At 47.0% G+C, this 57,671-nt stretch carries 52 protein-coding genes (1 of these 52 running past the window's edge); 40 read left to right on the top strand and 12 right to left on the bottom strand.

What is annotated here, in order from left to right; translation table 11 throughout:
* The 5 genes from NTW12_04130 to glgP all read left to right on the top strand — a co-directional run.
* Positions 1 to 337, top strand: the 3' portion of a protein-coding gene (locus NTW12_04130) for an outer membrane lipoprotein carrier protein LolA (GenBank protein MCX5845534.1). The gene continues 302 nt to the left of window position 1, outside the view; only the last 337 of its 639 coding nucleotides appear in the window; its start codon lies beyond the left edge, outside the window; its stop codon occupies positions 335 to 337.
* 121 nt (positions 338 to 458) lie between these two features.
* Positions 459 to 2,459 carry a glycogen debranching enzyme N-terminal domain-containing protein gene (locus tag NTW12_04125; protein MCX5845533.1) on the top strand — a complete coding sequence of 667 codons (2,001 nt, stop codon included), beginning with the start codon at positions 459 to 461 and terminating at the stop codon, positions 2,457 to 2,459.
* 182 nt (positions 2,460 to 2,641) lie between these two features.
* Positions 2,642 to 3,937: a glycosyltransferase family 4 protein gene (locus NTW12_04120; GenBank protein ID MCX5845532.1), complete on the top strand. Its 1,296-nt coding sequence runs from the start codon at positions 2,642 to 2,644 to the stop codon at positions 3,935 to 3,937.
* A 12-nt stretch (positions 3,938 to 3,949) separates the two neighbouring features.
* Complete coding sequence (locus tag NTW12_04115; GenBank protein ID MCX5845531.1) at positions 3,950 to 5,137, top strand: glycoside hydrolase family 57 protein; 1,188 nt, start codon at positions 3,950 to 3,952, stop codon at positions 5,135 to 5,137.
* Positions 5,138 to 5,152: 15 nt separating this feature from the next.
* On the top strand, positions 5,153 to 9,415 hold the full coding sequence (glgP, locus tag NTW12_04110; protein ID MCX5845530.1) for an alpha-glucan family phosphorylase: 4,263 nt from the start codon (positions 5,153 to 5,155) through the stop codon (positions 9,413 to 9,415).
* 138 nt (positions 9,416 to 9,553) lie between these two features.
* Here glgP and NTW12_04105 read toward each other — a convergent pair whose 3' ends face one another.
* The 5 genes from NTW12_04105 to NTW12_04085 all read right to left on the bottom strand — a co-directional run bounded on the left by NTW12_04105 (position 9,554) and on the right by NTW12_04085 (position 13,169).
* Positions 9,554 to 9,793: a type II toxin-antitoxin system HicA family toxin gene (locus NTW12_04105; protein ID MCX5845529.1), complete on the bottom strand. Its 240-nt coding sequence runs from the start codon at positions 9,791 to 9,793 to the stop codon at positions 9,554 to 9,556.
* 5 nt (positions 9,794 to 9,798) lie between these two features.
* Positions 9,799 to 10,017 (bottom strand): type II toxin-antitoxin system HicB family antitoxin, encoded by a 219-nt coding sequence (locus tag NTW12_04100; GenBank protein MCX5845528.1) that lies wholly within the window; start codon positions 10,015 to 10,017, stop codon positions 9,799 to 9,801.
* 847 nt (positions 10,018 to 10,864) lie between these two features.
* The gene (locus NTW12_04095) at positions 10,865 to 11,089 is read right to left on the bottom strand and encodes a DUF2905 domain-containing protein (GenBank protein MCX5845527.1); all 225 of its coding nucleotides are present in this window, start codon (positions 11,087 to 11,089) and stop codon (positions 10,865 to 10,867) included.
* A gap of 45 nt (positions 11,090 to 11,134) precedes the next feature.
* On the bottom strand, positions 11,135 to 12,079 hold the full coding sequence (locus tag NTW12_04090) for a radical SAM protein (protein ID MCX5845526.1): 945 nt from the start codon (positions 12,077 to 12,079) through the stop codon (positions 11,135 to 11,137).
* Between the two features lie 13 nt (positions 12,080 to 12,092).
* A complete protein-coding gene (locus NTW12_04085) occupies positions 12,093 to 13,169 on the bottom strand; it encodes a hypothetical protein (GenBank protein MCX5845525.1) in 1,077 nt (358 codons plus the stop codon).
* 258 nt (positions 13,170 to 13,427) lie between these two features.
* Between NTW12_04085 and NTW12_04080 the strand changes: the two genes are divergently transcribed.
* The 7 genes from NTW12_04080 (at position 13,428) to NTW12_04050 (ending at position 20,290) form a co-directional block, all read left to right on the top strand.
* Positions 13,428 to 14,684, top strand: a complete 1,257-nt coding sequence (locus NTW12_04080; GenBank protein MCX5845524.1) for a glutamate-5-semialdehyde dehydrogenase — start codon at positions 13,428 to 13,430, stop codon at positions 14,682 to 14,684.
* Positions 14,681 to 15,331 carry a nicotinate-nucleotide adenylyltransferase gene (nadD, locus tag NTW12_04075; protein MCX5845523.1) on the top strand — a complete coding sequence of 217 codons (651 nt, stop codon included), beginning with the start codon at positions 14,681 to 14,683 and terminating at the stop codon, positions 15,329 to 15,331. Before NTW12_04080 ends, nadD begins: the two co-directional genes overlap by 4 nt.
* 15 nt (positions 15,332 to 15,346) lie before the next feature.
* Positions 15,347 to 16,153, top strand: coding sequence for a TPM domain-containing protein (locus tag NTW12_04070; protein MCX5845522.1), 807 nt, complete (start codon positions 15,347 to 15,349; stop codon positions 16,151 to 16,153).
* Positions 16,154 to 16,167: 14 nt separating this feature from the next.
* Positions 16,168 to 16,899, top strand: coding sequence for a hypothetical protein (locus NTW12_04065; protein ID MCX5845521.1), 732 nt, complete (start codon positions 16,168 to 16,170; stop codon positions 16,897 to 16,899).
* Between the two features lie 33 nt (positions 16,900 to 16,932).
* A complete protein-coding gene (locus NTW12_04060) occupies positions 16,933 to 17,508 on the top strand; it encodes a LemA family protein (GenBank protein MCX5845520.1) in 576 nt (191 codons plus the stop codon).
* A 224-nt stretch (positions 17,509 to 17,732) separates the two neighbouring features.
* Positions 17,733 to 18,641, top strand: a complete 909-nt coding sequence (locus NTW12_04055; protein ID MCX5845519.1) for a nitroreductase family protein — start codon at positions 17,733 to 17,735, stop codon at positions 18,639 to 18,641.
* Positions 18,638 to 20,290 (top strand): AAA family ATPase, encoded by a 1,653-nt coding sequence (locus NTW12_04050; GenBank protein MCX5845518.1) that lies wholly within the window; start codon positions 18,638 to 18,640, stop codon positions 20,288 to 20,290. The genes NTW12_04055 and NTW12_04050 overlap by 4 nt, the downstream gene beginning before the upstream one ends.
* A 105-nt stretch (positions 20,291 to 20,395) precedes the next feature.
* Here NTW12_04050 and NTW12_04045 read toward each other — a convergent pair whose 3' ends face one another.
* Both NTW12_04045 and NTW12_04040 read right to left on the bottom strand, forming a co-directional pair.
* Positions 20,396 to 20,602 carry a hypothetical protein gene (locus tag NTW12_04045; GenBank protein ID MCX5845517.1) on the bottom strand — a complete coding sequence of 69 codons (207 nt, stop codon included), beginning with the start codon at positions 20,600 to 20,602 and terminating at the stop codon, positions 20,396 to 20,398.
* Between the two features lie 161 nt (positions 20,603 to 20,763).
* Positions 20,764 to 21,033, bottom strand: a complete 270-nt coding sequence (locus NTW12_04040) for a hypothetical protein (GenBank protein MCX5845516.1) — start codon at positions 21,031 to 21,033, stop codon at positions 20,764 to 20,766.
* 184 nt (positions 21,034 to 21,217) lie between these two features.
* On the opposite strand from NTW12_04040, the gene NTW12_04035 reads away from it, so the two are divergent.
* Complete coding sequence (locus tag NTW12_04035; GenBank protein MCX5845515.1) at positions 21,218 to 21,640, top strand: thioesterase family protein; 423 nt, start codon at positions 21,218 to 21,220, stop codon at positions 21,638 to 21,640.
* A 198-nt stretch (positions 21,641 to 21,838) separates the two neighbouring features.
* On the opposite strand, the gene NTW12_04030 is transcribed toward NTW12_04035, so the two are convergent.
* Complete coding sequence (locus tag NTW12_04030) at positions 21,839 to 22,855, bottom strand: alpha/beta hydrolase (GenBank protein MCX5845514.1); 1,017 nt, start codon at positions 22,853 to 22,855, stop codon at positions 21,839 to 21,841.
* Positions 22,856 to 23,107: 252 nt separating this feature from the next.
* Here NTW12_04030 and NTW12_04025 point away from each other — a divergent pair, with 252 nt between their 5' ends.
* From NTW12_04025 to NTW12_04000, 6 genes are all read left to right on the top strand, one after another.
* Positions 23,108 to 23,530: a MarR family transcriptional regulator gene (locus tag NTW12_04025; GenBank protein ID MCX5845513.1), complete on the top strand. Its 423-nt coding sequence runs from the start codon at positions 23,108 to 23,110 to the stop codon at positions 23,528 to 23,530.
* A gap of 85 nt (positions 23,531 to 23,615) precedes the next feature.
* Entirely contained in the window at positions 23,616 to 24,401 is a 786-nt protein-coding gene (locus NTW12_04020; protein MCX5845512.1) for an enoyl-CoA hydratase-related protein, read from the top strand.
* Positions 24,402 to 24,927: 526 nt separating this feature from the next.
* Positions 24,928 to 25,707, top strand: a complete 780-nt coding sequence (locus tag NTW12_04015; GenBank protein MCX5845511.1) for a hypothetical protein — start codon at positions 24,928 to 24,930, stop codon at positions 25,705 to 25,707.
* Positions 25,708 to 25,798: 91 nt separating this feature from the next.
* Positions 25,799 to 26,260: a hypothetical protein gene (locus NTW12_04010; GenBank protein MCX5845510.1), complete on the top strand. Its 462-nt coding sequence runs from the start codon at positions 25,799 to 25,801 to the stop codon at positions 26,258 to 26,260.
* 5 nt (positions 26,261 to 26,265) lie between these two features.
* Entirely contained in the window at positions 26,266 to 26,604 is a 339-nt protein-coding gene (locus NTW12_04005) for a hypothetical protein (GenBank protein MCX5845509.1), read from the top strand.
* 787 nt (positions 26,605 to 27,391) lie between these two features.
* Positions 27,392 to 28,990 (top strand): acetyl-CoA acetyltransferase, encoded by a 1,599-nt coding sequence (locus NTW12_04000; GenBank protein MCX5845508.1) that lies wholly within the window; start codon positions 27,392 to 27,394, stop codon positions 28,988 to 28,990.
* Between the two features lie 53 nt (positions 28,991 to 29,043).
* Here NTW12_04000 and NTW12_03995 read toward each other — a convergent pair whose 3' ends face one another.
* Positions 29,044 to 29,403, bottom strand: coding sequence for a hypothetical protein (locus NTW12_03995; protein ID MCX5845507.1), 360 nt, complete (start codon positions 29,401 to 29,403; stop codon positions 29,044 to 29,046).
* A 300-nt stretch (positions 29,404 to 29,703) separates the two neighbouring features.
* Here NTW12_03995 and NTW12_03990 point away from each other — a divergent pair, with 300 nt between their 5' ends.
* The 3 genes from NTW12_03990 to NTW12_03980 all read left to right on the top strand — a co-directional run bounded on the left by NTW12_03990 (position 29,704) and on the right by NTW12_03980 (position 33,285).
* Entirely contained in the window at positions 29,704 to 30,153 is a 450-nt protein-coding gene (locus NTW12_03990) for a septal ring lytic transglycosylase RlpA family protein (protein MCX5845506.1), read from the top strand.
* 230 nt (positions 30,154 to 30,383) lie between these two features.
* Positions 30,384 to 32,000, top strand: a complete 1,617-nt coding sequence (locus NTW12_03985; GenBank protein MCX5845505.1) for a PAS domain S-box protein — start codon at positions 30,384 to 30,386, stop codon at positions 31,998 to 32,000.
* 142 nt (positions 32,001 to 32,142) lie between these two features.
* Positions 32,143 to 33,285 carry a citrate/2-methylcitrate synthase gene (locus tag NTW12_03980; protein ID MCX5845504.1) on the top strand — a complete coding sequence of 381 codons (1,143 nt, stop codon included), beginning with the start codon at positions 32,143 to 32,145 and terminating at the stop codon, positions 33,283 to 33,285.
* A gap of 81 nt (positions 33,286 to 33,366) precedes the next feature.
* Here the strand turns inward: NTW12_03980 and NTW12_03975 are convergent, their stop codons facing one another.
* Entirely contained in the window at positions 33,367 to 35,001 is a 1,635-nt protein-coding gene (locus tag NTW12_03975; protein MCX5845503.1) for an acetolactate synthase large subunit, read from the bottom strand.
* Between the two features lie 189 nt (positions 35,002 to 35,190).
* On the opposite strand from NTW12_03975, the gene NTW12_03970 reads away from it, so the two are divergent.
* The gene (locus NTW12_03970) at positions 35,191 to 35,772 is read left to right on the top strand and encodes a class I SAM-dependent methyltransferase (protein MCX5845502.1); all 582 of its coding nucleotides are present in this window, start codon (positions 35,191 to 35,193) and stop codon (positions 35,770 to 35,772) included.
* 212 nt (positions 35,773 to 35,984) lie between these two features.
* Here the strand turns inward: NTW12_03970 and NTW12_03965 are convergent, their stop codons facing one another.
* The gene (locus tag NTW12_03965; protein ID MCX5845501.1) at positions 35,985 to 36,419 is read right to left on the bottom strand and encodes a cysteine rich repeat-containing protein; all 435 of its coding nucleotides are present in this window, start codon (positions 36,417 to 36,419) and stop codon (positions 35,985 to 35,987) included.
* A gap of 609 nt (positions 36,420 to 37,028) precedes the next feature.
* Here NTW12_03965 and NTW12_03960 point away from each other — a divergent pair.
* The 17 genes from NTW12_03960 to NTW12_03880 all read left to right on the top strand — a co-directional run bounded on the left by NTW12_03960 (position 37,029) and on the right by NTW12_03880 (position 56,669).
* Positions 37,029 to 37,352, top strand: a complete 324-nt coding sequence (locus NTW12_03960; protein ID MCX5845500.1) for a nucleotidyltransferase domain-containing protein — start codon at positions 37,029 to 37,031, stop codon at positions 37,350 to 37,352.
* A gap of 482 nt (positions 37,353 to 37,834) precedes the next feature.
* Entirely contained in the window at positions 37,835 to 38,404 is a 570-nt protein-coding gene (locus tag NTW12_03955) for a hypothetical protein (GenBank protein ID MCX5845499.1), read from the top strand.
* A 337-nt stretch (positions 38,405 to 38,741) separates the two neighbouring features.
* Positions 38,742 to 39,647, top strand: a complete 906-nt coding sequence (locus NTW12_03950; protein ID MCX5845498.1) for a hypothetical protein — start codon at positions 38,742 to 38,744, stop codon at positions 39,645 to 39,647.
* 129 nt (positions 39,648 to 39,776) lie between these two features.
* Entirely contained in the window at positions 39,777 to 40,352 is a 576-nt protein-coding gene (locus NTW12_03945; GenBank protein MCX5845497.1) for a TetR/AcrR family transcriptional regulator, read from the top strand.
* A 160-nt stretch (positions 40,353 to 40,512) separates the two neighbouring features.
* The gene (locus NTW12_03940; GenBank protein ID MCX5845496.1) at positions 40,513 to 41,715 is read left to right on the top strand and encodes an efflux RND transporter periplasmic adaptor subunit; all 1,203 of its coding nucleotides are present in this window, start codon (positions 40,513 to 40,515) and stop codon (positions 41,713 to 41,715) included.
* A gap of 15 nt (positions 41,716 to 41,730) precedes the next feature.
* Positions 41,731 to 44,904, top strand: a complete 3,174-nt coding sequence (locus tag NTW12_03935; GenBank protein ID MCX5845495.1) for an efflux RND transporter permease subunit — start codon at positions 41,731 to 41,733, stop codon at positions 44,902 to 44,904.
* Position 44,905: 1 nt separating this feature from the next.
* A complete protein-coding gene (locus NTW12_03930; protein MCX5845494.1) occupies positions 44,906 to 46,312 on the top strand; it encodes an efflux transporter outer membrane subunit in 1,407 nt (468 codons plus the stop codon).
* 223 nt (positions 46,313 to 46,535) lie between these two features.
* Positions 46,536 to 47,474, top strand: coding sequence for a 2-dehydropantoate 2-reductase (locus tag NTW12_03925; GenBank protein MCX5845493.1), 939 nt, complete (start codon positions 46,536 to 46,538; stop codon positions 47,472 to 47,474).
* Between the two features lie 236 nt (positions 47,475 to 47,710).
* Entirely contained in the window at positions 47,711 to 48,073 is a 363-nt protein-coding gene (locus NTW12_03920) for a hypothetical protein (protein MCX5845492.1), read from the top strand.
* A gap of 162 nt (positions 48,074 to 48,235) precedes the next feature.
* A complete protein-coding gene (locus NTW12_03915; GenBank protein MCX5845491.1) occupies positions 48,236 to 48,919 on the top strand; it encodes a SagB/ThcOx family dehydrogenase in 684 nt (227 codons plus the stop codon).
* 16 nt (positions 48,920 to 48,935) lie between these two features.
* Positions 48,936 to 49,580, top strand: a complete 645-nt coding sequence (locus tag NTW12_03910; protein MCX5845490.1) for a dienelactone hydrolase family protein — start codon at positions 48,936 to 48,938, stop codon at positions 49,578 to 49,580.
* A gap of 48 nt (positions 49,581 to 49,628) precedes the next feature.
* Positions 49,629 to 50,297 carry a hypothetical protein gene (locus NTW12_03905; protein ID MCX5845489.1) on the top strand — a complete coding sequence of 223 codons (669 nt, stop codon included), beginning with the start codon at positions 49,629 to 49,631 and terminating at the stop codon, positions 50,295 to 50,297.
* A complete protein-coding gene (locus NTW12_03900; GenBank protein ID MCX5845488.1) occupies positions 50,266 to 50,829 on the top strand; it encodes a hypothetical protein in 564 nt (187 codons plus the stop codon). Before NTW12_03905 ends, NTW12_03900 begins: the two co-directional genes overlap by 32 nt.
* 376 nt (positions 50,830 to 51,205) lie before the next feature.
* The gene (locus NTW12_03895; GenBank protein MCX5845487.1) at positions 51,206 to 52,483 is read left to right on the top strand and encodes an MFS transporter; all 1,278 of its coding nucleotides are present in this window, start codon (positions 51,206 to 51,208) and stop codon (positions 52,481 to 52,483) included.
* Between the two features lie 58 nt (positions 52,484 to 52,541).
* Entirely contained in the window at positions 52,542 to 53,228 is a 687-nt protein-coding gene (locus NTW12_03890) for an NAD(P)H-dependent oxidoreductase (GenBank protein MCX5845486.1), read from the top strand.
* Positions 53,229 to 53,484: 256 nt separating this feature from the next.
* Entirely contained in the window at positions 53,485 to 56,007 is a 2,523-nt protein-coding gene (mgtA, locus tag NTW12_03885) for a magnesium-translocating P-type ATPase (protein MCX5845485.1), read from the top strand.
* Between the two features lie 32 nt (positions 56,008 to 56,039).
* Entirely contained in the window at positions 56,040 to 56,669 is a 630-nt protein-coding gene (locus tag NTW12_03880; protein MCX5845484.1) for a nitroreductase family protein, read from the top strand.
* A 270-nt stretch (positions 56,670 to 56,939) separates the two neighbouring features.
* Here the strand turns inward: NTW12_03880 and NTW12_03875 are convergent.
* Positions 56,940 to 57,671: EFR1 family ferrodoxin (locus tag NTW12_03875; protein MCX5845483.1), on the bottom strand; the 732-nt coding region annotated here is incomplete at its 5' end.

Here is a 57,671-nt window from a genome sequence, read left to right as displayed (position 1 = left end):
GGATACTATCTATAAGTCAAAGCTGGCGGTGAAGTTTCTTTCAGGGATAGGCAAGCTGGGTGAAGATTTTCATATTAACTTTTCCCGGCCTGACCCTGTGGATGGGAAAGGAAACTATCTTCTCACCCTTACTCCTTTCAATTCAGATACCGGCATCGATAAACTGAATTTAACCGTTGATAAGGATAATTTCCAGATTATACAGTTTAGTTTTACAGACTTGTATGGAAATGTTACCCGTGTCCGACTCACCGATATAAAAATCAACAACAACCTTCCCGATAAGCTCTTCAGTTTCAAGCCCCCACCCAATGTTGAAATTTTTAATATGCCATAATGAGAAGATTCTACAAATGACGTTTGCACGTAAATTGCGTAATTTCAACCTCACACTATCGCAATGAAAGGATCGCAAGTCTTTTCTCTTTACATTTTATTTTTTTAGGGGGTAAACATACATGCTCCGATATACACTCGATGAGGCATCTTGTCTAAATCTTGAAAAAGCATTGAACCTTGAGTGGCTTGAAACCAATGGGTTAGGGGGTTATGCATCCGGTACGATACTGAACTGCAATACAAGGAAATACCACGGGCTCCTGGTTGCAAATCTCAGAATACCGCAGGGGAGACACGTCCTCCTTTCATGGCTTGAGGATTCCATTTCTATGAGGGAAAACGAGTTTTTCCTCTCATGCTGTCAATATCCCGGTGTCTTTCATCCCCGGGAAGGGCATCTTCTCAAAGAATTTCGCCTGGATTATTCTCCCCAATTTACCTACGAAATGAATGGGATTAGCCTTCACAAGACAATTATGATGGTTCATGGCGAGGAGCGCGTCCTGATCAGGTATGATGTCGAGCATTGCCCGTTTCCCGGCGTTTTGCGATTGAAGCCCTTTTTTGCATATCGGGGATATCATGCGCTGGCAAAACAAAACATGTTCCTTCATACGAAAACTTGCAAAATAGTAAATGGATTCGAGATGCAGCCTTATGACGGCATGCCGCCCATATTTATTCAGACAAACGGAAAGTCAATATTTAATCCTTCACCCGTCTGGTACAACAATTTTGAATATCTGGTTGAAAAAGAAAGGGGGTTTGACTGGCGTGAGGATCTTTTCCTTCCCGGTATTTTTGAAATTCCCGTAAAAAAAGGGAGTACCGTCATTATTTCCGCATCGCTGGATATTTACCATGAGAAGCTGGAAAAGATATGGACGGCTGAAAAGACAAGGCGGACCCGTGAAACATTAAAAAATGAAAAGATCGTAAAAAAGTTTGAAAATCAAGAGGATAAGATTCATGTACGAAACCTGATTGCTTCGGGCCAGCAATTTCTGATCAAATCACCATCCGGCCGACCGGCAATCATCGCAGGCTACCACTGGTTCGTTGACTGGGGGCGAGACACACTCATTTCCCTGCCGGGGCTGACATTCTGCAGTGGTCGTAATGAGGAAGGGATTGCCATCCTCTCCTCACTTGGCGCACATGAAAAAAATGGCCTCCTTCCCAATTACTTTGCCGACGATGGGATGGGAAATACCTATAATACAGTGGATACCTCGCTTTGGTATTTCTGGGCCGTTCAACAGATGCTGAAGCATACCGGCGAGATCGAGACCATTAAAAGCAGGCTGTGGCCGATCATGAAGAGGATTGTGCAGGGGTATATGAACGGTACACTATTCAACATCCATATGAGTGAAAACGGTTTACTCCATGCAGGTGATAAAGATACACAGCTAACATGGATGGATGCAACCGCGGAAGGTAGTCCTGTAACCCCGAGATGGGGATATCCCGTAGAGATCAATGCCCTCTGGTATAATGCCGTCTGCTTTGCCCATGAACTTGCACAGCGTTTTGATGATCATGAGTCTTCTTTCCATGCCCTCATTCCAAGGATTAAAAAGTCATTTGTTGATACCTTCTGGATTGAAAGTAAGGCATATCTTGGCGATGTCTTCTGCAACGGATATCTGGATCCTGCCGTAAGGCCAAATCAGATTCTGGCTGTCTCGCTCCCCTATTCACCATTGGAACCCGCTCAATGGACCGGTGTGGTCGAGAAAGTCAGGCAGCACCTGTTGACTCCTGTGGGCTTAAGAACCCTCTCACCGGAGGATAAAAACTATAAAGGACAGTACGAAGGCGATGGCGTCTCAAGAGACTCGGCTTATCATCAAGGTACCGTATGGCCCTGGTTAATAGCACATTTCGGTGAAGCATATATCAGGGCTGCGACAGACAAGACCGCAGCGAAGATATTTCTCCTCAATTATATACGGCCATTTGTTCGTAAGCATATGTTGGAGGCCGGTGTGGGTTGTATATCTGAAATCTTTGACGGCGATCCCCCCCATCGCCCCAATGGGTGTATTTCGCAAGCATGGAGCGCAGCAGGATTGATCAGATTGTATACTCTTCTTAATGAAATTCCTGATTCATAGACGGTGGCTGAGCATAGGGAGTAGTGCATGGTGTGCGGATAAGGATTTTTTTCTGGTTTACTTTATTCTTTTGTTATGTCATGATGCCCACCGTATATTGATGGTTTCGTACAAGGGTCACCTCTGTAAAAACATTCCGCTACATTGTTATAGCCGTCTGGTGGTAAGGAGGCCATTTGCCCGTGAAAATCCTCATGTTTGGATGGGAATTTCCACCTCATGTTAGTGGCGGCCTCGGGACTGCCTGTTTCGGTATTACAAAGGCTCTGGTCGGCCTCGGCCACACAATTTTTTTCGTCATTCCGAAAATATTAGGCGAGGCGGGGCAATCACATGTGGAATTGATTTCAGCCTCCGGAGTTCCTGTCGAACAGCAATCTGCCGGAGGGATAAAGGTCTTTAAGGGTCTGGATATCAGATTGATCAATTCAACGCTAAGACCTTATCTAAATAAAGGCCAGTATGAAGATATCCTGCGGGGAAAGGTCTTGAATCTGCCTGCATACGAAAAAGGCCAGGGCGACACGGAGGAATCTCATGTCCTCACAATCTCTGAACACTACGGTCCAAACATGGTTGCTGAAGTTATACGGTATGCACGGGTAGCCGCTGTCATTGCCGAAAGTCAGACATTTGATATAATTCATGCCCATGACTGGATGACGGTCTTTGCCGGTCTTCATGCAAAAAAAGTCAGCGGGAAGCCCCTTATTCTTCACATTCATTCCCTTGAATTTGATCGAAGCGGCGAGCATGCCAATCAGGCAATCTTTTATATAGAACGATTCGGCATGGTATCGGCCGATCACATTATTGCAGTAAGTCATTATACAAAAAATATGATTGTCAACCATTACGGTATTCATCCTGATAAAATATCTGTCGTTCATAATGCCGTTTCCCGTGCAGAAGCTCCAAGGATTTACCATGTGGAGCCACATCCCGACAAAAAGATTATCCTTTTTCTCGGCAGGATTACCTTCCAGAAGGGCCCCGATTATTTCGTTGAAGCAGCGGCTAAAGTATTAAAAAAACTACCTGAAGTAACGTTCGTCATGGCGGGTGCAGGAGACATGATTTCCCGTATGATCGAGCGCGTCGCCGAACTGGGAATAGGGAAAAATTTTCACTTCACCGGATTTCTGCAGGGAACCGAAGTGGAGCAGATATTTACAATGAGTGATCTTTATGTCATGCCGAGTGTATCTGAGCCTTTCGGTATCTCGCCTCTTGAGGCAATGGTGTATGATGTACCGGTTATTATTTCCCGGCAGTCAGGGGTGTCGGAGATACTTCATCATGCATTGAAAGTGGATTTCTGGGATGTAAATGAAATTGCCAATAAGATTATAGCAATTTTAAAATACCCTAGACTGGTGGCAGAAATGATCGAACGGTCGCGTGAAGAATTACACACTGTTCGCTGGGAAAATGCTGCTGAGAAGATCGTCACTGTCTACGATCACGTATTGCATTGAAAAGGTGGGAAAATGCCAAGCATCTGTCTAAATTTCCATGTTCATCAACCCCGCTGGTTGAAGCACTACACCTTTTTTGATATTGATCATGACCATGTTTATGAGGATGTGGAAAAAAATCTTCAGATCCTGAACAAAGTATCCGATAACTATTATCTTCCGGCCAACAGTATCATGCTTGATTTATTAAATCAGTATCAGGGAGATTTCCGGATTGCCTTTTCGATCAGCGGTATTTGCCTTGATCAGTTTGAAAAACATCGTGTTGATGTGCTTGACAGCTTTAAACGTCTTGCTGATACAGGATGTGTGGAGTTCATTAATGAAACATACCATCACTCACTTGCTTTTCTGTTTTCTGCACGGGAATTTAAAGAGCAGGTCATGTTGCATAAAAAGAAGATAAAGACTTTGTTCGGTCAGACTCCCAAGACGTTTCGCAATACCGGACTCATCTATAACAATGATCTCGCAAGGACTATAGAAAAAATGGGCTTCGATGTCATTCTGGCCGAGGGAACAGATAAAATTTTAGGATGGCGGTCTCCTCATTATGTCTATCAACCCGCGGGGTGTAAAAAACTGAAACTGCTCTTGAGAAACTACCGTCTATCCAATGATATTGCTTTTCACTTTTCAGACTCAAAATGGTCTGAACATCCCCTCATGGCTGATAAATATACACACTGGATTCACAATATAACCGATACCGGAGCCAGAGATAGTATTAACCTTTATATGGATTATGAGACATTTGGCAATCACCCGTGGGAAAAAGCGGGGTTTTTTGAATTCATCCGGATGCTCGCCCGTGAAATCGTAAAGCATCCCGATTATCGGTTTCAGACCCCTTCGGAAATTGCCGGAGATTACGATCCCATTGACCAACTGGATGTAACGGACTTTATCTCGTCGGCAGATGGTGAACAAGATTTAAGTACATGGGTGGGAAATAATCTGCAGAAAGATGCCATAAATACATTGTACAGTATGGAATCGAACGTGCAGCGTCATAAAAAAGGGATGTTTCTCCATACCTGGCGCATGCTCCAGGCATCCGATCACTTTTTTTATATGTGCACCAAGTGGCCTGCCGATGAAGATGGACAGAAACATTCCAATCCTTATGGGTCGCCTTATGATGCATACATCAACTATATGAATATTATCGATGACTTTTCCGGTCATTTCGGCAATTAAAAGAGGAGTTAATTCATGAAAAAACATACTAAAGGCTATCTGTTTGAGGTCAGCTGGGAGGTCTGCAATAAGGTAGGAGGCATATATACCGTCGTTGCCAGCAAGAGCAGGGAGGCCATTCAGAACTATGGAGAACGTTACTTCCTCCTGGGACCTGATCTCAAAACCAATCCTGATTTTGAAGAAACTGATGAAGCCTGCTGGGTAAAGATCAGGGAAAGTACGGCCATTAAAGATATCCCATGTCGTTTTGGCAGGTGGAAGATCCCCGGTGAACCAAAGGTTATCCTCGTTAGTTTCGGGAAAAAATACGATAAAGAACAGTTACTCTTCAGGCTCTGGGAGGATTATGGCGTCGATTCGATAGCGGGCGGCTGGGACTATGTGGAACCGGTGATGTTCAGTTATGCCTGCGGCGAGGTCATAGAAATAACGTATAATCTGATGGTAAGACCACATGGCATACCCGCCGTTGCACAGTTCCATGAATGGATGTGCGGTGCAGGCCTCCTCTATGTGAAAAAAAAGGTTCCGGAAATAGGCACTGTCTTCACCACACATGCCACGATCCTGGGAAGAAGCCTTGCCGACTCAGGTGTGGATATTTATAAGTCCATGGAAAATATCTCACCACAGGTAGAAGCAGGCGCCCATAATATCAAGGCCAAGTATTCAATGGAACTGGCCTCAGCGAGGGAAGCAGACTGTTTTACGACAGTCAGTGAAATAACAGCTTCTGAAGCGAAAAATTTTCTTGGAAGGTACCCGGATATTATCACACCCAATGGGCTCGACATGGACCATATTCCTGATCTCACAACAGATAGAATGTCTGCATTAAAGTCGAGAGAAATACTCATCAATGCAGCATCACGATTTCTGAGAAAAGATTTTCCTTCAAATACAAAGATTGTGGTCATATCAGGGCGTTATGAATTCCATAATAAAGGCATCGATATTTCTCTGAATGCATTCAGCAGGCTCGACAAAGATATGACAAAAGATGAAGCGGTCCTGGTCTATCTTTTCGTAATTGGTGGTCACATGGATTTGATTCCCGCCCTTCAGATCGATCAAACACAAACAAGACTCGAACCGAGCAACCCTCCCATTACAACCCACAGGCTCCATAACGAGTCATATGATCCAATCTTGCAGGCATGTAAAAGTTTGGGACTTATGAACTCAACACAAAACAGGGTTAATGTCATTTTTAACCCGGCATATCTCAATGGTCATGATGGTCTTATTAATATGACCTATTATGAAGCCCTTTCAGGGTGTGATCTGGGGGTTTTCCCGTCGTACTATGAACCCTGGGGATATACACCCCTTGAAAGTGTCGCCCACGCCGTGCCCACAATAACGACTGATCAGGCAGGTTTTGGAACTTGGGTACAGCTAACGATAGGTGAGAATAGCGGAGTTATTATCTTAAACCGTAAGGGGCAGAAAATCAATTTAATTGAAGATAATTTATATACTATCTTCAAAGGCTTTCTATCCTGGGGTGATGAAGAAATTAAGGAGAGACGAAAGAGCGCCCGTCATGTGGCGCTCCAGGCAAACTGGAAAGATTTCTTCAAGTTATACCTTAAAGCATATGATGAAGCTATCGCCGTTGCATATGACCGTGCTGATAAACTCATCTTAATAGACTACAGGGTGGAAAAAAAATATGTCTTTGCCGGTACTGTATCGACTCAGCCTCATTTTCGCGCGTTTACTGCCGTCGTAAATCTTCCCCTCAAAATTGAGCGGCTGAGGGAACTTGCCTACAATTTATGGTGGACATGGCACCCCAAAGCCCGCAGTTTGTATATTTCCCTCGATCCTAAACTTTGGCCGGAAATGGGAAATAATCCCGTTAGAATGTTGGAGACGGTATCGCCTGAAAAGTTATTGGAGGCCTCGGAAAATCCCACCTACATGACTCATTACACGCAGATCATCCAGCAGTTCGATGAATATTTGAGCGATAGAACTCCCCATGAAAGGGTGCATGCCTCTCCGGCAATCAAGTGGTCGTCACCGGTTGCCTATTTCTCCGCCGAATATGGCCTTCATGAAAGCCTCCCCATTTATTCGGGTGGGTTGGGTACACTCTCTGGTGATCACTTAAAAACCGCCAGCGACCTCAATATTCCGCTCGTGGGTATAGGTCTTCTTTACAAGAACGGCTATTTCAGACAGGTTATTGATAAAAATGGCATCCAGACTGAGGAATATCCGGAAAACGTCTTTTCCATAATGCCTGTTCAGATTGTCCGGGACGACATGGGAAATGAAGTTCAAATATCCCTTGAACTGCCGGGAAGAACACTCTACGCAAATATCTGGGAAGTAAAGGTGGGACGGGTTTCGTTATACCTGCTGAATGCCGATGTTCCGGGAAATACCGTTCAGGACCGAAAGATTACAGAACGACTGTATCCCGCTGACCAGAGAATCCGGATCGAACAGGAAATCCTCTTAGGCATGGGTGGTGTCAGGTTGATAAAAAAGCTGGGTATCAGGCCCCGTGTCTACCACATCAATGAGGGACATTCCGCATTTCTTATTTTTGAGAGAATCGCTGACCAGATGACCGAGGAAGGTCTTTCCCTCGATGAGGCTACTGAGTTGGTTCGCGGTAGTACCGTTTTTACAACCCATACTCCCGTTGAAGCAGGTATTGAAAGGTTCCCCAAGGACATGATGGAACATTACTTTTCCGGCTTCGTAAAAAGAACAGGCATGTCCTGGTCACAGTTCTGGGAACTGGGACGAAAGGAAGGCGGCGAAGAAAAGACCTTTTTCATGACCAAACTTGCCTTCAAAATAGCACATATGAGTAATGCAGTAAGTCACGTTCACGAAGAGGTATCGAAGCGAATGTGGTATGATTTATGGAAGGGCTTTAACATCTCGGACATCCCAATCGGTCATGTCACGAATGGCGCCCATACCATGTCTTACATCGCGCAGAGAATGAAAGACCTCTTTGACACATATCTGGGACCTGCATGGGAAAGTAACATCACAGACCCCGAAACGTGGGAAAAGGTTCAGGATATCCCCGACTCATTGCTGTGGGACACCCGATATGAACTCAAGCAAAGATTGATCAATTTTTTGAGGGAATACCTCTCCAGGCACTGGGTGAAATATGGTTATACAAAGACATGGCGGGAAGAATTTTTTTCAAAAATCAATCCCGCAGCCCTGGTGATTGGATTCGCAAGACGCTTCGCGCCTTACAAGCGCGCCGATATGCTCCTGTCTGACCTGGACCGCCTGGACAAAATTTTAAATCATCCAACACGCCCCGTTCACATAATCATCGCTGGAAAGTCTCATCCAAACGACGGAATGGGGAAAAATCTTATTAAGAAGGTTATCGACATCTGCAGGGATGAAAGATTCAGGGGCAAGATTTTTTTCATCGAGGACTATGACATTAATATTGGCCGGCGTCTTTTTCAGGGTGTCGATGTGTGGTTGAATACGCCTCGAAGACCCCATGAAGCGAGCGGCACGAGCGGTGAAAAGGTTATCGCGAACGGGGTGCTTAATCTCAGCATATCCGATGGGTGGTGGTGTGAAGGTTATGATGGAACTAATGGCTGGAACATAGGACCTGTTGTGAGAGGGTATTCCGAAGAAAGAGACAATGCCGATGAAGAAGACAGCCAGTCGCTTTATTCAATACTCGAGAATTCAGTGATACCGACATTCTATAGCAGGGAGATATCGGGACTGCCGGAAAAATGGATCACTATGATGAAAAGATCCATGCAAACCCTTATGCCCAAATTCAACACGGCAAGGATGCTCCTCGAATACTACCATACAATGTATCTGCCCACGGCCAACAGGGAACATGAACTTTACACGGATGGACACAAGCTGGCTCGCGAGCTTGCAGACTGGAAGCTCAAAATTCCCATGCGTTTTTCCTCACTCAGATTGTTGGATGCCAGCATTGAAGGAATCCATGGGGATACCGTTTTTGTTGATCAACCGCTTATCGTAAGCACGAGAATTGATGCAGGAAAGGTGGATCCTGATGAAATCTTAGTTGAACTGGTAATCGGAAGAAAGGATGGATACGAATTTACTGATTCTCCGGATTGTGTGCCTTTAAAATTAGCGAACAAGACACTGGATGGAGTTCTTACCTATTCCGCGGAATACATAGTCAAGCAGAACGGCCCCCACATATACGGTATCAGGGTACTTCCGTACCATAAAAATCTTGCAGCCAAGCAGGAAACCGGCCTTGTCCTCTGGGCGTAAACGTAAACGGGGACAAATTTATTTACTAAAATAAATCTGTCCCCGTTTTGTTGACGTTCCCACTGTGAAAACCTTGACACAAAAATCAGCCGACGCTGGAAGTGGTCGGCTGTATTGATTTGTTATCTGAAAAATACATCATGTCTCATTATAAGCTCTTAGGAATTCATCTCTTGATATGCCCGCCTGTGTACAAATTGTTCTCAGGGTGGAAGATTTAATAATAGGGTGGTTAGGCATTGTTAGTGGGATTTTTATTCCATCAGGAGTTTCACGAACCATTGCAACATGTTCCTTCTCCCGGACAATACGAAATCCTAAAATCTCTAATGCTTTAATAACCCTGCGCTTGGGAGCATCGATGGGGAATTTAGCCATTAAGCTTATACACCCGCCTCAGCAATAAACGCTTCAATTATAGGCGGATCGATGTCAATAACATCATCGCCAAATGTTTCAACATGAAATTTGATCGCAGATTTTACATTCATAAGGGCTTCTTCATAAGTGTCACCCTGGCCTACTATGACACCCTTGATTCCCAGTGGGTACGCAACGTAGCCATCAGTGTGTTTTTCGACAATAATTTTGTAGTTTTTCACAAAGATTCCCCCCCTTAATGTTTATTTCAAGATTATAATAGCACAGTTTATATGTATTCTTCTAACTCAAATTTTTCAGATAACGTAAAGATCACCGGCTCGAGGAACGAGCGTTCGGTGGATTTATAGGTTCGGTGACCTAATTTTTTTTCTGCAAGAAATCGTAATCTTAGGAGTATATTTTTGTGGCCAAAATGGGCAGTATTAGGCTAAATATAGGCCGTTTTTTAATCCTATTCTTTATGATACCTACTACTTATCTTGGTCCGACCCCATTGACCACCATTGACCATTGCACAGCTACGTTGACGTTCCAGAGTTCGCATGATTCCATTAGATTAGATTAGGATGGCAATCTAAGAGTCAAACGTAGACTTGACCCCTGACCCCCTCTATTCTTTATGATACCTACTACTTATCTTGGTCCGACCCCATTGACCAATATTTATAAAAAAGAATATTTTCCAGAACAATGCCTTTCCAATTGGTTGCTGCCAAGCGAAGCCAAACAAGCCAACCGCTCCAATTGCACTAACGACGTACGCGGCAACGAGTAGAGCCGTACCTATTAGCGAGGGGTTTTCTATTGCTTCTCTGATATCCGCACCGACACCAAGAACGGTACCGAAAAGGAGAAGCCCAAAATACACTTTCCAAGCTTTTTGAAATCGGAGCATTTTTTTGGCGTCCCAACATCAATTAGACCGCCTCTCAGCGGTGTTATTGTGCCGATGAGTATCGGCTTAATTTTTATAATTTCTTTTAAATAAGATATGTTCGCTTGTCAAGAGCTCAATAATATTGAGTAGTAAAATACCGATAGAGGTTTGGATTTGAGATTATGGGACTATTTACGGCCAATGAATATCAGGATGATCGTGATGATGATGCTGATGAGGATACTTGTAGCCAGGGGAAAATAGAAGGTAATGTTCTTGCCTTTATAATAGAAATCACCGGGAAGCCGTCCGATCCACGGTATTTTTCCGCCCAGCAGGAAAAGGCCTCCTATGCCCGCGATGACGAGACCGATAATAAGGAGAATCTTGCCGAAGCCGGTAAAATCAGCCATAGGGTTTTTCCTTTAGATCGAGTTTATAAATGAATTATATCACATTTATGACCAGTTGAACGGCTCTTTCTGCTCAAAATCCGGGGCCAAAGCCCGGTCATCCACATCCTGAGTGAAGATGTTTTCAAAACCCATGTCAAGGGCGTGATTGATCACACGCTCATATTCCACACGGGTGATCCTCCTGCCCAGGTGGGGGTGATTTTTCACAGAGGGAATGGGTGTATACTGGGACATGATGCTCAAAGTTACAGAAATGGATATATGTGTTTTAATCAGTCTGAGAACTTCGAGGCTGTTCGATATGAATCCGGGAAGGATGAGATGGCGAATGAGAATCCCTCTTTTCGCGATGCCGTCGTCCTCCCAAAGCGAATCTCCTGCCTGCCGCACCATTTCCTTGATGGATTCAACGGCATACCATGGATAATCCTTCGCCCCCGAAAGGACAAGAGCGTCATTTTCACTGCCATACTTAAAATCGGGCAGATAGATATCCACCATCCCTTCCAGGAGTTTTAAAACTTCCGGATTCTCATAACCGCCGCAATTGTAAACGAGGGGAAGATGCAAACCTCTCCGGCGGGCGATCAGAAGCGCCTCCATGATCCGGGCTATATGGGGTGTGGGTGTAACCGGTTCAATATTGTGACAGCCCTTCTCCTGCAACGCCAGCATGACACCCGAAAGTCCTTCACTATCCATCCGTTCCCCTGATACTTCATGGCTTATCTGATAGTTCTGGCAGTAGATACATTTTAGATTGCATGAAGAAAGGAATAGTGTTCCCGCGCCCCGGGTCCCTGAAATGGGAGGCTCCTCTCCATAATGCGCAAGGGCACGGTTCATTACGACGTCATCCGAGAGACGGCAGAACCCCAACTCGCCTACCCTCCTGTTTACCCCGCATTTTCTGGGGCAGAGTGTGCAGTTTTCCAGGATTTCTTTTAGTTGATGAATATTCCGGGGCGAGATTGCTTCAGTGACCACTTCCGGCCATACCTCACTGAACTGTTATCTTTTCCACAACACCCTTGATTTTCTTGCTTTCAACGAGTTCCAGGAATTCTTCTCCCAGAGGTTGCGCGAGTTCAACGGCCCGCCGCCAGTTTTTTATGCGGGTAGCCGGGTCATCGATGAAAATCGCAAAATCGTCCCGCTCCGGCACCTTCCCCCCGGGAAGCTTGGCAATGAAGGTATCAGCAGGATAAATCATCACGACATTATCCAGGATGTCCGCCTGCGGCCGACGATAGGAAAGCCTCTTGTCCAGCCAGCCCGGTATGATCCGTTCCTGATGGTTAAAGAACAGTATGATATCCTCGTTTGTCGGGGCATAGTTATGGGTCAGATGATAATCAATGAGGCCGCCATCCCGGTATACCCCGCTTGGCGCCCCGTAGATGTCTTTGATACCTGCAACAACCAGGGGAATAGCTCCGGAAGCCATGACGGCGTACTTAAAATTGATCTCGTTCAATCGGATATATCGTCCCCGGTAACCGGGCCGCAGGCAAAAGTGCGGCGGCTTTGGTCCGTTATAAAACACAACCCGCTCAGCAAAATCATGAATGTATGAACGGTTTATGGCATTGAAGAGAAAACAGATCCCGATGCCGATACGCTGTACCCACTTTAGCTCAGAAGCCACGAGATTTCTTGCACGGGCTGTAATGATTACAAGACGGTATTTTTTATTGGCAAGCGCAAAAGAGAGGGCATCATCCTCAATATAGGCATTTGCAAGATTTACCAATGATTCCAGAACTGTAGCGGGGGTGTCGTTTCTTTTGTAGGTTATACCGATGTAGGATTCCATAAGAGTGCGGTAACTCTTCTCAGGTTCAGGCTGTAGCCAGGCGGCAAAACGCATCGCTCCTGCCGATGAACCAACGAGATGGATTGCCTTGGAACGCCCCAAGAGGCCATTTTTTAACAGGGTTAGATCGAAACCGCTGGCAATCAGCCATCGGGGACCTGTCGCCGGACCGAAATACGTTGTTACGCGGTCAAAGTGAAAGCCCCCATCCTGAATGATTTCATAGGCCCGTTTGCCCGCTTTGATACAGATATTGCTCATTTTTTTAAACCGTTGACAATTTCGATCCCGGTGACCTCAGGTAAAATTTATAAACTTATACGAAGACTTACCGGGAATTACCACAAATGATCTTGACACTGTCCCGGACGTTCGATAAAGTAGAGCATCTGAAAGGAAAGTACCCGCTGTTTTTATTAGATGGCGGTTAATACATAAACACAGCGACTTTTGTCAATGCCTATTGTTGACAAAGCCCTTAAAAATCTGCGTCGATAGTTAATAAATAAGGGATTTTGTATGGATATCAAAAAACAGGTGGTAGAAATAGCAAAAAATGCAAAAAGCGCTGCCTCTGTGCTTGCCCGATTATCGTCAGATGCAAAAAACAGAGTCCTCCATGATATGGCGGAAGAACTCATCAGGCAAACCGGCCTATTGATGCGTGAAAACGAAAAGGATATTGAGAAGGCAAAGCAGATGGGTCTCTCCGAGGCCATGATTGACAGGCTCACATTGAAGGAAAGTACAATTGAGGGTATTGCCAAGGGCTTAGGAGAAGTCGCCGCCCTCCCGGACCCGGTGGGGAATGTGACCTCCATGTGGCGAAGACCAAACGGCCTTCTCGTCGGGCGAATGCGGATTCCTCTGGGGGTTATCGGCATCATCTATGAATCCCGTCCAAACGTGACGGTGGATGCTGCCGCCCTTTGTCTGAAATCCGGCAATGCTGTCATTTTAAGAGGCGGTTCCGAGGCAATACACTCAAATATCGCTATCGCGCAAATCCTCCGGAGTGTCTTAAAAAAAGGTGCGATCCCCGAGGGGGCCATTCAGGTAATTCCGATGACCGAAAGGAAAGCGGTACATGAGATGTTGCAGCTTGAGGAATATATAGACCTGATCATCCCGAGGGGGGGCGAGGACCTGATCAGGGCTGTTGTGAACGAGTCGAAGATTCCGGTCATAAAACATTACAAAGGTGTCTGCCATATATTTGTCGATGCCAGTGCTGATTTTGACATGGCAGTATCAATTTGTATGAATGCAAAGACCCAGCGTCCCGGGGTCTGTAATGCCATGGAGACCCTCCTCGTCCATCAGGATATTGCGGAGCGATTCCTGCCGCTCGTTTCGCGTCATTTCAAAGACGCGGGCGTTGTCCTGAAGGGCTGCGACAGGACAAGACAAATCCTTCCGGATAGTGAAAAAGCAAAAGAGGATGACTGGTACCGGGAATACCTCGATCTCATATTATCCGTACGCATTGTGGATACCATTGATGATGCTATCGCCCATATCGAAAAGTACGGCTCCCTCCACACGGAATCAATAATTACCAGCAATTATCGGAATGCGCAGCGGTTTTTAAGTGAAGTCAATTCTTCCACTGTTCTGGTCAATGCGTCAACCCGCTTCAGCGACGGCTTTGAGCTGGGCCTCGGTGCAGAGATTGGAATCAGTACAACAAAACTCCATGCCTTTGGCCCTATGGGACTGGAAGAGCTGACAACGACAAAATTTATCATCTATGGGGATGGACAGGTGAGAACATGAAATGGGGATTATTGGGAGGCACATTTGATCCGATACACACCGGGCACCTGAGATGTGCCGAGGAAGTGCTTGAAATTTTTGATCTGAACAGGATCATCGTTGTTCCTGCTTCGAAACCGCCGCACAAAATAGATGCCGCTATCACATCGTTTCATCACCGGGAACAGATGATTATGCAGGCAATCGAGGGGAACCATGTATTTTCCTTCTCCGATGTGGAGAAGCGGCGGGAGGATACATCTTACTCGGTGGAAACGGTTGAATACATCCTGAAGAAATATATGGAGAATCTGAAATTGTATTTCATCCTGGGACAGGATGCCTTTCACGCCATCCAAACATGGAAGGATTGGCAACGGCTGCTCCTGCTCTGCAATTTCGTGGTCATGACAAGACCAGGATATGAGGACAGAGGTCTGGAAGGAATTCTCCCCGCTGATTTTGCTTCCCGCTTTACGTATGATGATACTTTAAAAGGCTTCCGAGGTCCAACCGGGCACATCATTTTTTTCAGGGGGGTCACTTTCCTGGATATCTCATCCAGCGATATCAGGCAAAGGGTAAGAGAAGGTAAATCCATCAAATACTTGGTTCCAGAGACAGTCCGCCATTATATTGTAAAGAATTCTCTGTACAAGAACTCCTGAAACAGTAGGTACAATTTGAAGGATAGTGCGAAAAAGACCGTGTTTCAATGGGCAGGAACGCTTTGGCTGATACTGGGCATTATCGTGTGCCTTTTTATTGCAGCAACGTCGGAGGCCGAAGAGAAGTTTCCCAAACCGGTCGGTGCTGTCAATGATTTTGCCGGGGTAATCCCATCGGACGATAAAAACCGGATGGAAGGTCTGGCCAGGGAGGTTATCGAAAAAACCGGAACAGCGATAGTTGTTGCTACGATGACAAGCATCGGAGATAACGATCTGAATGATTATGTCAACCGCTTGTACCAGGCATGGGGCATCGGCAAAAAAGGGGAAGACAAGGGAGTCCTGATATTTCTTACCGTGAAGGAGAGGAAGTTCAGGATTGAAACGGGATACGGCGTTGAGGGCATCCTTCCTGATGGACTTGTGGGTGAAATTCGTGACAGATACGCAATCCCGTATCTCAAACAGGGCGACTACGGAAAGGGTCTTTCCAATGCCATGACCGCTGTGGCTTACGTTGTGGCGAAAGACGCCAATGTTTCCCTGACAGGCGGCGGACATATCGATCAACCGAAAAAGCAAGAGGTCAGGCGTGGCAGCGGGATATTGCCCCTGATCATTCTCATCCTGATCCTGATTCCACTTCTGGGTACGAGGCAGGGCAGGGAAATGATCCCATGGCTGCTCCTCATACTGCTGAGCGGGAGTGGCGGCAGAGGTGGAGGTAGCGGTGGAGGTTTTGGAAGCTTTGGCGGTGGCGGCTTCGGCGGCTTTGGCGGCGGTTCAAGCGGGGGCGGCGGAGCAAGCGGGGATTTTTGACGGAAGGTGAGAAAATGGCTAAAATACCGAAAGACCCAGCAGAAATATTTCCAGAGATAACCGACGACTTCAAGAAGGTCTTTGAGAGCGATCTCATTTCACTTATCCTTTACGGAAGCGGCGCCGGCGACCATTACATTCCGGGCAAGTCGGATCTCAATTTTCTTGTGATCCTCTCGGAAGGAGGAATTGACAATCTGGATAAAGCCATCGGTACTGTTACCCGATGGAGGAAACGGCAGGCGGCAATTCCGCTTTTCATGACGAAAGCAGAGATTGTATCTTCCCTCGATTCTTATCCCATTGAATTCCTCACGATGAAAAAACATTATAAACTCGTTTACGGCGAGGACGTCCTGGGAGGATTATCCTTCGAGCCATCCCATCTCAGATTGCAGTTCGAGAGGGAGCTGAGAGGAAAAATCCTGCATTTAAGGAGGGGATTACTGGAATCGGAAGGGCAGGTAAAAAGGCTGCGGGAACTCATCAAAGCCTCTTTCACCGCATTTATTTCCATATTTAAAGCCCTCTTATATTTAAAAGGAATCGACATTCCCCAAAGCCGACGGGATATTATCCGCACTGTCGCCGGTGCATATTCCATTGATCCGGACGTTTTTCTGAAATGCGCGGATATCAAGGAAGACGTTGATAGTATACCATCGTCCGAGGTGAAGAATTTATTTATGGGCTATCTTAAGGAAATCGAAAAACTATCCAAACTTGTTGACAGCATGACACTTTAAAAAAAAACTACGAATTATATCAGGAGGCACAGCATGACCAGCGGAAAAAGAAATCTCATCATTGCAGGTGTAATTGTACTTATCGTTGTTTTTGCTCTCTACTCTTTCGTAAAAGGTAATTATAACACCTTTGTTTCGTTGGATGAGGCGGTAAAAGGTTCCTGGGCACAGGTGGAAAACCAGTTGCAGAGGAGGTACGACCTGATCCCGAACCTTGTGGAGACTGTAAAAGGATACGCCAAACAGGAAAAGGATGTCCTTGTGGAAGTTACCAACGCCAGGGCAAAGGTGGGTGGTGCGGCGAGTGTGCCGGAGAAGATCGGCGCCAATAATGAATTGTCCAGCGCCTTAAGCAGGCTTTTAGTCGTGGTGGAAAAGTACCCCGATCTTAAGTCCAATCAGAATTTCCTCCGCCTTCAGGATGAGCTTGCGGGAACGGAAAACCGGATTGCCGTCGAAAGAAAACGTTATAATGACGCGGTGAAGGTGTTCAATATCGCGATCAGAAGTTTCCCGGCAAATTTGCTGGCAGGCATGTTCAACTTCCAGAGTGCAACGTTTTTCGAGGCGCCCGCGTCGGCAAAGGCCGCTCCGCAAGTCAAGTTTTAATTCGGTTATAAAGGGGGAAGAGAAACGATACAATAGATATCTTCCTTGCCGGGAAGTTCTACAAGGTTCAAATTGTCTCGATGATCGATACAAAATCCCCTCATCCCCCATTTCGAAAAGGTGGATGGGGGGATTTTTACTTGTTGTGATCAGAATATTTAGATAAAGTTTCTCGAGAAGGGAGTATACAAAGGCCGCCGGAAAAGTTTGATAAGGAGGATGGGATGGACAGAGCCGTTACGACAGTTATTGACACTGAAAAGTGTATCGGGTGTGGTTTGTGTGTAAAAGTCTGCCCGTCAAGAACCATTTCCATGCAGGGTGAAAAGGCGGTTGTGTCCGGCGACAGGTCACTGTCATGCGGGCACTGCGCCGCTATTTGTCCCGTTGATGCAATCAGAGTAAACGCCATTGATAAAGCATCATCCTGTTTCACCACTTTCATGGGGGATGATTCATGGCTGCCGTATGGTGAATTTGACACAGTGCAACTTGTCAGACTTATGGGATCAAGGCGTTCATGCCGCAATTACACAGACAGACCCGTCGATCGTGTTTTACTTGACGATCTGGTTAAAATCGGCCTCACTGCTCCTTCCGGGACAAACAGCCAGTTATGGACCTTCACCGTGTTGCCCACACAAAAAGCCCTCCTCAATCTTGGGGAGCATATCGCTGCCTTCTTCAAAAGGTTGAATCGTATGTCTGAAAAGAAGTACCTGCGATGGTCTTTAAGACTGATCGGCAAACCGGGGCTGGATGAATACTTCAGAGATCATCACGATTCCGTCGAGGAGGCGCTCGCTGAGTGGGAAAACTGCGGTACCGACAGACTGTTTCATGGGGCAACGGCGGCGATAGTGGTAGGATCGAAGCCCGGAGCATCCTGTCCTAAGGAAGACGCCCTCCTTGCCACGCAGAACATCATCCTGGCAGCTCACAGTATGGGACTGGGTACGTGCCTCATCGGGTTTGTCGTGGAAGCCCTGAAGAGGGACATCACCATAAAGAGATTTTCAGGCATCCCCGATAATGAGAGAGTGTATTCCGTTATCGCCCTTGGGCATCCCGATGAGAAATATCAGCGAATCGCGGGAAGAAAAAAATACGTCCAGCGTTATTATGAAGCATGAACGCTCGTTCTGCATGGGCATCCCGAGACGCTCCCGGAACGGCTTTTCTGACGGTTAAGGAAATGGATAGTGAAATGACTGAGTACACACAATTTTATGGCTTTTCAGAGAATCCCTTTGACATATCTCCGGACCCAAAATTCTTTTTCTCAGCAGAAAGCCACAGCGAAGCCTTAGCCGGATTGTTGTATGGGATCAACCAGAGGAAAGGATTTGTCCTCATCCTGGGAGAAGAAGGTATCGGCAAGACCACACTTATTCACCATCTGATAACCACATTAGACAGGAACGTAAAGACTGTCTTCTTTCCCCAGAGTCAAATAACCTTCGAACAAATGTTGAAGGAAATCATCCTCACGCTGGAACTTCCGCTAAAGGTCGAAGTCAAGGGATCCATGCTGCATGAACTCTATTACTACCTGATTCGATCTCTGGAACAAGATGAGAATGTTGTGATCATTATTGATGAGGCCCACAACATAAGCCTGGAGGCGATTGAAGAATTGCGTTTGCTCTCAAATCTGGAGACCAGTAAATCAAAGTTGCTTCAGATTGTGATTGTCGGTCAGCCGGAGCTCAAAGCAAAACTCCGTTCTGAAGTTATACGGCAGATTAATCAGCGCATTGTCGTCAGTTCCCAGATCAGCCCTTTGACTGAAGAAGAATCCCTGCAATACATCGATCACCGGTTGAAAATTGTGGGAAGCGGCAGCAATGAAATCTTCACAGGCGAGGCTTTATCCATGATCTGCCGGCACGCAAAAGGAATCCCCCGGGTAATCAATATCCTGTGCAGTAATGCCTTGTCTGTTGGTTATGGTCTTTCCGAGAAAAAAATATCCGCTTCCATTGTGAGGAAGATTCGGAGAGAAAAAGACATCTTAACACGAGAAAAGGCTAAAAAACTGTCTTCCGGGATTAAAAAAAATCTGCCTCGTAAAATTTCCTATGCTTTCCTGACGCTGGCTGTCTTTATGGCGGTTATATTCTTTAATAAGGATTACGTGCAACATGTTGTCAGTTCGATGAAATTAAAAAATGTAACGGGCGTTTCGGCATTTAGGGATAAAGATGAATCTGCGAAGCCCACAGGTAAACGGTATGTAGTTCCTGAACCGGTTCCAGGCACCCCGAATCCGGAGATCATAAATGCCCAACCCGAAACTTCACAAGCCCCCGCCTCATCGGTAACTCCTATGAGTCGCCCCTATACCGAGATTCGTATTAAAAAAATAGTTGAAGCGAAAGTAGGGACGAATCTATCTCTATTGGCCCTTAAATATTATAATGAGGCGAATATAACCCTCATGGACCACATTTTGGAACAGAACCCGGAAATTACCGACCCCAATCTGATCTTGGTCGATCAGAAAATCAAGATTCCGGAAATTACCGAATCGTTGCTGCTTCTCCCGTCTTCAAATGGTGTATGGAAAGTTCACCTGGGGACTTTTTCGAATCCCAAAGATGCCGCCCGATATATAGATGATATTGACTTGCTCGGAAAAAAGATGGAGGTTGTCCCCCGGAAAGTATCGCAAACCGAAACGTGGTACAGAGTGTTGGCAGGGCCGTTTGTGAGCAAAAATGAAGGATTGAAGGCCATAGAGGACCTGAAACGGAAGGGACTTTTACCCTCCTTCCGATGACCGTAAAACGGAAATTATTAATCGTAATCGCTTGTTAACCCCAACGCGATCTTCGGGGATCGCGCTCACTGCGGAGGCAACATTACCCTACTATTCCATAGTCTCTTATTGAATCTGGGACTGATCCTTTTCCTTCTTTACCAGACGAAGCATCGATTGGGGGACAAGGTAGTCCCTCATTTTTGATACAATATAGACCAGTATCCAGAGATCATCCGGTGTCCTGTTTCCCCGCCTTCCCACAATTTTACCCACAAAGCCATTAAACGGATGTTTGGGATGATCGATGACGACCATATCTCCTAATTCCATCTTCTTTTTCTCCTTTTTCCCGGTTTCGCATTTACAATGAGCGGGTTACTTTAAACCGTCAGCATGAAACTCTTGTTGTTAATACTGAATGAAATAACCCAGGAACCACTCTAAAAGACTTATCTCTCTAATTAAACACTCGTACTTTTTTCGATTTATTTTTAATCTTTTTGAACCCTCTCAAATAATTCTCTTAGCGCAGGGATAATATAGACATCAGTGAGATCAAAATTTTTTAGGGCTGTCAACAAGGTTTGAATTTTATCTTTTACGGATGCCCTGGAATTGACAATAATGACGCATTCTCCTTTTAATCGGCAGAGGCCGCCTGTACTCGTTAACTCTTCTTCAACAATTTTTTCATACCGTATTTGTATCCCCAGCTTGTAAGCTAATCCCTCAAGTTGACTCAAGGCGGTGTGATCATCCATATAAATTCCCGGTATTTTATTGGGTACGGATAGTATATTATCTAATACTGTCTACAACGTCAAGTTTTGCTCATGCACATCTGCATATGATGAAATGTCGAAAAGCATTTTTATGTTTGACTTATTTTAAAAATTTCGCTTTATTGCCTCAGATGCAATTTAACTATCATAATGGAGGTATATCATGAAAGATTCCTTACAGCCCGGACTGACTGTTGAGTTTACGTTCAAGGTTCCAGAAAACAAGACCGTACCCTACCTTTACCCGGAATTTGGCGAGGGCCAGGTCATGCCGAAGGTTTTTGCTACGGGATTCCTCGTAGGACTGTATGAATTTTCCTGTATCAAAGCGCTCAACCCCCATCTGGACTGGCCCAATGAGCAGACGGTAGGCATCGGCATAAATATGACTCATACTGCGGCAACTCCGGAGGGAATGACAATTACCGTCAAGGGGAAACTGGAAAAGGCAGAGGGACGAAAATTGACATTTTCATTGGAAGCATATGATGATGCAGAAAAGATATCCGAGGCGACTCATGAGAGATTTGTCATAAATGCGGAAAAATTTAAAGCTGCCGTCGATAAAAAAACTGGTAATATATAAAAGAGCAGAAACAAAAATACTATGACGCATTCAGGGGGTTCGGCAAAAACGGCTGACCTCTCATTTTGCATTTCCCTAAGTCCGGAATTAAATCCGCAACGAGGGCAATCCCCAAAGTTTGCTTTGGGGGCAGAGAATGAACGCGATTAATAATGTTCGTAAGGATCGATGTTTCCCAAGATTATTCCGAGGGGAGCTTCAATCGAACGTAAATTGACATGTAAATGCACTAAATGAACTGCGCCAAGCGGCCCAATCGTGCCCTCCATCGGCCCAGAAGACATGCGTAGAATCCATAGCCGAAGCGAGCAGTTGGTGTGCAGCATGGAAACGGTCATCCCGGCCGGCAAGAAGAAAAAGACGGGGGGAGTTTCCCGAAATATCCTGAACACATCTTTTCAGATACATCCAGACATCCCGCTGGTAATTATCACTCATCGTGTCTTTTGGCGACCACTGGAGTAATCCACCTGATCCGGCAATTTCCTTGATAATTGGTTCATCACCCAGAAATGGCCCTAGCAGTATAATGCCCTTGATCAGCCCCGGATGCGCTTGGGAATAGAGCAGAGAGCCTAACCCACCCATGGAGTTACCAAGCAGCCAAACCATGTTGTACCGACCAGCCTGAATCCTCGGCATGACATCCTCATCAATCCGCGTAAGCAACGTGCGATCAATATAAAACCGCAGATCGGCGTCCACTGTCACCGCATCTACAGGAGTTTGATGAGCGCGCACTATGTCGAGAATCCCTTCACGCTTAAAATCGTCCATTGAGCCGCCATAACCTGGGAGGAATATAACAAGCGTCTTTTGTCGCTTCGTGCTGTCAAGCATGTACTCTTTGATTGGGAGAGTCGTGTGATGATAGCAGCCCAGAAGGAACAACACGCTTGCGAGCACCACTGTTATTGGTACAGTAATCGAGACGCAAATACTTTTACCTGCTGTTGATTTCAAACCGATAATCCCTTGGTTTGGCAAACCCATGAGCGGTTTCTCTTCCCGGGAGATGTTGCTGTATTTATCTAAAATAATGATACGATTCCCAGAGAAAGCATTATCTGTTTCCGTATGTGAATCGATCCGGGATTTATCACTGTTACATGGAGTTATATAATCCTGAATCCCGTGTGAGTGGTTACAACTCTTTGTAATATTTGTCAAAGCGATAAACATTTTGTGGTTGAAAAGTGGAGCCCGATCCGGCATAAGAATCTCGTTAAAACGAGAGACCACGCAAGGAGAGGCGCCCGCAGATGGATATATCCCGACAGATTCGGAGAGCGCAACGATAAGGATGAAAAATATGACAATGATTTTGTACGATAAAGCCGGTAAAGGAAAATAATAAAATTTGGGATTTCTTCCTGTTATGTTGATTTTTAGATTTCACTCTTTCATTCAACATTTCAACCCAAAATAAATTTTGACAATAGTTTGATATAAAACTATCATGCACCTATGAAAAAGGATCACATTATCTTTTTGATCGGCCGGATCCAATACAAGGCCAATAGATTCCTAACCCATGAATTGAAGGCCCATCACATCAAAGGACTGGCCCCCTCTCACGGCGAGATTTTGGGATCTCTTATGGTGCGAGGGCCGTTACCTATGTCAGAAATCGCGAGGATTATCGACAAGGACAAATCCACGATTACGGCTCTGGTGAAAAAATTGATCAAAATGGGGTATGTAGAAAAAAAGAGCCATCTAGCCGATAATCGGATCAGCCTCATTGCCTTGACCAGGAAAGGAACGGCATTGAAAACCGACTTTCAGCTTATCGCTCAAAAATTAAGGGTCCAGTCATACATGGGTATCTCGGATGACGAAAGGGAGACGTTAGTCCATCTGCTGAACAAGCTCGACAAGAACCTCTAATTTTTTTGCTAATACAGTTGGATGTCAAACTATTAGCCTAAAGCTGTAAATATTATATATCAACGGAGAGAGGAGGAATGGAAATATGCAGTATGACAACATTATTTTTACAAAAGCGGATCAGGTTGCTGTCATTAAGTTCAATCGACCCAAAGCGTTTAATGCAGTTAATTTTGATTTATTTAACGATCTCATCAAGGCTTTGGAAATCTGCGGAGATGATAAGGATGTAAAAGTTATCGTGATTACGGGTGAGGGCAAAGCGTTCTGCGCAGGGGGTGATGTGGCGATGTTTGAAAGCTCCCCCGACACCAGCGAGACATTGCGGCAATTAACGAAGCTATTAAACTTTACAATCACTGGTATCCGCCGGATATCTAAGCCTGTCCTTGCCATGATCAATGGGACGGTTGCTGGGGTTGGTGTGAGTATTGCTGCAGCGTGTGATTTGAGAATTTGTGCTTCATCTGCAAAGTTTAAGCAAGCTTATACGTCTATTGGCCTGGTTCCAGACGGGGCATGGACCCTTTTGGTTCCGCTGCTGATTGGATTTAATAAAGCCTCAGAGCTGGTCTACATGGACCCTGTATTCGATGCAAAAGAGGCTCTCGAAATGGGACTGGTCAATAAAGTGGTTGATGACAGTGAACTTGAAAAAGAAACCAAGGATATTGCACTGAAGCTTGCTCAAGGCCCAACATTATCTTATTCTATCGTGAAGGAGAACTTCAATAATGCCCTGCTTGCCTTGTTGGAGCGGCAGCTCGAATTGGAGCGAAGAGGAATGATTTGGATAGGCAAAACATCTGATGCGAAAGAAGGAATCGCTTCTTTTATCGGAAAAAGAAAACCCAGCTTTAAGGGGCAGTAAATCTTTAAAGAAACGTTCTGTGTTTCCTCATCGCCAGCTAAACTCAGGTCGCAAGCCTAATATGATGGGAGTTCAACAACTGTAAACCCGCACCACATATGCTCATACTCTAAGAGCTGTCTCATCTGCCGGTGGGGCGGCTCTTACTTTCGAACCGTAATCTTTACTTTTCATCACCAACAGCTGTCAACATTAGTGACACAAACAAACATTTGTATCTTCCTGTAACGTTTCATTTCTGTTTTTATCCATCCATACAAAATTTAACATGGATATCGTCAATCTTCAATAGAAGTGAAAGTCAGTATATTATATTTAGCAAAATCTTTCTTCTCTTTCGATTAGGTAATCATCCAAAAAAAGATATGCATTAAGAGATTTAGAAGACGATATTAAGGTTTCCACCGATGGAAAACGTCCGGCATTAGAATTATAAAAATATAAATGGGCTAATTTTTTCTTCAGACCAGTACAAAGAGATGCGTCAGTAAATATTTGGTAATCCCAATATCAGCGAGGTCAACCGATGAATGTTACTGTTTGTCCCCCGCGGTTATTAAGAATCGTATTTGCAGCTTTTGCTGTTTGGCTTGTCTTTATCACCGTCCCGAAAATTGCCTCAGCCGGTCCGCCTTTTAAAACCGATGACCCGGAACCGGTAGAATACAAGCATTGGGAGATATATCTCGCGTCACAATATAGCCATGATCGAGACCAGAACTCTGCCACACTACCCCACATCGAGATTAACTACGGCCTCGTGCCGAATGTCCAGGTCCATTTAATCGCTCCCTTCCAATATGTAAAGCCGGAAGGAGAGGCGTCGCAATACGGATACGGTGATACGGAGTTCGGCATCAAGTATCGCTTCATCCAGGAAACGAAGTATTTTCCTCAAGTGGGAACATTTCCACTGCTGGAAATTCCCACCGGCGAGTCTTCGAGAGGTTTAGGAAATGGCAAAGCCCAATTTTTTCTGCCCCTCTGGTTCCAGAAGAGCTGGGGGCCATGGACGACCTATGGAGGAGGAGGCTACTGGTTCACATCCGGCGAAGGGAACAGGGACTGGTGGTATTTCGGTTGGCTGTTACAGCGGGAGATCAACAAAAGACTGACTATCGGAGCGGAACTGTACTATAAAACTGCAAGTAAAGCCGATATCGACGAGAGCAAGGGCTACACCATCGGAGCTATCATAAACCTGACGGATAACCACCATATTCTGCTCTCTGCGGGCCAGGATATCTACGGTCCGAACTACTACAACTTTTACATTGCATATCAATTTACCTTCGGTCCAAAGTAAATTATTTCAGAAACAGGTAACGTAGATTTATGAAGTTAAATATTTACTTAAAAAGTATTCAGTATGAAGTTTTACAGAAGGGAAGGAGATTATGTTTATCCAGGGCGTTATGATGAGTCATGTAGCATTGGGTGTTCTGGGCATCATGTGTGTCGTTGCATTGTTCGTGGATGTCTTGAATATTAATGAGGGGAATATTGAGAGGATAAAAAAATTAAGCTTAGCAGTCGCCGTACTGATTGTTCTTGCCTATCTTATCGGAGGATACTGGTATGTGGTTTACTACGGCCATGACAGGGATATCATAAAAGCGGGGCAATGGCCGTGGGCCCACAATTATTTCATGGAAGTCAAGGAGCATATCTTTTTTGTGATATTGCTACTTGGTATATACCTGCCGATCGCCGTCTATAGAAACGTTCCTCTCGCGGAGAAGCAGAAACGCAATCTGGTTCTCGGGATTGCCGCGCTGATAGTTTTATTAGGGTTTTTCATGGAAGGCGCCGGTGGGATCATCAGCAAAGGCGTAACCATGGGACTTATGGGGAGGTAATAGCTATGGAGAATACACCGTTGGAAAAATATACCGCCGGTTTTGGTCTGTCACTGGTCGTAACGAGCCTGCTGAATGCCATTATCCTGATCATTAAGGAGAAGAATGACTCCGTCATGAGTGCTATGAAGGCGGCACTTGGGCATCATTGGACAACGCATGGTGCTATTGTCATTATTGTGTTTTTTGTTCTTGGTTTTATTTTTTCTGGCATGCAGATTGAAACAAAGATAGATTCCCGGAAGATGCTAAAGTACATTATCTGGGCCGTGATCATCAGTGGAGTTATCATTGCAGGGTTTTTCCTGCCCAATTTAAAGCTTGCGGGAGCAATGAAATATTGAGCGCTGAACCCATGGTCCTCTACCCTGTATCATCGAATCCGATGGACGCTCAAAGGAACAACGGCAAAAATGGTCAAGGGGTTATTCGAGAAAATTTATTTGAATGATCCCTTCGTCTGTTCAGAGGAATGACACAGAAGCATACGGATTATAAGCACCATCGAAAATCAGGACCAATCAAATACATCCTTAAGCACCCGGGACTCCGGATCGCCAGGTCAAGTCCAACTGCATCTTTTACCGTATTTCTATTCGTAATTGTGAAGAATTTACAACCATAAGAAGTGTGGACTCGTAGGTGTCAGAAGTTTGCAGCACAACACTAATTTGATCTGATGACGTTCGTGAATTACGAGCTGAAAGGTGCTACATAAATGAATTGATCAGACTTAGCGAGTACAATAAACAACAGAGGACCCGTTTGGGAAATCAAGAGCGTTGATACGTAGGTAAAGGTCATGAGGAAAGAACGCCCTTCCGGTAAAAGGCAAGAGAGACAAGAAACAGAAATTAACTGTTTTTCCTGTTCTCATTTTTATATTACGTATGACATAGCCTTTCCTTATGGTTGTCGGGCGGCAGGTTTCAAGTCGCGGTTAATGCCTTCAAAGGAGATGTACACTATTTCTGGGATAGAGTGTCAACTTTTTACGGAGAAAGAGAAATTACGGTGATGTTATAGTTAAAGAGGGTGGATAATTGATTAAAAAATGTCAGGGTTGACACTGAATCGGTAAATATTCCCGAACATTTGACAAAGTTGCTTCGTTGGCTTATAGTCCCCAGCATGAAATCGAGACCTGTACCAATTCTTGTCGGCGCTGCGCAGTTCACCCAGTCAAAAGATGCCTTTCCTTCCCTTGATCCGCTTGGCCTCATGATCAGAGCCAGTCGAGATGCCTTTGCCGACGCCGGTTCAGACGCCTTGCCCGCAATCATAGATACCGTTTGTGTGGTCAACAGCTTTTCCCGCGATGACGAAAATACACCGCACATGCTCACAAAGGCCTTGGGCGTTAAACCCCGAGATGCCATCTATTCACTGATCGGCGGCAACACACCGCAGAAACTTGTAAACCAGTTTTCCCGTGATATTGCAGCCGGCAGAAAAAGGGCTGTTCTGATCTCCGGTGCGGAAGCTATTTATTCCCTATACCGTCACTCCAGAGGAAAAGCGGCTCTGGATTGGCCGGACAATGAGACCCTCCGTCAACTGAGGGAAAAGGATCTCAAAGCAAATTTTGACACCCTGCTTCACCTTGGCTGTGATCATGAAAAGAGCATCCTCGATACGCAAGGCGGCAAGTATGATGAACCAAACAACAGGGTTGAAGAGGCGTATGATCTTTTTATGCCCCAATTTATGTATCCCTTCTTTGAAACCGCCCTGCGCAGCCTTTCCGGCCGAACACCTGAGGAACACCGTCTCACCATGGGCCGCTGTTATGAACGCCTTTCACGCATCGCCTCACAGAATCCCCATGCCTGGAGCCGGCGAGTACTCTCTGCAGAAGATATCACTCTCGCGACGCCCCGCAATCGCGCTGTAGTCTACCCATACACGTTTCGCATGGTGGCCAACATCAACGTGGACCAATCGGCAGCGCTGATTATGACGAGCGATCAGGATGCTCAGAAGCTCGGCATCGACCGTTCCCGATGGGTCTATCCGATGGGCGGGGCGGAATTGAACAATATATGGCATGTCACACAGCGTCCGCAACTTCATGATTCGCCGGCCATCACGGAAGCATCCCGTCTCGCCCTGAAGCAGGCAGGGCTTTCCTTACATGACATCGATGTCTTCGACCTGTATAGCTGTTTTCCCTCTGCTGTGGAGATTTCACGCCGGGCTATCGGCATTCCGGAAGACGATCCGAGGGACGTATCCGTCACCGGGGGGCTTGCCTATTTCGGCGGTCCCGGCAATAACTATACTATGCATGCCATTGTTTCCGTAGTGAACCGTATTCGCCATGATAGCCGCCTGAAGGCAATGGTAACGGCCAACGGCTGGTACAACTCGAAGCACGCCATCGGCATCTATAGTGCGGAACCTCCCGACTACCCATGGGAGGATCACGATGTTTCTGTCGTCCAGAAGGCAATTGATGCGGAGGCCCTTCCCGATCCCATTGAACGGGTTTCAGGCCTTCTGACGATAGAGGCGTTCATGATTCGCTACGATCAGGACGGGCGGCCGGAAAGGGCTACGGTAATCGGTCGTTTGCAGGACGGTCAACGGGCGCTGGCGGATGTCAGGGCAGATATCGGTGATCTCAGGAAGCTAGAAGGTATCGAAATTGTGGGGAAGACGGGAGAAGTGCGCTATGATGCCGCCTTAGGCCGTAATATGATTAACCTCTATCCGCTTGCGGAGCCTTAAATAGGTTATAGTTTCCGAGGGTGGTAACAACGTGGAGGCAATAACCCGTCAGATTAGCGGATTTTCAGCTCCGAAACCAAATCCAGTATATCATTCGCGGTGTAGAAGAACAATTCATGAGCTGCAACGTACTGTTGCTTGTCCGATGTTTCTTTGAGCACAGGAACAATTTCGATGGTAGTTACATCCAGCCACCGGCCATCCATATTTATGCGCACAACGGCGCCCTGCGCATTACGTTCATGAGGGATGGTGTAAGAGGTCAGCACTCGAGAAACGAAATCGTTCTTTTGTTTGGTTACATAAGCCGCCCTCTGTTGCAGAGCTCGGATTTTACCATATTCCTGAGCGTGAACTGCGGGTAAACAAACAAAAAACAGAATAAATACAAGCACATAAATACGCATTTTCATGACATACCCCTTTCCTTTATAGAGTAGCAGTACAGACTTTCAGTTGATTTTACCGCTACTTTTTCCCATATGCCAGCTAAAGTTTTTGCTTTTGAGATTTTCCTTGCCAAAAACTGCTGATTCAAAGCTCTCCGATGGGAAAAAGCTTGCGTACACACGTGCCCTGTAAGTGCAAAGCTGAAAAAAAGGGGGGAGACCTTAGGTCTCCCCGAGTTAAGGAGTTGTGTCGCAATTTGCCAGGTTCTGCTTGACATTAATCAACCTTTTCGATTAAAATACTCACCCGCAAAGGAGGTACGTATGTTTTTTGCGAATCCGAAGGGGAGCTTGGTGTTCTTAGTTATTGCGTGTCAGCTTGCCCTTCTTGTCGCCACGCTGCCGCTTCAGGCGAAAGAGACTAAAAAACCGCAGACAAGTGCAACAAAGCAAGAGGGTTCTTCCTCAGTAGAGGAGCTGGAGGGCGTGGAGGGAAAAGCCTGCCACTACGCCAAACGTTACAATGGCAGAAGGACCAGTTCGGGCGCGATCCATAACCCACAGAAGCTGACGGCGGCCCATCCAACCCTTCCCTATGGTACTCGGGTAAAGGTTGTGAACCTCGCCAATAACCGATCGGTCGTGGTGACCGTCAATGATCGCTGCCGCAAGCGCAGCTTTGAGTTAATCGATCTCTCGCGTGCGGCGGCTCGTGAACTCGGTTTTCTCGGCAAGGGGGTGGCGCGTGTGCGGATCATTCCCATTGAAGAATAGGCCCCCCGAAAAGTGGTACTCCTTTTTGTAAATTCCATCCTGTAATCAGTGATCAGCATAAGTCAGGACAAGCTTCTGATATCAAGTGATAAACAGCCTCTGATTGACACTATTCCATTTGACATCTCAATGGTTATCCGGTAACTTTTACATAATTTAATAAGTCTCGTAGCAAATACTACCATCTTTTTTTCCAGCCATTACCATTAGTTGCTGCAGGGGGGCGCCAGATGAAAGATAGATCCAGGACAAATGTGGAACTGATCGAAGAGATATCCGTCTTAAAACAGAGAATCCAGGAACTGGAACAATCGGAATCAGTGCGCAAACAGACCGAGGAAGCGTTGCGGGAGAGCGAGGAGCGTTTTCGTGCTTTGAGTGAGAACGCGCCGGACATTATCTACACCATGAATCTTTTGGGGGCCATTACATACGTGAATCCATCCTGGAAGCGAATCTTGGGCCATGACGAAGAAGAAATATTGGGACGGTACTTCATTGAATTTACTAAGGAAGAAGACAAGAGAACCTACAGAAAACTATTCAAAAGCATTCGGGACGAAGGGAAATCCGTCAATAATCACATTGGGGTTATGCTAACAAAAGAGGGAAGGGAGCGGATTTTCAATATGAACAGCGCCTTCAACCTGGACTCGCAAGGTCGTATCATAAGCGTCGTGGGTTCCATGAAGGACGTCACTGAAATGAGAGATATGGAGAAGAAGCTCAATCAAGCCCAGAAGATGGAATCAATCGGGACGTTGGCTGGGGGCATCGCCCACGACTTCAACAATCTGCTCATGGGTATCCAGGGGCATGCTTCCTTGATGCTTCTGGATATCGATCCATCCCATCCCCACTATGAGCGGTTGAAGCGTATTGAAGAGCAGGTGGCAAGCGGGGCAGATTTAACGAAGCAACTGTTGGGATTTGCCCGTGGGGGGAGATATGAGGTGAGGACCACCGCCATGAACGATATCATCAAAAAGACCTCCTCCATGTTCGGCAGAACCAAAAAGGAAATCACCATCCATTTAAAATACGGGAAAGATCTCTGGGCCGTTGAGGTTGACCGGGGGCAGATGGAGCAGGTGTTTATGAATCTCTATGTGAACGCCTGGCAGGCAATGCCCGGGGGTGGCGAGATCTATCTGGAAACAGAGAATATTCTTTTGGATGATGAACGGGTGCTTCCCTACACCATCAAGCCGGGGAAATATGTGAAGACATCCATTACCGATACCGGCATGGGGATGGACGAGAAGACAAGGGAGCGGATATTTGATCCTTTTTTCTCGACGAAGGCTATGGGGCGGGGGACGGGACTGGGACTGGCAACGGTTTATGGCATCATCAAGGGTCACGAGGGTATGATCAATATTTACAGTGAGACTGGGCATGGAACGACGTTTACTATCTATCTGCCGGCTTCGGAAAAGGAAGTAGTCATGAAGAAGGCGGTTGACGAAACAGTCCTAAGGGGTACAGAGACGATCCTGCTGGTGGATGATGAAAAAATGATCCTGGATGTGAGCAAGGAAATGCTGGAATTTCTGGGGTACCGGATCTATATTGCCGGAAGCGGTCAGGAGGCGATCGCCGTTTACCGGGAGAAGAGAAACGACATTAACCTGGTGATTCTGGACATGATCATGCCGGGTATATCGGGCGGGGAGACCTTTGATCGGCTCCGGGAGATCAATCCGGAGATCCGGGTTTTACTATCCAGCGGTTACAGCATCAACGGTCATGCTCAGCAGATCCTGGACCGGGGCTGCAACGGTTTCCTCCAGAAGCCCTTTCACCTGGAAAAACTCTCCCGGAAGGTCAGGGAGATGCTGGACTGAAGGAAAAACGCTTACAAATAAATCTACGTACCAAATATTTCAATGAAGAACGAGTTTTATTTAAAATACGTAAATTCTGACGGTTTCGTCTCAACTTATCATTCCCGCGAAGAAAGATAAATGCTAAAAAGAAGGAGCTCATATGGAAAACAAACCATATTCCAAAGGTCTTGAAGGGGTAGTGGTTGATGAAAGCCGTATTTGTAAAATCGATGGCACGAAAGGAAAACTTTACTATCGGGGCTACTCCATAGAGGATCTTGCTGCCTACTCAAACTACGAGGAAGTGTGCTACCTGCTTCTCTATGAGAAGCTTCCGACTGCCGCTGAGCTGAAGGATTTCTCTCAGCGTATGCGGGAAAGCCGCCCCCTGGTCCCGCCGGTACTGGATATGATACGGTCTTTCCCTGCCTCTGCCCATCCCATGGAATTATTGCAATCATCTGTTTCCTACTTGAGCGGATATGTAAAACACCGCATCGAGCATTCCGCCACCTGCAACTGCCGCGATACACTGTCTCAGGTATCACAGCTTGCCGGCGTTGTTGCCGCGTATGGCCGCTATCGGGAAAACAAGAAATATGTCGCACCGCGCATGGACCTCTCGCACGGGGCCAATTTCTTGTATATGCTCCATGGAGCCGAGCCGGAACCCCTCGAAGGTGAAATCATGGATAAGTGTTTGCTGATCCATGCCGAACATGATTTTAATGCATCCACGTTTGCCGCGCGGGTTGTTGCTTCAACCCTTTCAACCTGCTACTGCAGTATATCGAGCGCCATCGGCGCCCTTTATGGCTCGCTTCATGGTGGGGCAAACCAGCGCGTGATCGAAATGGCCGAGGAAATCGGAGACAAGAATAATGTGGCCGCATGGATGGAAAAAGCCCTTGCCCAGAAGAGGAAGGTAATGGGCATGGGCCACCGTGAGTATAAAGCGAAAGACCCGCGGGCAAACATCATACAAAAATATCTTGTCCAGCTTTCTGAAAAGAAGCAGGACTTTCGGTACTATGAAATTTTGCAGGAAGTTGAAAAAGTATTCCGCGGTAAAATGGAAACTGCCGGTAAGCCCATTTATCCGAATGTGGATTTTTACTCCGGCGCCGTCTATCGCCTGCTGGGTATTCCCGCCATTCTCTTTACCCCGATTTTTGCCGTGGGGAGAGTTGCCGGATGGCTTGCCCATATTCTCGAACAAAGGAGCGACAATCGCATCTATCGTCCGGAAAGCCTGTGGACCGGGCCCGAACCCCGCGACTATATTCCCATTGAAAAACGATAAAGAGCGGTTGAAGTACCTGGAACATACATCGCCTGTTTCTGCTAAGGAGCTGTCACGTAATAACTGTTGCGTGACAGCTCCTTAGCTCTCGCACACAACATTCGCGAGCTCTTTTGAGAACGTCTCGTAGTTGACTGAATAATCAATCGGGCATTCGATAAGGACGGGTTTCTTCAGCGAAAAAGCATTAAGCAAGAGTCTCGACAGGTCGTCTCCCTCCTTCACCTTTATGCCCACGGCCCCATAGCTTTCGGCATACTTCACGAAATCCGGATTCGAATAATCGAGAGCGAATCCCGGAAATCCCTTGCTCTGCTGTTCCCACTTGACGAACCCGAAGGCATTATCGTTCAAGACCAGGACAACGAGGGGAACGTTATACCGCAGGGCGGTCTCAAGCTCCCGGGAGTTCATCATAAATCCCCCGTCTCCCACCACTGCCAGCACGTTTCGATCGGGACAGAGCATTTTTGCCGTAATGCCCGCGGGAAGCCCTGCGCCCATCGTCGCCAGTGCATTGTCCATCAGGATCGTGTTCGGTTTGTATGTTCGATAGAGCCGGGAGAACCACAGCTTATAAATTCCGTTGTCAAGCGTCAGGATGTCCTCATGCGACAGCGCTTCCCGTACACGCCCCACGACCTCCTGCGGCGTCAATGGATACTGCCTTTTGAAATCAAGCGACAGCTTCCGGTTCAGGAATTCACGCACAGCCTTGAACGTCTCGTCGTTTTCCCTTGCGGTGATCATCTCCCCGAGTTGCTTCAGTGAGGAGGAGATATCGCCGATTATGTCGATATCGGGATTGTAGTATTTGTCTATCTCTGCTTCGGCGAAGTCGATATTGATGATCTTCTTGCTGAGATCCCTGTTCCAGACGTACGGCGGATATTCGACGATATTGTACCCGATCGTGATGATGAGATCGGCGCGGTCGATCCCGCAATTCACGTAATCGCGCCGGTGGATACCCGCGGTGAAGAGGCTGTATCCCGATTCATCACTCAGAACGCCCTTCCCCATCTGTGTGTGTATCGCATAGATGCCCGTCTTCTCAACGAACTGCTTCAATTGCCGGTTGACCAGGTTTCTGTTTGCTCCGGACGAGAGGATGATCAGGGGGCGCTGCGCTTTGTTAATAAGCTCAGCCGCCCGGGCGATTGCCTCGAAATCCGGCGCCGACCTTCGCATGTATCCCCGTTTCTGCACCTGCGAATCTGTTTTGCTTGCTGCTACATCCTCCGGCAGCTCAATGTGCACTGCTCCGGGTCGTTCCGCCTGTGCCAGTTTGAAGGCATTCCGCACAATGGTGGGGATGGTATCCGGATCGATGATGGAGACCGAGTCCTTGGTTATGGGCCTCATCAGGTTCACCACGTCAATGAGTTGGAAACGGGCCTGCCAGTTCGCCCTGAGCGGCTTCTGACCGGAGATCGAAACAAGCGGCGCACCGATAAGCTGTGCGTGGGCAACGCCGGTCACAAGGTTCGTTGCCCCGGGCCCCAGCGTCGAGAAGCAAACGCCGGCTTTTCCGGTGAGCCTTCCATAGGTTGCAGCCATGAACGCAGCGGTCTGCTCGTGACGTGTAATGATCACCTTGATCGACGCTGTGCGGAGAGATTCGAGGAAGTCAAGATTTTCCTCTCCCGGCAGACCGAATACGTATTCCACTCCCTCCTCTTCGAGCTGTTTCACAAATAGATCAGACGCTTTCATAGAACATCATGCTCCTTCATTTTTTATAAATAGCGACCTTTAAAAACACCATCCCTCTGTCATTCCCGACCTGATTTCGCTCTTCCCAACAAACTTCCCAACCAGCTTACTCCCCACATAATTACTTTACAATGTGATTATCGTTAGATACAGCTACCATAGCATAGCCTTAATAACAGATACATGAATATGAATAAATTATTCGACCTCCTTTTTTATAGGAAGCGTGTGTGTCCATGGTGGATATGTTTCACCTTTGACAATGTTCTTCGCACGCTGTTCCATGATCCGAATCAAATACTTCGTCCGTATATAAATGAAGGAAACGTGGTCTTGGACATTGGACCGGGGATGGGCTATTTTACAATACCCATGGCAAAGATGGTTGGTGAAAACGGTCGCGTAATTGCGGCGGACATTCAGGAAAAAATGCTCTCCCATCTTAACAAACGGGCGATACGTTCATGTGTGCAGCAGCGCATTGATTTGCAGTTGTGTTCTTCAGATTCGTTAGGCATCAATCGTAGTGTAGACTTTATTCTGGCGTTTTGGATGCTGCACGAAGTACCGTATAAACAGCGATTTTTGGCTGAACTGCTCTCTTTGCTGAAAGATAAGGGAGGTTTTCTCCTGGTTGAACCGAAAATTCATACTACAAAAGCAGACTTTGAAGAAACAGTGCATTTGGCTTTGCAGGCAGGATTTACACTGTACGAGAATCCTAAGATTTCCTTGAGTCGATGCGCCTTGTTTAAAAAAGCCAAAAAATAAATCAATCAATGCAAAGATTGCCATACAGCTTTTCAATTCAACAAGAATGCTATTAATAAAGCCTTCGCGGAGCCTAAAGAGAAATGGCTTGCCACCACTTTGTTATTCCCGTCCCCCGACAAATACATTCGGGGGCAGGCTCTGATCGGTAATCCGGCATCTACCCGTCTCCTCTCACATTGGGGATGGGGAGGGTTTTTAGCGGATAAGACTTATTCTTTTTTCTTTTTCTCTTCCTTCAGAGCTTTTATACTTTCACTGCACGAGGTGGATAATTCATTCTTATGCTCATTCAGGCATTTTTCAATCCCGCCCGGTACGGGGTCGATATCCTTGCAGAATTTGATAACATCTGCCTTACAGGCCTGACGAAACTTTATCTTTTCCCTTATTTCTTCTTTCCTTTCTACTCTTGGTCCTTCCAACTTCGCTTCGTATTCTTTGCACGCGTTGGATAGCTCGCTTTCATGCTCCTCAAGACAATTCATGATGGCTCTCGGGCCGGGTTTGACGTTTTTGCAGAACTTCTCGATATCTTCGGAGCATGGGTTTTTAACCGCTGCGGATGCATTAGTATAGAGCATCAAGCCCAGGCAGAGAAGGCCAACTACCATGGTTACAAAATAAAACCTGTCAATCTTTTTCATCTTTTCCTCCTTTGTATTTCTTGAATTCCTGGAATGAATATTCTGTGATATCTGGTGGCGCGTTTTTATTTTCAATAATCATAGCACATTGCAGAATAAAGGCACAGAAGAAAAAAGTTCACATAATCTCATCTCTGTTCATTCCAACCATCCCTCTATGTCATTTCGAGCCCTTCGGTTTGCTCAGGGTAAACTCCGCGAGAAATCTTCGTTTCTTAATTACCCCTTGACAATTCTACAAGAAAGTGTATTTTTCTCAATCAGTTCAATGATGTATAGCGTCTCTTAAGAAAATTTAACTTTTCACCCCTCCACTGACAAGAAGAGGCAACGCCGTTTTGAAACATAATCCCGCATCTTGCTGTGAGTGCGGGATTTTTTTATTCACTCATTGAAGATTAGACGAGATGGCAAAAAGCAAGACCTAATCCTGCAATGCTTGTTTATATTGGTAGAAGGTTTCGGTAAAAAGGCTTGACTGTTGGATATTACGGAAATATACTTTGCATTAATCTAAGATAGATATCCCGAAGAATTACGAAACTTAGAGAGGGATTTTACAGCAGAAATAGTGAAGGAGATGCTTGCCAAAACCAAAGAGGCCCTTGAATGGATAAGAACTCAGTATTAGAAATAATTCATCGTTTCAAAAAGGCCATTGAATCCAGGGATGTCACGATAAAACAGATAATCCTTTTCGGATCATTTAAAGACGGAACATTTAGAGAGGATAGCGATATTGATCTTGTCGTCATATCCGATGACTTCGATGGAATGGGTTACTGGCAGAGGATCGATTTACTTTCCGAGGCGATTTATGAGATATTTGAACCCATCGAGGCTGTGGCTATAACTTCCGATGAATGGAACAGAAGAGAATTTCCTGTTGCCGATTACGCCTGCAATGGCGAGGTAGTTTACGCAGCGGCGTAAAATTTCATAAAAATAAATGGTTTGATTGTTATTCGATAGTATGACACCAAAATTTACAATACCTCTTTTGTCATTCCCGACCCCCGACAAATACATTCGGAGGCAAGCTCTGATTGGGAATCCAGTCATTTAACGAAAACGCCTTTGCGAGTAGCGTTTCATTGTTCTAGTCCCTGACCCCTATACCCTTTACCCTATATTTTCCTTGACAATCCTGCAAGAAAGCGTATCTTTCTCAATCAGTTCAAGGAGGTAGCACGAGAGCCAGAGTAATATAGTTTTTCATCCCGTCTTTAAAAACAAGGAGAGAACACCGTTTTGAAACAGAACCCCGCATCTCAAGAGATGCAGGGTTTTTTTAGCAAGCATAAAAGGATAAAATGGGAAGCTAGTACAACGGTCCCTATGTCCCCATTTTTTTGCTGGGCAACAGGCCATAAAGATTTGACCCCTCTGCTATACATTTATGGAGGCTAATGTCCTTGAAAATTGATAAGAATTATATAAAATGGATCATAATTACTATCATTCTTGGGGCCGTAGGTTCGGGACTTTGGGAGTACATTCTCAAACCAATCGCTCTCAGTGGAACCAACTTTGTTCTCGAAATTGCGACTCTCGGTATAACCAAGTATAAAAATGGGCTATATGAAGACATTGCACAGGGGCTCCATGAACAATATAGTTTGGCTCTCTTAACATTCTTATTGTCTTTCCTGCCGGGCCTTCTTCTGGGTCTTCTGTCAAATACTTTCTTTTTTCCACGGCCGAAATCTGAAGAGGAAAAAGTAAGGCATACACGCAGAATGTTCCTCTTCTCATCAATTTTTTGTTTATTTTTATTTACTCTCACTCTTGTCTACACAACACGAGTAAGTTACACAAATCGGGCCGTTACACATTTCAACCAATTGTTAACAATCGCCGGTCCTTTTCTAAGCCATGAAGATAGGGTGAAACAAAAATCACTATTTGCTCAGATTCGCAACCGTGAAGACTACGTTAATGTCCTGAATAATCTGCGTAAGGTCTGCGAGCAAAAAATAAATTAAAGGTTCCTGAGTTTTCTGTCTGGTGATGTTTCTGTGCCTTTCTATATGACCGGTAATACCAGGAATAGCATACTTAATTCCCTTTAAAGAGAATTAAGGTTACATATAGAAACGAGAATAAAGCAGAAAATGTGGAGCCATACTTCTACTTTAGATTGCCACATCGTTAAGGCTCCTCGCAATGACACGATTAGAATATCGCCGTCCCGGACGATGGAATCTTTTCCTTCCAGCCGGAAGCAGCCATTCTCCCGCACTCTCTTGCCCGATTCGCATTCCGACGCGCTCCTTTTTTAACAGGGAGTTCCCGGAAAGAAAAAGATAAGGAAAAAATCCTTTGGCAGCATCCATAGACCTGATTTTCAATAAAAGACCGTCTACCATTTCTACTGTTCTTTTAGCGCTCTTCGGATGGAGCAGAAGATTTGATGCTGAAAAGCCTTTTCCTAAAATTACGGCACAATGGAAAGGGGTTACTGTTGAGAAGAAACACCTGTATAAATTTAACAGGCTCTGTGGAATACATGATAGTGCGCAACTTCCCCTGATTTATCCTTTCACCCTTATTTACCCTCTTCTTCAGCGAATACTTGCCCATAAAGAGGCCCCTTTAACAATATTCCGTACACTGAATAGTCGAATACAGGTGCTCCAACATCGAAGGATCGGTATTGATGAAATCCTTGATATACGCTGTGAGCTTGTCCGGCATCGAATCCGGGAAAAGGGGATTGAAATCGATATTGCATCCGTCATTGAAGCTGCCGGAGAACCCGTCTGGGAAAATATCCAGACATACTATTATCGCGGTAAATTCGGCGTGGCGGATGCAGCATATGAACCGCCGGAGTTCGAACCGATTCCGGAGGCGGATGTGGTCGCCGCCTGGGGTTTGCCTGCGGGTATAGGCCTCTGTTTTGCCGCTGTTTCCGGCGACGGCAATGGAATTCACTATTCGAAAATGTATGCGCGCATGTTTGGATTTGAGCGTGATTTCGCCCAGCCGTTACTGGTTCTGGCAGGCAGTGTAGAACGTCTGCTGAATACCGATTATGACAATGCCGTTTCCCTGGATGTCGTTTTAAAAGGCCAGTTCTATTATGAACGTACTATCATTTTAAAGAAAACCTTCATCAAAGATGCAACCCGTTTTGATATCTATTGCGAAGGGAATCCCCGGTCATGCATAGATGGAAAACTGAGAATGTTCGAACATGCTGCGGGGCAGGTACATCTTCGATAGGATGAGAGTCTTGAGGAGGTACCGAGGGGGTGACTTTGTGGCACACAAAATTCTTGACAGCGTCGATATTCTGATTTAGAACACTTTAACGGAATGAACATTCACTCATTTACGTGCAGGGGTTGAATTATGAAAAGTTCAGACAAGCGTGCCGACGTGATGCAAGCGGCCCTGGAACTCATGGCGGAAAAGGGTTTTCATGGCGCCCCGATGGCTGAGATCGCCGAAAAAGCGGGCGTGGGCGCCGGAACGATCTACCGCTATTTCGAGAGCAAGGACGTGCTCATCAACGAGTTGCACTGGGAACTGGAAAAAAAAATCATGGCGGTTATCCAGGAAGGCTTCCCTTTCGGGAGGCCCATCCGGGAAAGATTTCTCTATCTGCACAGTGGACTTCTCCGGTATCTTATAGCGCACCCGCTTCATTTCCGTTACATGGAGCAGTACTTCAACTCCCCGTACGGCATCTCCTTGCACAGGGACAGGCTTTTGGGAAGGTCCGGCAACCAAGATATCCTCATGAATATCTTTGAAGAAGGGATCGCCCAGCAGATTCTGAAAGATTTACCCGTGGTCGTGCTTTTCTCCCTGGCCTTCGGTCCCCTGATTTCCCTGGTACGGGACCATGCCCAGGAGTTCGTCATCCTGGATGATATCCTGATCCGAAAGACCACAGAGGCCTGCTGGGACGCCATCAAAAGATGACGCCCATATTTTATGAGGGGAAGCGGGGTTTTTAAAAATAAGGAATGATCATTCATTTTTGTTTTGAAGTTATTTTACATTACGTTACCCGCGATTAAAGCATCATCATCAGGACGTGATCGATGATGGGTCGCAAAATTTCAAATGACAGAGGTGTCGTATGCGGATCAATGACAGGGCCAAACGAATCGCGGCGGCGGTTCTCGTTGGAGGCTTGATACTGGCTGGTTGCGGACAGCAGAAAGGAGCGGGCAGATTGCCCGGCTCTGCTGAAGTTGCCGTCGTAACGGTTCAAGCGGAGAAGATAGCGATCACCACGGAATTATCCGGCCGCACATCCGCCTACCGTGTCGCGGAAATCCGCCCCCAGGTAAGTGGTCTCATCCAGAAACGCCTGTTTGTGGAAGGTTCCGATGTCAAAGCCGGCCAAATTCTCTACCAGATCGATCCCGCCCCCTTTCAGGCAGTTCTTGACAATGCGAAGGCCGCCCTTGGGAGATCCGAGGCGAATCTGCCGGCGATCCGGTCGAGGGCCGAGCGCGTGAGGGAATTGCTGGTCGATAAAGCGGTCAGTCAGCAGGATTCCGACGACGCCACTGCCGCCCAGAGGCAGTCCGAGGCCGATATTCAGTATTGGAAAGCGACGGTGGAAACCGCCCGTATCAATATGGGATATACCCACATCACCGCCCCCATCACTGGCCGCATCGGCAAATCCAGTGTAACAGAAGGGGCCTTGGTGACGGCCCATCAGCCCGTGGCTCTTGCAACCATTCAACAACTCGATCCCATCTACGTGGATTTGCCCCAATCCACTGCGGAACTGACGAGATTACAGAGCCGCCTGGCGGACGGACGTCTCAAAAACGGCGGGAAGAACCACAACAAAGTGCGGCTCATTTTGGAAGATGGCACCCCATATCCCCTGGAAGGAACCTTTCAATTCCGTGATGTTTCGGTGGACCCGACAACCGGTTCCGTCATGCTGCGGGTAGTTGCTCCCAATCCAAAAGGACTTCTCCTTCCGGGCATGTTCGTCCGGACGGTGGTTCAGGATGGTGTCAATACACAGGCCATACTGATCCCCCAGCAGGCTGTGAGCCGCGATCCCAAGGGAAATCCTCTGGCGCTTATCGTGGACGCCGAGGAAAAAGTCAAGTTGCGCATGCTCACCCTCGATCGTGCTATTGGTGACAAATGGCTTGTCTCTTCAGGCCTTGCTCCCGGCGATCGGGTGATTGTCGAGGGTGTACAAAAAGCGAGGCCGGGCGCTGCCGTGAAGGTTGTACCTTTCGGATCAGGCAGCGAAAAAAAAGGTGGTGAACGTGAAAATACGGCCCCGCCGGCTACAAAATCGAATTGACGGGGGCGCGTGATGCTGTCTAAATTTTTTCTCGATCGTCCGGTTTTCGCCTGGGTTCTCGCCATCATCACGATGGTGGCAGGGGGCCTGGCTATCTACAACCTGCCCATATCTCAGTATCCCCCCATTGCCCCTCCATCCATTTACATTCAGGCTTCTTATCCCGGCGCCTCGGCGGAGACAGCGGAAAACAGCGTAACGCAGATTATCGAACAGAAAATGACGGGCCTCGACAAGATGATCTACCTGTCCGCCACCAGTGATTCCTCCGGAACAGCCCGCCTCGATCTGACATTTGCCCCGGGAACGGATCCCGACCTTGCCTGGGCCAAGGTGCAGAACAAACTCCAGCTCGCCATGGCAAGTCTGCCCGAAGTGGTGCAGAGCCAGGGCGTCACTGTCGGCAAGGCCACACGGAACTATCTGATGATCGTGGGGTTGATCTCTGAAGATGGCAGCATGGACGGCAACGATTTGAGAGACTATTCAAAATCCACCCTGGAGAAAGTATTGGCGCGGGTGCCCGGTGTGGGCGAGGTAGAGATTTTCGGAACCCAGTATGCCATGCGCATCTGGCTCAATCCCGACAAGCTGACGGATTACAATCTAACGATACAGGATGTCGTCGCAGCCCTCCGGACCTACAACGTGGAGGTTTCCGCCGGTCAGTTCGGCGGTGCGCCTGCGGTGAAAGGGCAGCGATTGAATGCGTCCATCACCGTCCAGAGCATGCTCAAAACGCCTGATGAGTTTGCCGCTATCCCCATTCGCATTAACCCGGACGGCTCCATCGTGCGAGTCAAGGATGTGGGACGAACGGAACTGGGGAGCGAGTTCTACGATATTGATGCTTTTTACAATGGCAAACCCTCTGCCGGTTTGGCCATCCGGCAGGCATCAGGCGCCAACGCCCTGGAGACGGCGGATGCGGTCAGAGCCAAAATGGAAGAGATGAGCCGATTCTTCCCTCCGGGGATGAAGACCGTTTATCCCTATGACACGACACCCTTCGTGAAGGTGGCCATCGAGGAAGTGGTCAAGACCCTGTTCGAGGCCATTTTTCTTGTCTTTTTGGTCATGTATCTCTTTTTGGGAAACATCCGGGCCACACTGATCCCGACCATCGCCGTGCCCGTTGTGCTTCTTGGGACTTTTGCGTGTCTGGGTTTCTTCGGGTTTTCCATCAACATGCTGACCATGTTCGCCATGGTGCTGTCCATCGGTCTTCTGGTGGATGACGCCATCGTGGTGGTGGAAAATGTGGAGCGGATCATGAGCGAGGAGGGCCTTTCCCCCAAGGAAGCCACTGCCAAGTCGATGGAACAGATTACCAGCGCCCTGATCGGAATCGGACTGGTGCTCTCAGCTGTATTCGGTCCCATGGCGTTTTTTGGCGGCTCTACCGGCGTTATTTATCGCCAGTTCTCCGTTACCATCATCGCCTCCATGCTGCTGTCTGTTGCCGTAGCCCTGATTCTGACGCCGGTTCTTTGCGCTTCACTCCTCAAGCCGGTGGCGGCGGGGCACGAACCGGCGGAAAAAGCGATCTTCTTTTTGCGCCCTTTTCTCTTATGGTTCGATCGAGGCTTTTTCCGTTCCAGAGACCTGTTTTTGAAATTGGCGGGCCGCACCCTTGCACGGAAAAAACGATATCTCATTGTGTTCGTTTTGATAGTCGCAGTAATGGGGTTTTTGTTTGTTCGTATGCCCACCGCCTATCTCCCCGATGAGGACCAGGGAATTCTCCTTGCCCAGGTCATCATGCCCACGGGCTCCACCCTGGAGCAGACAAGGAAGGTCGTGGATGATATCCGTCATTATTTTGAGGAGAACGAAAAAGAAACCGTGGAAGCCTGTTTTACCATTTCCGGCGTTGGCTATGCCGGGAGGGGACAGAACAACGGCATGGTGTTTGTCAAGCTGAAAGACTGGAAGCTCCGCAGCCGGTCGGACATGCGGGTAAAGGCCATTGCCGCACGGGCCATGAAGTCCTTCTCGCAAATCCGGGCGGCCCTGGTGTTCGCATTTCCACCGCCTCCCGTCGTTGAACTGGGCAACGCTAGAGGATTCGACTTTCAATTGTTGGATAGGGGAAGCTTGGGGCACAGAGCGCTTATGGATGCCCGCAACCAGCTCCTCGGCATGGCGGCGCAGGATCCGAGATTAGCAAGCGTCCGTCCAAACGGTATGGAAGACGTTCCCCAATACCATATCGATGTGGACTGGGAAAAAGCAGGCGCCCTGGGGGTTCCCATCACTTCCATCCACAATACCATCTCTGCCGCCTTCGGTGGCGCGTACGTCAACGATTTTATTCAGGGGGGCCGGGTGAAACGGGTGTTCGTCCAGGCCGACGCTCCCTACCGTATGTTGCCGAAGGACTTGGAAAAACTATATGTCCGGAATACGGCGGGAAAGATGGTACCCTTTTCTTCCTTTGCATCCGGCAGTTGGGAATCCGGCTCTCCCAGACTGGAGCGCTTTAACGGGTTTCCCTCGATTAATATATGGGGCGAGCCGGCGCCCGGGAAAAGCTCCGGGGAAGCTATGCGGGCCATGGAGGACATCGTTGCCAAATTGCCCCATGGGGTCGGGCATGAATGGAGCTCTATTTCCTATCAGGAACGGATGGCAGGTTCTCAAGCGCCTCTTCTTTATGCCTTTTCCATTCTTGTCATCTTTCTGTGTCTGGCGGCCCTCTACGAGAGCTGGCCCATTCCTATTTCGATCCTGCTGGCCCTTCCCCTTGGGGTTATCGGCGGCGTCATTGCCTCGACCATGCGGGGGCTTCACAACGACGTCTATTTCCAGATAGGTCTTTTGACCACCCTGGGTCTGACCACGAAAAACGCCATTCTGATTGTCCAGTTCGCCAAAGCAGGGCTGGAAGAGGGAAAGGGATTGATCGAGGCAACGCTGGAAGGGACGAGGTTACGATTCCGTCCGATCATCATGACATCGCTCGCTTTCGGCTTCGGCGTCCTGCCCCTGGCTCTAACCACGGGCGCCGGGGCGGGGGCCCAGAATGCCATCGGCACCGGCGTCCTGGGAGGGATGGTGACCGCCACCGTCCTGGTGATTATTTTTTCACCGCTCTTTTATGTGCTCATCGTCGAAAAGGTCTCCACCAAATACAAAAAACGTAAAGCTGCTGAAACAGCCGATGTAAATCCACCAGGAGATCAATGATATGCATAGATACCTGCTTTTTCTATTGGTTGGCATTGCTCTCGTGCTGGGTGGCTGCACCCTGGCCCCCGAATATACAAGACCCGCATCTCCCGTCCCTGAAGACTGGCCGAGGGGTGCGGCTTACCAGGAAACCAAAACAGCGTCCGGTGTTTCGACAGCATCGGAGCTGAAGTGGCAGGAATGCTTCACGGATGAAAAGCTTCAAAAGATCATCACGACGGCTCTGAAAAACAACCGCGATCTGCGGCTTGCAGCCTTGAATGTTGAAAGGGCCCGAGCCCTTTACGGTATTCAGCGCGCCGAGCTTCTGCCTACCGTCAATGCCGTCGGCAGCGGGAGCAAACAACGGGTGCCGGCTGACCTTTCAACCACCGGACGCGCGATGACGGTGGAACAATACGGTGTCAATCTCGGTATCAGTTCCTGGGAGATCGACTTCTTCGGCCGCATCCGCAGCCTGAAAGATCGGGCGCTTGAAGAATACCTCGCCACGGATCAGGCACGCCGCAGCGCACAGATCCTGCTGGTGTCCGCCGTGGCCAACACGTATCTTTCCCTTGCGGCGGATAGAGAAAACCTCAAACTGGTGGCCTCTACCCTTGAGACCCAGCAGGCTGCCTATAATTTGATCCGGCGGCGCTGTGACGTCGGACTCACATCCGAATTGGATCTCCATAGAGCGCAGAGCCAAGTGGATATCGCGCGTGGGGATGTTGCACGTTACACGCAACTGGCGGCTCAAGATGAAAACGCCTTGACCCTTCTGATCGGCTCTTCGGCGCCGAGCGAACTCTTGCCGACAGCGCTGGACAGTGTCAGCCCTCCCAGAGAGATTTCCCCCGGTAAGCCCTCTGAGGCGCTCTTGCTCCGGCCTGACATTCTGGCGGCGGAACATCGGCTTAAGGCTTCCAACGCCAATATCGGCGCCGCCCGTGCGGCTTTCTTTCCTCGCATCTCCCTGACGACTGCCGTCGGAACTGCAAGCGCCGAACTATCAGGGCTCTTCAAAGACGGATCGGGTACGTGGGGTTTTGCGCCACAGATCGTTCTGCCGATTTTTGACGCCCGTATGTGGTCGGCCTATGACGCCACAAAAGTGGAGAGGGAAATCACCCTGGCCCAATACGAAAAGGCAATCCAGACCGCCTTTCGGGAAGTGGCAGATGCCCTTGCCGTTCGGGGCACAGTGGACCAGCAGATAGCGGCGCAACAATCACTGGTCAATGCCGTTGCAGAAACCTACCGTCTCTCCAATGCACGTTATACGAAGGGAATAGACAGCTACCTGCCCGTTCTTGATGCGCAACGCTCGCTTTATGGCGCGCAGCAGGGGCTGATAGCCCTCCGCCTCGCCCGGTTTACCAATCGGGTCACTCTCTATAAAGTGCTGGGCGGGGGTGAGTGAAGGACGTACTTTCAATCAGTAATAATGAAAAATATGCAGAACTCTCACTTTAAATGTAATAATAGTAACAGAGACAGGTCACAGTTCTATATTACCCCATACCGAATACATTCTATTATCGAAACTTTGACTTTAGATATGGTATATGAAATATGTTAAGAATTAAAATTCAAAATGCTGTCGTCATTGTGATGGCCAGGGAGTCATAGTTATAAGAAAGGAAATGAAACGATCCATCGAAAGCATATCCATTGTAGGGGCAGGAGCATTGGGAGGCGCCTATGCCGGCATCCTTTATGATATGGACAGGCGGTGTGTCTCATTTGTAGCCAGCGGCAATCGTTTTGAACGGCTCCGCCAAGAGGGTCTTTATGTTAATGGTAAACACTACATAATTCCCGTTCTCCGACCGGAAGATTGGTCAACGCCTTCTGATCTCATAATTGTTGCTGTAAAATACCATCATCTGGATGACGCCATACGGGACATGAAAAACAGAGTTGGAGCGGAAACCACCGTTCTCTCTGTTATGAACGGTATAGAGAGCGAGGAGCGCATTGGAGCCGCCTACGGAGTGGAAAAGGTTTTGTATGCTGTATCTGTAGGTATTGATGCATTGCGGGAAGGAAACCGTGTGAATTATGCGAGCCAAGGGAAAATATTTTTTGGAGAGGCACAAAACACATTTCTTACGGACCGCGTTAAACGTGTTCAAGCTCTTTTCGACAGGGCGGGAATCCTCTATGAAACACCTCCTGATATGATTCATATCCTCTGGTGGAAGTTTATGATCAATGTCGGGATCAACCAAGCATCAGCTGTACTTCGAGCCCCCTTCTCGGTATTTCAAACCTCGCAGGAGGCCAGAAATCTTATGGAGTCAGCCATGCGAGAGGTCATAATGCTTTCAGAGAAGGCCGGAGTTAATCTATCTGGAGAGGATATCGAAATGTTCAATAAAATTCTCTTGGATATAAACCCACAGGGGAAGACTTCAATGCTTCAGGACATGGAAGCCGGCAGGAAAACCGAAGTGGAGATGTTTGCCGGTAAGGTGATTGAGCTGGGCAGACAGCTTGATGTCCCCACACCCATAAATCAGAAACTATTCGATTTGATCAAGAATCTTGAAGCCGAAAATGATTTAGCCAACATAACCTGATCCTCGAAAATTCGCCCAACCGATATTTTAGAGCGCCTTCAGAGAATAGCTTCCTGAAATGCTCAATTCCATAATTTGTCAAAATATAGCAGGTTTAAACGATAATCGATCATCAGATAGGCATAATTATATTTTTGAAGAAGAAAGAATGTAAAAATAATTTTTAGGTTCGGGGGCATTGTATTCTTCATTATGGGAAGCGGAAACAAAAAAATAACTGTAAGGGTGGATGAACTATGAAGGGATGTCTTAAGCTGGGAGGAGATCCTGTTTTAGATCGCGGGAGCATAGAAATTTTTAGAAATATTTCAGAAGATGCTGTAATCAAAATATTAGAAAAATACAAGTTAAAGAAATTCAAGGTTGATTGGCCTCTTATGTCTTGGCCAAAACCTAGATGTAGTGCGTGCAATAATATATTATATTCTGCAGAAACATTTGAGCAACAAATGTGCTGGACCCACATTCATTCTAGTCTGGTTGTGGATGTAAATGAAGAATTGAAAAAACAAACAATTTATTTGCTCTGCCGAGAATGTGCTGATGAAATCAACTATGACAGAATCAATTATAAAATAATCGACGATTTCATTGCTTGAAATAATGGCTGGTTATTTAATAATTTACCATGGCCTAAACTTGATCTGACGGGCAGTGTCAAAAACAACATAGCTTCCTGTAGTCCATAACTGGACATTTTGGCAGAATCTGCTTGACTTCGAACCGTAATCTTTACTTTTCATCACCAACAGTCGAAATCCTTGACAGTATCGGTAAAAACTATTGTCTTGTTTACAATCAGTGCTATGCTTTTCCAAACACATCTGGGACTTCGGTTGGCTCAAGCACAGGAACAAACCTCGGGAGCAACAGTCATCAATTTATTACAGCCCGGCATTGATGGTCCTGTATCGATTGAAAAGGCTTTGTTAGAAAGGAGATCGGTAAGATCTTATAAGGATGAGCCTTTAACCATAGCTGATATTTCACAGATTCTCTGGGCAGCACAGGGCATTACAGAACCGAAACGAGGTCTGAGAACGGCTCCTTCAGCGCGGGCCATGTATCTCTTGAATGCATATCTCATAGTGGGAAATGTGACCGGTCTTTCAGCGGGTATGTATAAATACCAGCCCCAGGGGCATAAGATTGTTAAAGTTGCCAATGGAGACAAAAAGGCGGATCTGTACAAGGCCGTTGGACAGGTTCCTATAAAAAATGCACCAGCCACTCTTGTATTTTCAGGTATGTCGGATCGATCACCCAATCCGAGATGGATGTACCTGGAGGGAGGGCATGCTGCGCAAAATGTCTTTTTGCAGGCCCAATCCCTGAAACTGGGGACGGTTACTATAGGAGGATTCAAGGATGAAGATGTAAGGAAGGCATTGAATCTGTCAGAGAAAGAACAGCCTATCTACATCATGCCACTAGGAAGGAAGTGATGGGAAGGCGGAATTTATGGTTAAAGATTGGCTGGCAAATGCTTATGGAGGGGTGTCCCGTCGGGAGTTTCTGGCGCAGGTGGGTGTAACGGGAATAGGACTCGCGGGTTTTCACATCGCTGCGACCCCGGTGGCAGGCAAGGTCATCACCACTTCATTGGACGGTATCGCTGTCACTGAAGGCACGGTGCCCTCCGGGGATTTTCTTATTCCTATCTATGAGGCACGCCCCGTAACTGCAGGGAAATATCCAGTTGTTCTGGTCATCCCGGAAGTTTTTGGAATGCACGAGCATATCAAGGATGTCACACGACGCTTTGCGGCGTACAGTCGCGAGGTGAAGGCTGCCGTTGCCTGGTATGGCCAGATTCGACCTGTCATAACAAAGGGTGTACGAATGGTTGGACCGTTAAACGTTGCCGCTCGGATTAAGGCACCCATCCTGGGTCTTTACGGCGGAGAGGATCTGGGAATTCCGGTGGCCGATGTAAGGGCGATGGAGGCTGCTCTGAAGGCCGCAGGCAAGACGGCTGAATTCATTATATACCCAGGTGCGCCGCACGCTTTTTTTGCAGATTATCGCCCCAGTTATCGGGCCGATGCAGCCAAAGATGCCTGGAGTCGCTGCATCGCATGGTTTAAGGGAAACCTTGAGGAATAGTTCCGGCCATGACAAATTAAAAGACCCTGTGCCGCTATGAGGGATAGAATGGTCCAAAAAACAAAGATTAGACGCAGAATCATTTCTTCAATATCTAATCATGGTCTTCTGGCCATCCTCGTCTCGGTTTTATTCGTCGCACTCATATCGATTATCATCGCATATCATTTCACGTCACCCAACAATTTAACGATGACCACCGGATTTGAAAGTGGGTCTTATGCAAATTATGGTGAGCGCTACCGGCAGATCCTGGCGCGTGAGAAGATTCATCTTAAGTTGCTTCCCTCCTCAGGTTCTGTAGAAAATCTCAAGCGCCTTAACGAGGAATCTTTCCATGTCGATGCCGGTTTTGTCCAAGATGGAACGAGTTCGCCCTCAGGGGCGAAAAATCTCGTTTCCCTCGGGGCCATAGGCTACACTACCCTTTGGGTTTTTTATCGAAGCGAAGAGACGTTTATCGATCTATCCGAACTCAAGGGTAAGAGGGTTGCGATTGGACCAGAGGGAAGCGGGGTGCGCAAATTTGCCATCGATTTGCTTAAAGTAAGTCATAGTGCAGCTCTACCAACCGTGCTACTCGACCTTTCCAGTACTGCTGCCAATAAAGCTTTATTGGAAGGGACGGTAGATGCGGTAATGATAATCGGTACAGAGGATAATGCCCTCCCAAGAGGTTCATCTTTTGGCAGTGACAACAAGTCTCATTGTACGTAAAGACCTGCACCCTGCTTTAGTATATTTGCTTCTGGACGCTGCCGTTGAGATTCATAGCAACGCAGGTTGGGTGAATAAGAAGGGGGAATTCCCCTCGCCAAAGGAGCTTAGCTTCCCTTCCTCCTATTATGCGGAGAGATTTTATAAATCGGGAAGGCCTTTTTTACTTGACTATCTTCCATTTGGGATAGCTGCGTTTGTTGACCGCTCGATCTTAATCATGGTCCCGGTAGCCATCATTTTAATCCCTTTAATCCGAAGCATACCCTGGCTGTATTCTTGGAGGCATCGCCGGAAATTCCATAAATGGTATAGAGAACTTAAGAATCTGGAATTAGAAATGATAGAAAGTCCTGGGCCAGTAGATATATCGGGTTATCATGAAAAGATTGACCAGATTGAGGCGTCGATCAATAGAATCTCTGTTCCTTTGGTCTTCTTTGGCGAGGTCTATAAGCTTCAAGAGCATGTTGATTTGGTTCGAGGGAAACTTATCCGGTTAAGCAATCAGTCTAAGGAAGGCAATTCGTAGAATTAATTGTGTGCGGTAACGGGGGACGTCTATGCAAGGTCTTCCCTGCTCTCGAATAGCTTGCTGCCATGTGTTCGGACATATTAAAGAGACGAGAGCAGATGGTTCGGGACTAAAGATTATACAACACTATGAGAGCCCACATCCCTTCCTGTTATCTACAAATCTTTCACCTCAACAAAGATACAGGAGTTCTCTCCGTAATCATGGATGTTATTTCCTTAATAATTATGATATGAATGATCGGCCACGGGGGGTTTGCGACCAATGAATACACGGTTGAAATTCTGTGGCACAACCGGAAACCAGAGGTGCAACGGGGAAAATAAACTTCGATGTAGCGTATCGGGAGCAACCGGTCTACTCGACTCAAAGTATGAGTGAAAATCAGGTCAGTTTTAAATTTATCCTCAGGGCATTGCATTATAGAAACTACCGGCTTTTTTTTGGTGGTCAAAGCATCTCATTGATCGGAACATGGATGCAACAGATCGCAATGAGTTGGCTGGTTTATCGACTCACCAATTCGGCATTGTTGCTGGGCGTCGTCGGTTTCTCCAGTCAAATCCCCATTTTCCTCTTTGCATCTATCGCCGGTGTCTATGCGGACAGATGGAATCGCCATCGTATACTCGTTGTGACACAGACACTTGCCATGATCCAGGCTTTGATCCTTGCGTTTCTTGCCCTGATTGGAGCGATACATGTCTGGCACATAATTGTTTTAAGCATCTTCCTTGGTGTGATTAATGCTTTTGATATGCCCACCCGTCAATCCTTTATAGTGGAATTAATAGAAAAAAAAGAAGACCTTGGAAATGCGATTGCCTTGAATTCTTTGATGTTCAATGGAGCAAGGCTTGTGGGACCAGCGGCTGCCGGTATATTGATCGGGCTTGTGGGTGAGGGTGTCTGTTTTCTCATTAATGGGATAAGCTTTCTTGGTATTGTCTTTGCCCTCATTGCAATAAAGGTTCCGGCAAGAAAGAAGGTAGTGAGAGCATCCCGGCGGATATGGCAAGATTTGAGGGAAGGTTATTCCTATGCATTCGGGTTTGCACCTATCCGCTACATCCTTCTTCAGATTGGTTTGATGAGCTTCATGGGTATGTCCTACACAGTTCTCATGCCCATTTTTGCGAAAGATATTCTCCACGGTGGACCTCACACGCTGGGATTTCTCATGGCGGCGTCCGGCATCGGTGCCCTTACAGGGGCGATCTATTTGGCATCGCGACAAACGATTCTGGGACTGGGACGATTCATTGCCTATGCTTCTGCTATTTTCGGCATCGGGTTAATTGCCTTTTCTCTGTCACAGGTGCTCATCGTTTCGCTTTCTATGATGTTTATTACCGGATTCGGGATGATCGTTCAGATGGTATCAAGCAACACCATTCTGCAAAGCATTGTAGAAGAGGATAAGCGCGGTCGTGTGATGAGCATTTACGCAACAGCATTTATTGGCATGGCGCCGCTTGGCAACCTCTTTGCGGGTACACTGGCATCCTGGATTGGCGCTCCCAATACGCTCATTGTAAGTGGGATAGCGTGCATCATCGGTTCGTTGATTTTTGCTGTGAATCTTCCTCAAATAAGAAAAGAGGTGCGTCCCATTTATATTAAAATGGGAATCATTCCCGGGATCGAATGATCCCGAACTATCCATTTCTGTTGATTTCTGTAAATTAACACTCCAGGAGGAAAGCAAGATGAAGATATTGGGCATAAATGCAAGTCCCAGAAGTTCTAACAGCCAGACCCTGAAATTGGTCAGGGCTGTTCTAAATGGGGCAAGGTCTAAGGGCGCCAAGACGGAACTGGTGGACATCTGCAAGTTGAATATAGAATTCTGCAATGCCTGTGGGATCTGCTATAAGAAAGGGAAGTGCGTGAAGAAGGACGACTTTCAAGCCTTTTGCAAGAAGATGATGGACGCTGATGGTTTGGTCATGGGTTCCCCCAATTACTTCCGGTCGGTCACCGCCCAGATGAAAACCATGATAGACCGCATGGCCGATGCCATTCATTGCCAGTTGTTGACTGGCAAGTACACTGTTAACGTAGCTACCTCGGGAGGCACCGGTCAGTACAAGCAGGTCACTGACTACTTAAATGAGATCATGCTCAACTTCGGATCCTTCATTACCGGGAGCATAGGGGTATCCGTAAGACAGGGTCCCAATGCCTTTGAGAATGCCGAAAGGAAGGCTTTCCAGCTTGGGGAAGACCTGACAGAAGATATCAGTGCCAAGAGGAACTATACAAAGCAGAGAAGGATCATGAAGGAGAACAGGATGTACTTTCAACACTTGGTAAAAATGCACAAAGACGATTGGACTCACGAGTACAAATATTGGAATAGGATTGACGGGAGGCAAGGAGCAGAGAGACTTTAATCATCTTGATCAATAATTGACCTGACAGCCATTGTCAAAGGAACTACAGAATTCTACTTACTATACGTAACAAAATGATGATTGACAGTTAAGAGTCTGACGGTCATTATATATCTGTTTTCCCTGTTGATTTAGGAGAAGGAGGCAGAGATGACCATCAGGAGTTATGATATACAAGGAAGTTCTTATCAAATGGTTCTGGATTTTTTAACCGGCTCATTGTGAAGATCACTATTACATTTTAAGGGATATTTTGATGATCAGACAGCCATCCTATTTCTGGAACATTCCCCAGGCTGATTTACTGGCGCAGCTCGAAACACGGCAGGAAGGATTGAGCAGCGAGGAAGCAAGGCGGCGCCTGATTAGTTATGGCGCCAATCTGCTAAAGCCCCCGAAACGGTCCGATACGTTTGCGCTCTTGCTTGCCCAATTCAAGAATCCCATAATTTTAACGCTTATTTTTGCCGCCGGGTTATCTTTCTTCCTGCAAGATCATGTGGATGCCGCTATTATTCTTTTTATCGTTCTGGTCAGCGGCCTTTTGGGATTCTGGCAGGAACGGGGCGCCGCTGACGCTGTCGAAAAGCTCCTGGCCATAGTCAGGATCAAGACCACAGTTCTTCGTGACGGGAGCCGGAAAGATATTTCCCTGGAAGATACCGTCCCGGGAGACGTCGTTGTCTTAGATGCCGGAGATGCGATCCCCGCAGACAGCCTGATTTTAGAAGCAAAAGATCTCTTTGTGGACGAGGCAACCTTGACCGGTGAAACCTACCCCGTCGAGAAGGACGCCGGTCTATTATCGGCGGAAGCTCCCCTCAGCAGTCGTACAAACTGCCTCTTTATGGGAACGCACGTTATCAGCGGTACAGCCAGAGCCGTTGTTATTTTCACGGGGAAGGAAGCGGAGTTCGGCAAAATATCGGAAAGGCTGAAACTGAGACCTCAGGAAACGGAATTTGAACACGGCATCCGGCAATTCGGGTATCTATTGCTGGAAGTGACACTGGCCCTGGTTTTCCTGATTTTTGCTGTCAATGTCTATTTCCACCGGCCCGTCCTGGAAGCGTTCCTTTTTTCTCTGGCTCTGGCGGTGGGGCTGACGCCTCAACTGCTGCCCGCTATTATCAGTATCAATCTGGCTCATGGCGCCAAGAGTATGGCACAGCAAAAGGTCATTGTGAAGCGGCTCGCCGCCATTGAGAATTTCGGGAGCATGGATGTCCTCTGCTCGGACAAGACGGGAACCCTGACCGAGGGAACAGTACATCTCCATTCGGCATTAGATATCGCAGGTAATTCCAGTGAGCGGGTCTTTTTTCACGCCTATATGAACGCCTTCTATGAAAAGGGCTTCTCCAATCCTATTGATGAAGCGATTCGCACTTACAAACAGCCGGATGTATCCGGGTATGAAAAGGCAGACGAGGTACCTTATGACTTCATCCGCAAGCGGTTGAGTATTCTGGTTGTGAAGGAAGGCAGGTATTTGATGGTCACCAAGGGGCCTCTTCCCAATGTGCTTGACATCTGTTCGACGGCAGAGGCTCCCTCGGGCGATAAGGTGGACATAGCTTCGGTAAAACGGGAGATCCATCAGAAATTTGAGACGCTCAGCAATCAGGGTTTTCGCCTCTTGGGAATTGCTTATCGGGATATGGGAGCAGAGGCGTCCATTGATAAAAAACATGAGGCGAATATGACGTTCCTCGGTTTTCTGGTTCTCTTCGATCCGCCGAAAGCAGGGATTGCTGAAACGATTGACCGCCTCAGACAACTTGGTGTTTCTCTGAAAATTATTTCGGGGGACAATCGCCTTGTCGTCGCCAAGGTGAGTCAGGATGTGGGAATGGCGGATGCAAAGATCCTAACCGGGAGCGAGTTGCGTGAAATAAGCAATGAGGCTCTTTTACGGAAGGTAACAGAGACGGACATCTTCGCTGAGGTAGAGCCTAATCAGAAAGAACGGATCATTCTTGCACTCCGGAAGGCCGGGCATGTCGTGGGATATATGGGAGATGGAATCAATGACGCTTCCGCCCTCCATGCAGCGGATGTCGGTATCTCGGTGGACACTGCGGTGGATGTAGCCAAAGAATCTGCGGATATTGTGCTCCTTGAAAAGGACCTGGCCGTTCTCGTACAGGGTGTAAGTGAAGGAAGAAAAACCTTTGCCAACACCTTGAAGTACGTCTTTATGGCTACGAGCGCTAATTTCGGAAACATGTTCAGCATGGCCGGCGCTTCTCTGTTTCTGTCCTTTCTCCCGCTGTTGCCCAAGCAGATCCTGTTGACCAATCTGATGACGGATTTTCCGGAAATGACCATTGCCACGGATCATGTAGACAGAGAGATGCTGAATCAGCCCAGGCGCTGGAATATTTCTTTTATCCGGAAATTCATGTTCACCTTCGGCCTGGTCAGTTCGGTTTTCGATTATCTGACTTTTGGGGTTCTCTTATTCATCCTCCATGCCACGCCCGATCAATTTAGAACAGGATGGTTTATGGAGTCCGTTATTTCGGCCGCAATTATTGTGCTTGTAATTCGCAGCAGGAGGCCGTTCTTTAAGAGCAGACCGGGCAAACATCTATTTGTCGCTACACTTGTCATAGTTCTTGCGACACTTATTTTCCCCTATACTCCTATCGGGCCGATCTTCGGGTTTGTACCCCTGCCCGTTTCTTTTCTTATGATGATGGGCCTTATTGTGATACTTTATATATTGATGGCGGAGTTTGTAAAAAAAGTATTTTATAAAAAAATAAATGCTTAAAATCACAGCATAACATGAAGGAGGTAAAGATTATGGAATTTACAAAAATAATGACGGAAAGACGTGCAGTTAATTTTTTTGACCCGACGAAACCTGTAAACGATGACGAACTGAAAAAAATAATAGAGACAGCGGCCCTTGCGCCATCCGGCTTCAACTTTCAACCCTGGCAGTTGATTGTTATTAAGTCACCCGCCGACAAAGAACGCTTGAAAGCGGTGGCCTGGAACCAGCCCAAGATAACGGACGCCCCGGTGGTATTGATCCTGCTCGCAGACAGGGATGGCTGGAAAGCGGGTCATCCGACCTTTGAAAAGGTTTGGCAGAATATGTTGGACCTTGGTTATATTAAACCCGAACAGAGGGGATGGATTGAAGGGGGAACGGAGTCTATTTACGGGGGAGAAGAAAAATCTCTGGCTTTCGCCGTAAAAAACGCTGCCTTCTTCGGTATGGCCCTGATGCTGGCAGCAAAGGATGTCGGCCTGGATTCACACCCCATGGATGGGTTTGATCATGAAGGGGTTAAAAAGGCTTTCAATATCCCGGACAACTACTTTGTCCCGATGCTTCTCGCTATTGGTCATTTCAATGAGAAATACAAGCTCATGACGCCAAAGTGGAGAAAATCATACGAGGAAATTGTTTTAAAAACCTATTGAAGTCGGAGACATGATAAATTCCTTTAATAGAAGAGACAGGCGGGACGCCTGTCCCACCATTGTGTAGGTTGGGCGTCTCGCCTGAGGGCTAAATTGGGGACAACTGTAATTAAATTTGGCCTATCAATGGCACCTGAATGCTAGATTTTAAGTAAAAATCATCAAGTGCCGGAATTGATCAAACATAATGCTTCGTAGGTGTAAGTCAGTCAAGGCTCAATTCAACAGATTATCAACTCAAAAGTACGCATGAACCGGATGAACCTTGTTTTAATGGCTTGGTAAATGTTCTATAACTTGTCCCCTATTTCTTGCAGAATGAAATGAATAGGTGTTGTCTTGTGCGTCGCCGCTCCGTGATGCCCTCTGGGATATTGAGATAATATCGTCCAACGTTACTTCCGGATGATGGTACCTCTCATACCGGGGAGTTTTCTTGCCATATTGTATTGCTTCCTTCGGGCACCATTGGATACAAGCGAGGCATTGTTCACAATGATGCAACCATACGGGCTTACCCGCTTTCAGATCAATGTTACCGCAAGGGCAGATTTTTTTACAGATGGTACATGTGTTACATTTATCATCGACCCAAAAATCCTTATCCATTTTAGGAATATATGGAAAAGAGAATTTATAAAACCAGGAAAACAGAAAATTTTGCCATAGCGGACCTTTTTCAACAGGACATCGCTCTCTTTTTGCAACAATTGAAGAGATTTTATGAATCTTTTCCTTCGCGTCGCTTATCCTCCGCATGCGTTTATCTTCCGGTCCAGGTCCACCCCACGGTATGTAGTTGGACGGCATAACAATATCAAATCCCGATGAGAGAAATAACCCTCTGGATTTCATGATTTTCTTTAATTGCAGCAATGTGGCGGCAACCTGACCGGCATTAACGGCAAGGGCAAAGTAGTACTTGGATGTATCTATGGCCAACGCATTAACGAAGGTAATAACCTGCTGCGGCAAACCCCATATATGGACGGGGAATATGAT

Source organism: Deltaproteobacteria bacterium (assembly GCA_026388545.1).
Classification (GTDB): domain Bacteria; phylum Desulfobacterota; class Syntrophia; order Syntrophales; family UBA2185; genus JAPLJS01.
The sequence above is the reverse complement of the archived record's forward strand: the minus strand, read 5'-3'. Positions and strand labels throughout refer to the sequence as shown.

Bases quoted from the DNA above. Each gene is read 5' to 3' on its own strand.
- NTW12_04125 (MCX5845533.1), top strand. From the start codon at position 459: ATGCTCCGATATACACTCGATGAGGCATCTTGTCTAAATCTTGAAAAA.
- NTW12_04115 (MCX5845531.1), top strand. From the start codon at position 3,950: ATGCCAAGCATCTGTCTAAATTTCCATGTTCATCAACCCCGCTGGTTG.
- glgP (MCX5845530.1), top strand. From the start codon at position 5,153: ATGAAAAAACATACTAAAGGCTATCTGTTTGAGGTCAGCTGGGAGGTC.
- NTW12_04105 (MCX5845529.1), bottom strand. From the start codon at position 9,793: ATGGCTAAATTCCCCATCGATGCTCCCAAGCGCAGGGTTATTAAAGCA.
- NTW12_04095 (MCX5845527.1), bottom strand. From the start codon at position 11,089: ATGGCTGATTTTACCGGCTTCGGCAAGATTCTCCTTATTATCGGTCTC.
- NTW12_04085 (MCX5845525.1), bottom strand. From the start codon at position 13,169: ATGAGCAATATCTGTATCAAAGCGGGCAAACGGGCCTATGAAATCATT.
- NTW12_04080 (MCX5845524.1), top strand. From the start codon at position 13,428: ATGGATATCAAAAAACAGGTGGTAGAAATAGCAAAAAATGCAAAAAGC.
- nadD (MCX5845523.1), top strand. From the start codon at position 14,681: ATGAAATGGGGATTATTGGGAGGCACATTTGATCCGATACACACCGGG.
- NTW12_04065 (MCX5845521.1), top strand. From the start codon at position 16,168: ATGGCTAAAATACCGAAAGACCCAGCAGAAATATTTCCAGAGATAACC.
- NTW12_04060 (MCX5845520.1), top strand. From the start codon at position 16,933: ATGACCAGCGGAAAAAGAAATCTCATCATTGCAGGTGTAATTGTACTT.
- NTW12_04055 (MCX5845519.1), top strand. From the start codon at position 17,733: ATGGACAGAGCCGTTACGACAGTTATTGACACTGAAAAGTGTATCGGG.
- NTW12_04050 (MCX5845518.1), top strand. From the start codon at position 18,638: ATGAACGCTCGTTCTGCATGGGCATCCCGAGACGCTCCCGGAACGGCT.
- NTW12_04045 (MCX5845517.1), bottom strand. From the start codon at position 20,602: ATGGAATTAGGAGATATGGTCGTCATCGATCATCCCAAACATCCGTTT.
- NTW12_04040 (MCX5845516.1), bottom strand. From the start codon at position 21,033: ATGGATGATCACACCGCCTTGAGTCAACTTGAGGGATTAGCTTACAAG.
- NTW12_04035 (MCX5845515.1), top strand. From the start codon at position 21,218: ATGAAAGATTCCTTACAGCCCGGACTGACTGTTGAGTTTACGTTCAAG.
- NTW12_04030 (MCX5845514.1), bottom strand. From the start codon at position 22,855: ATGCCGGATCGGGCTCCACTTTTCAACCACAAAATGTTTATCGCTTTG.
- NTW12_04025 (MCX5845513.1), top strand. From the start codon at position 23,108: ATGAAAAAGGATCACATTATCTTTTTGATCGGCCGGATCCAATACAAG.
- NTW12_04020 (MCX5845512.1), top strand. From the start codon at position 23,616: ATGCAGTATGACAACATTATTTTTACAAAAGCGGATCAGGTTGCTGTC.
- NTW12_04015 (MCX5845511.1), top strand. From the start codon at position 24,928: ATGAATGTTACTGTTTGTCCCCCGCGGTTATTAAGAATCGTATTTGCA.
- NTW12_04010 (MCX5845510.1), top strand. From the start codon at position 25,799: ATGTTTATCCAGGGCGTTATGATGAGTCATGTAGCATTGGGTGTTCTG.
- NTW12_04005 (MCX5845509.1), top strand. From the start codon at position 26,266: ATGGAGAATACACCGTTGGAAAAATATACCGCCGGTTTTGGTCTGTCA.
- NTW12_04000 (MCX5845508.1), top strand. From the start codon at position 27,392: ATGAAATCGAGACCTGTACCAATTCTTGTCGGCGCTGCGCAGTTCACC.
- NTW12_03995 (MCX5845507.1), bottom strand. From the start codon at position 29,403: ATGAAAATGCGTATTTATGTGCTTGTATTTATTCTGTTTTTTGTTTGT.
- NTW12_03990 (MCX5845506.1), top strand. From the start codon at position 29,704: ATGTTTTTTGCGAATCCGAAGGGGAGCTTGGTGTTCTTAGTTATTGCG.
- NTW12_03985 (MCX5845505.1), top strand. From the start codon at position 30,384: ATGAAAGATAGATCCAGGACAAATGTGGAACTGATCGAAGAGATATCC.
- NTW12_03980 (MCX5845504.1), top strand. From the start codon at position 32,143: ATGGAAAACAAACCATATTCCAAAGGTCTTGAAGGGGTAGTGGTTGAT.
- NTW12_03975 (MCX5845503.1), bottom strand. From the start codon at position 35,001: ATGAAAGCGTCTGATCTATTTGTGAAACAGCTCGAAGAGGAGGGAGTG.
- NTW12_03970 (MCX5845502.1), top strand. From the start codon at position 35,191: ATGAATAAATTATTCGACCTCCTTTTTTATAGGAAGCGTGTGTGTCCA.
- NTW12_03965 (MCX5845501.1), bottom strand. From the start codon at position 36,419: ATGAAAAAGATTGACAGGTTTTATTTTGTAACCATGGTAGTTGGCCTT.
- NTW12_03960 (MCX5845500.1), top strand. From the start codon at position 37,029: ATGGATAAGAACTCAGTATTAGAAATAATTCATCGTTTCAAAAAGGCC.
- NTW12_03945 (MCX5845497.1), top strand. From the start codon at position 39,777: ATGAAAAGTTCAGACAAGCGTGCCGACGTGATGCAAGCGGCCCTGGAA.
- NTW12_03940 (MCX5845496.1), top strand. From the start codon at position 40,513: ATGCGGATCAATGACAGGGCCAAACGAATCGCGGCGGCGGTTCTCGTT.
- NTW12_03930 (MCX5845494.1), top strand. From the start codon at position 44,906: ATGCATAGATACCTGCTTTTTCTATTGGTTGGCATTGCTCTCGTGCTG.
- NTW12_03925 (MCX5845493.1), top strand. From the start codon at position 46,536: ATGAAACGATCCATCGAAAGCATATCCATTGTAGGGGCAGGAGCATTG.
- NTW12_03920 (MCX5845492.1), top strand. From the start codon at position 47,711: ATGAAGGGATGTCTTAAGCTGGGAGGAGATCCTGTTTTAGATCGCGGG.
- NTW12_03910 (MCX5845490.1), top strand. From the start codon at position 48,936: ATGGTTAAAGATTGGCTGGCAAATGCTTATGGAGGGGTGTCCCGTCGG.
- NTW12_03905 (MCX5845489.1), top strand. From the start codon at position 49,629: ATGGTCCAAAAAACAAAGATTAGACGCAGAATCATTTCTTCAATATCT.
- NTW12_03895 (MCX5845487.1), top strand. From the start codon at position 51,206: ATGAGTGAAAATCAGGTCAGTTTTAAATTTATCCTCAGGGCATTGCAT.
- NTW12_03890 (MCX5845486.1), top strand. From the start codon at position 52,542: ATGAAGATATTGGGCATAAATGCAAGTCCCAGAAGTTCTAACAGCCAG.
- mgtA (MCX5845485.1), top strand. From the start codon at position 53,485: ATGATCAGACAGCCATCCTATTTCTGGAACATTCCCCAGGCTGATTTA.
- NTW12_03880 (MCX5845484.1), top strand. From the start codon at position 56,040: ATGGAATTTACAAAAATAATGACGGAAAGACGTGCAGTTAATTTTTTT.